49 protein-coding genes and 1 other RNA gene (1 of these 50 running past the window's edge) are annotated in these 57,671 nt (G+C 31.8%); 31 read left to right on the forward strand and 19 right to left on the reverse strand.

Annotated elements, in window-relative coordinates; genetic code table 11:
- Both C7H52_RS12950 and C7H52_RS12955 read left to right on the forward strand, forming a co-directional pair.
- Positions 1-3,300: T9SS type B sorting domain-containing protein (locus tag C7H52_RS12950; RefSeq protein WP_146130056.1), on the forward strand; the 3,300-nt coding region annotated here is incomplete at its 5' end.
- A gap of 235 nt (positions 3,301-3,535) precedes the next feature.
- Positions 3,536-4,408 (forward strand): SdiA-regulated domain-containing protein, encoded by an 873-nt coding sequence (locus tag C7H52_RS12955; protein WP_106464333.1) that lies wholly within the window; start codon positions 3,536-3,538, stop codon positions 4,406-4,408.
- A 56-nt stretch (positions 4,409-4,464) separates the two neighbouring features.
- On the opposite strand, the gene ssrA is transcribed toward C7H52_RS12955, so the two are convergent.
- Positions 4,465-4,860, reverse strand: a transfer-messenger RNA (tmRNA) gene (ssrA, locus tag C7H52_RS12960).
- Positions 4,861-5,081: 221 nt separating this feature from the next.
- Between ssrA and C7H52_RS12965 the strand changes: the two genes are divergently transcribed.
- The 3 genes from C7H52_RS12965 to C7H52_RS12975 all read left to right on the forward strand — a co-directional run bounded on the left by C7H52_RS12965 (position 5,082) and on the right by C7H52_RS12975 (position 7,365).
- Positions 5,082-5,297: a hypervirulence associated TUDOR domain-containing protein gene (locus C7H52_RS12965; protein ID WP_106464334.1), complete on the forward strand. Its 216-nt coding sequence runs from the start codon at positions 5,082-5,084 to the stop codon at positions 5,295-5,297.
- A 75-nt stretch (positions 5,298-5,372) separates the two neighbouring features.
- The gene (locus C7H52_RS12970; RefSeq protein WP_106464335.1) at positions 5,373-6,578 is read left to right on the forward strand and encodes an NAD(P)-dependent oxidoreductase; all 1,206 of its coding nucleotides are present in this window, start codon (positions 5,373-5,375) and stop codon (positions 6,576-6,578) included.
- Positions 6,565-7,365: an SDR family NAD(P)-dependent oxidoreductase gene (locus tag C7H52_RS12975; RefSeq protein ID WP_106464336.1), complete on the forward strand. Its 801-nt coding sequence runs from the start codon at positions 6,565-6,567 to the stop codon at positions 7,363-7,365. Before C7H52_RS12970 ends, C7H52_RS12975 begins: the two co-directional genes overlap by 14 nt.
- Here the strand turns inward: C7H52_RS12975 and C7H52_RS12980 are convergent.
- Genes C7H52_RS12980 through C7H52_RS13005 form a run of 6 tightly spaced genes read right to left on the reverse strand, consistent with a single transcriptional unit; the run spans position 7,349 to position 10,465 of the window.
- Complete coding sequence (locus tag C7H52_RS12980; RefSeq protein WP_106464337.1) at positions 7,349-8,011, reverse strand: DUF1361 domain-containing protein; 663 nt, start codon at positions 8,009-8,011, stop codon at positions 7,349-7,351. The genes C7H52_RS12975 and C7H52_RS12980 overlap by 17 nt on opposite strands.
- Positions 7,992-8,375 carry a ribosomal maturation YjgA family protein gene (locus tag C7H52_RS12985; protein WP_106464338.1) on the reverse strand — a complete coding sequence of 128 codons (384 nt, stop codon included), beginning with the start codon at positions 8,373-8,375 and terminating at the stop codon, positions 7,992-7,994. The genes C7H52_RS12980 and C7H52_RS12985 overlap by 20 nt, the downstream gene beginning before the upstream one ends.
- The gene (locus C7H52_RS12990) at positions 8,368-9,006 is read right to left on the reverse strand and encodes a SanA/YdcF family protein (protein ID WP_245918627.1); all 639 of its coding nucleotides are present in this window, start codon (positions 9,004-9,006) and stop codon (positions 8,368-8,370) included. The genes C7H52_RS12985 and C7H52_RS12990 overlap by 8 nt, the downstream gene beginning before the upstream one ends.
- A gap of 2 nt (positions 9,007-9,008) precedes the next feature.
- Positions 9,009-9,488 carry a Coq4 family protein gene (locus tag C7H52_RS12995; protein WP_106464339.1) on the reverse strand — a complete coding sequence of 160 codons (480 nt, stop codon included), beginning with the start codon at positions 9,486-9,488 and terminating at the stop codon, positions 9,009-9,011.
- A gap of 51 nt (positions 9,489-9,539) precedes the next feature.
- Positions 9,540-9,833, reverse strand: a complete 294-nt coding sequence (locus C7H52_RS13000) for a winged helix-turn-helix domain-containing protein (protein WP_106464340.1) — start codon at positions 9,831-9,833, stop codon at positions 9,540-9,542.
- Positions 9,834-9,838: 5 nt separating this feature from the next.
- Positions 9,839-10,465 (reverse strand): hypothetical protein, encoded by a 627-nt coding sequence (locus tag C7H52_RS13005; RefSeq protein ID WP_106464341.1) that lies wholly within the window; start codon positions 10,463-10,465, stop codon positions 9,839-9,841.
- A 113-nt stretch (positions 10,466-10,578) separates the two neighbouring features.
- Here C7H52_RS13005 and C7H52_RS13010 point away from each other — a divergent pair, with 113 nt between their 5' ends.
- From C7H52_RS13010 to C7H52_RS13020, 3 genes are read left to right on the forward strand one after another with little or no spacing between them, the layout of a single operon-like run.
- Positions 10,579-10,938, forward strand: a complete 360-nt coding sequence (locus C7H52_RS13010; protein ID WP_106464342.1) for a hypothetical protein — start codon at positions 10,579-10,581, stop codon at positions 10,936-10,938.
- A gap of 11 nt (positions 10,939-10,949) precedes the next feature.
- Positions 10,950-11,309, forward strand: coding sequence for a DUF1801 domain-containing protein (locus C7H52_RS13015; RefSeq protein WP_106464343.1), 360 nt, complete (start codon positions 10,950-10,952; stop codon positions 11,307-11,309).
- Positions 11,310-11,347: 38 nt separating this feature from the next.
- The gene (locus tag C7H52_RS13020; protein WP_106464344.1) at positions 11,348-12,361 is read left to right on the forward strand and encodes an AI-2E family transporter; all 1,014 of its coding nucleotides are present in this window, start codon (positions 11,348-11,350) and stop codon (positions 12,359-12,361) included.
- Between the two features lie 6 nt (positions 12,362-12,367).
- Here the strand turns inward: C7H52_RS13020 and C7H52_RS13025 are convergent, their stop codons facing one another.
- Together C7H52_RS13025 and kdsA are read right to left on the reverse strand one after the other, a co-directional pair.
- Positions 12,368-13,213, reverse strand: coding sequence for a hypothetical protein (locus tag C7H52_RS13025; protein ID WP_106464345.1), 846 nt, complete (start codon positions 13,211-13,213; stop codon positions 12,368-12,370).
- A gap of 7 nt (positions 13,214-13,220) precedes the next feature.
- Complete coding sequence (gene kdsA / locus C7H52_RS13030; protein WP_106464346.1) at positions 13,221-14,039, reverse strand: 3-deoxy-8-phosphooctulonate synthase; 819 nt, start codon at positions 14,037-14,039, stop codon at positions 13,221-13,223.
- A 316-nt stretch (positions 14,040-14,355) separates the two neighbouring features.
- Between kdsA and C7H52_RS13035 the strand changes: the two genes are divergently transcribed.
- The 6 genes from C7H52_RS13035 (at position 14,356) to C7H52_RS13065 (ending at position 21,408) form a co-directional block, all read left to right on the forward strand.
- Positions 14,356-14,943 (forward strand): hypothetical protein, encoded by a 588-nt coding sequence (locus tag C7H52_RS13035; RefSeq protein WP_146130057.1) that lies wholly within the window; start codon positions 14,356-14,358, stop codon positions 14,941-14,943.
- 318 nt (positions 14,944-15,261) lie between these two features.
- Positions 15,262-15,894 carry a hypothetical protein gene (locus C7H52_RS13040; RefSeq protein ID WP_106464348.1) on the forward strand — a complete coding sequence of 211 codons (633 nt, stop codon included), beginning with the start codon at positions 15,262-15,264 and terminating at the stop codon, positions 15,892-15,894.
- 299 nt (positions 15,895-16,193) lie between these two features.
- On the forward strand, positions 16,194-17,993 hold the full coding sequence (typA, locus tag C7H52_RS13045) for a translational GTPase TypA (protein WP_181256251.1): 1,800 nt from the start codon (positions 16,194-16,196) through the stop codon (positions 17,991-17,993).
- 346 nt (positions 17,994-18,339) lie between these two features.
- Positions 18,340-18,537, forward strand: a complete 198-nt coding sequence (locus tag C7H52_RS13055; RefSeq protein ID WP_106464351.1) for a hypothetical protein — start codon at positions 18,340-18,342, stop codon at positions 18,535-18,537.
- Between the two features lie 4 nt (positions 18,538-18,541).
- Complete coding sequence (locus C7H52_RS13060) at positions 18,542-19,918, forward strand: nodulation protein NoeA (protein WP_106464352.1); 1,377 nt, start codon at positions 18,542-18,544, stop codon at positions 19,916-19,918.
- 2 nt (positions 19,919-19,920) lie between these two features.
- On the forward strand, positions 19,921-21,408 hold the full coding sequence (locus tag C7H52_RS13065) for a sulfatase-like hydrolase/transferase (protein ID WP_106464353.1): 1,488 nt from the start codon (positions 19,921-19,923) through the stop codon (positions 21,406-21,408).
- Here the strand turns inward: C7H52_RS13065 and C7H52_RS13070 are convergent.
- The 3 genes from C7H52_RS13070 to C7H52_RS13080 all read right to left on the reverse strand — a co-directional run bounded on the left by C7H52_RS13070 (position 21,405) and on the right by C7H52_RS13080 (position 25,130).
- On the reverse strand, positions 21,405-22,556 hold the full coding sequence (locus C7H52_RS13070; protein WP_106464354.1) for a glycosyltransferase family 2 protein: 1,152 nt from the start codon (positions 22,554-22,556) through the stop codon (positions 21,405-21,407). The genes C7H52_RS13065 and C7H52_RS13070 overlap by 4 nt on opposite strands.
- Positions 22,553-23,758, reverse strand: a complete 1,206-nt coding sequence (locus C7H52_RS13075; RefSeq protein ID WP_106464355.1) for a hypothetical protein — start codon at positions 23,756-23,758, stop codon at positions 22,553-22,555. The genes C7H52_RS13070 and C7H52_RS13075 overlap by 4 nt, the downstream gene beginning before the upstream one ends.
- A 127-nt stretch (positions 23,759-23,885) precedes the next feature.
- A complete protein-coding gene (locus tag C7H52_RS13080) occupies positions 23,886-25,130 on the reverse strand; it encodes a hypothetical protein (protein ID WP_146130058.1) in 1,245 nt (414 codons plus the stop codon).
- 185 nt (positions 25,131-25,315) lie between these two features.
- On the opposite strand from C7H52_RS13080, the gene C7H52_RS13085 reads away from it, so the two are divergent.
- The 5 genes from C7H52_RS13085 (at position 25,316) to C7H52_RS13105 (ending at position 30,605) form a co-directional block, all read left to right on the forward strand.
- On the forward strand, positions 25,316-26,638 hold the full coding sequence (locus C7H52_RS13085) for a hypothetical protein (RefSeq protein ID WP_106464357.1): 1,323 nt from the start codon (positions 25,316-25,318) through the stop codon (positions 26,636-26,638).
- Positions 26,639-26,795: 157 nt separating this feature from the next.
- Positions 26,796-27,668 carry a GNAT family N-acetyltransferase gene (locus tag C7H52_RS13090; RefSeq protein ID WP_245918628.1) on the forward strand — a complete coding sequence of 291 codons (873 nt, stop codon included), beginning with the start codon at positions 26,796-26,798 and terminating at the stop codon, positions 27,666-27,668.
- A complete protein-coding gene (locus C7H52_RS13095; protein WP_106464359.1) occupies positions 27,665-28,768 on the forward strand; it encodes a DegT/DnrJ/EryC1/StrS family aminotransferase in 1,104 nt (367 codons plus the stop codon). Before C7H52_RS13090 ends, C7H52_RS13095 begins: the two co-directional genes overlap by 4 nt.
- A gap of 54 nt (positions 28,769-28,822) precedes the next feature.
- Positions 28,823-30,052, forward strand: a complete 1,230-nt coding sequence (locus C7H52_RS13100) for an O-antigen translocase (RefSeq protein ID WP_106464360.1) — start codon at positions 28,823-28,825, stop codon at positions 30,050-30,052.
- A gap of 1 nt (position 30,053) precedes the next feature.
- Positions 30,054-30,605 (forward strand): acyltransferase, encoded by a 552-nt coding sequence (locus C7H52_RS13105; protein WP_106464361.1) that lies wholly within the window; start codon positions 30,054-30,056, stop codon positions 30,603-30,605.
- Here C7H52_RS13105 and C7H52_RS13110 read toward each other — a convergent pair.
- A complete protein-coding gene (locus C7H52_RS13110) occupies positions 30,588-31,724 on the reverse strand; it encodes a glycosyltransferase (RefSeq protein WP_106464362.1) in 1,137 nt (378 codons plus the stop codon). The genes C7H52_RS13105 and C7H52_RS13110 overlap by 18 nt on opposite strands.
- A gap of 40 nt (positions 31,725-31,764) precedes the next feature.
- Here C7H52_RS13110 and C7H52_RS13115 point away from each other — a divergent pair, with 40 nt between their 5' ends.
- A complete protein-coding gene (locus C7H52_RS13115) occupies positions 31,765-32,850 on the forward strand; it encodes a glycosyltransferase (RefSeq protein ID WP_106464363.1) in 1,086 nt (361 codons plus the stop codon).
- Positions 32,847-33,269 (forward strand): sugar 3,4-ketoisomerase, encoded by a 423-nt coding sequence (locus C7H52_RS13120; protein WP_106464364.1) that lies wholly within the window; start codon positions 32,847-32,849, stop codon positions 33,267-33,269. The genes C7H52_RS13115 and C7H52_RS13120 overlap by 4 nt, the downstream gene beginning before the upstream one ends.
- Here C7H52_RS13120 and C7H52_RS13125 read toward each other — a convergent pair.
- Entirely contained in the window at positions 33,250-34,194 is a 945-nt protein-coding gene (locus C7H52_RS13125; protein ID WP_106464365.1) for a glycosyltransferase family 2 protein, read from the reverse strand. The two genes, C7H52_RS13120 and C7H52_RS13125, sit on opposite strands and share 20 nt — an antisense overlap.
- A 90-nt stretch (positions 34,195-34,284) precedes the next feature.
- On the opposite strand from C7H52_RS13125, the gene C7H52_RS13130 reads away from it, so the two are divergent.
- Positions 34,285-35,388 (forward strand): hypothetical protein, encoded by a 1,104-nt coding sequence (locus C7H52_RS13130; protein WP_106464366.1) that lies wholly within the window; start codon positions 34,285-34,287, stop codon positions 35,386-35,388.
- On the opposite strand, the gene C7H52_RS13135 is transcribed toward C7H52_RS13130, so the two are convergent.
- Positions 35,385-36,068 (reverse strand): cell division ATP-binding protein FtsE, encoded by a 684-nt coding sequence (locus C7H52_RS13135; protein WP_106464367.1) that lies wholly within the window; start codon positions 36,066-36,068, stop codon positions 35,385-35,387. The two genes, C7H52_RS13130 and C7H52_RS13135, sit on opposite strands and share 4 nt — an antisense overlap.
- A 144-nt stretch (positions 36,069-36,212) precedes the next feature.
- Here C7H52_RS13135 and C7H52_RS13140 point away from each other — a divergent pair, with 144 nt between their 5' ends.
- The 4 genes from C7H52_RS13140 (at position 36,213) to C7H52_RS13155 (ending at position 43,652) form a co-directional block, all read left to right on the forward strand.
- Positions 36,213-39,230 carry a tetratricopeptide repeat protein gene (locus C7H52_RS13140; protein ID WP_106464368.1) on the forward strand — a complete coding sequence of 1,006 codons (3,018 nt, stop codon included), beginning with the start codon at positions 36,213-36,215 and terminating at the stop codon, positions 39,228-39,230.
- A gap of 93 nt (positions 39,231-39,323) precedes the next feature.
- Positions 39,324-40,994: a TonB-dependent receptor gene (locus tag C7H52_RS13145; protein WP_245918629.1), complete on the forward strand. Its 1,671-nt coding sequence runs from the start codon at positions 39,324-39,326 to the stop codon at positions 40,992-40,994.
- Between the two features lie 178 nt (positions 40,995-41,172).
- Entirely contained in the window at positions 41,173-42,795 is a 1,623-nt protein-coding gene (locus C7H52_RS13150) for an amidohydrolase (RefSeq protein ID WP_181256252.1), read from the forward strand.
- A gap of 62 nt (positions 42,796-42,857) precedes the next feature.
- Positions 42,858-43,652 carry a cation transporter gene (locus tag C7H52_RS13155; protein ID WP_181256253.1) on the forward strand — a complete coding sequence of 265 codons (795 nt, stop codon included), beginning with the start codon at positions 42,858-42,860 and terminating at the stop codon, positions 43,650-43,652.
- A gap of 66 nt (positions 43,653-43,718) precedes the next feature.
- On the opposite strand, the gene C7H52_RS13160 is transcribed toward C7H52_RS13155, so the two are convergent.
- Positions 43,719-44,423 carry a class I SAM-dependent methyltransferase gene (locus C7H52_RS13160; RefSeq protein WP_106464371.1) on the reverse strand — a complete coding sequence of 235 codons (705 nt, stop codon included), beginning with the start codon at positions 44,421-44,423 and terminating at the stop codon, positions 43,719-43,721.
- 46 nt (positions 44,424-44,469) lie between these two features.
- Here C7H52_RS13160 and C7H52_RS13165 point away from each other — a divergent pair, with 46 nt between their 5' ends.
- Positions 44,470-44,964, forward strand: coding sequence for a YkgJ family cysteine cluster protein (locus tag C7H52_RS13165; RefSeq protein WP_106464372.1), 495 nt, complete (start codon positions 44,470-44,472; stop codon positions 44,962-44,964).
- 109 nt (positions 44,965-45,073) lie between these two features.
- Here the strand turns inward: C7H52_RS13165 and C7H52_RS13170 are convergent, their stop codons facing one another.
- Positions 45,074-51,412, reverse strand: a complete 6,339-nt coding sequence (locus C7H52_RS13170; RefSeq protein WP_106464373.1) for an alpha-2-macroglobulin family protein — start codon at positions 51,410-51,412, stop codon at positions 45,074-45,076.
- A 174-nt stretch (positions 51,413-51,586) separates the two neighbouring features.
- On the opposite strand from C7H52_RS13170, the gene C7H52_RS13175 reads away from it, so the two are divergent.
- Positions 51,587-52,540, forward strand: coding sequence for a tetratricopeptide repeat protein (locus C7H52_RS13175; protein ID WP_106464374.1), 954 nt, complete (start codon positions 51,587-51,589; stop codon positions 52,538-52,540).
- A gap of 8 nt (positions 52,541-52,548) precedes the next feature.
- On the opposite strand, the gene C7H52_RS13180 is transcribed toward C7H52_RS13175, so the two are convergent.
- Positions 52,549-53,796 (reverse strand): exo-beta-N-acetylmuramidase NamZ family protein, encoded by a 1,248-nt coding sequence (locus tag C7H52_RS13180; RefSeq protein WP_106464375.1) that lies wholly within the window; start codon positions 53,794-53,796, stop codon positions 52,549-52,551.
- Between the two features lie 2 nt (positions 53,797-53,798).
- On the opposite strand from C7H52_RS13180, the gene C7H52_RS13185 reads away from it, so the two are divergent.
- The gene (locus C7H52_RS13185; protein ID WP_106464376.1) at positions 53,799-55,034 is read left to right on the forward strand and encodes an ABC transporter permease; all 1,236 of its coding nucleotides are present in this window, start codon (positions 53,799-53,801) and stop codon (positions 55,032-55,034) included.
- A 169-nt stretch (positions 55,035-55,203) separates the two neighbouring features.
- A complete protein-coding gene (locus tag C7H52_RS13190) occupies positions 55,204-56,184 on the forward strand; it encodes a PLP-dependent cysteine synthase family protein (protein ID WP_106464377.1) in 981 nt (326 codons plus the stop codon).
- Between the two features lie 75 nt (positions 56,185-56,259).
- Here the strand turns inward: C7H52_RS13190 and C7H52_RS13195 are convergent, their stop codons facing one another.
- Positions 56,260-57,402 carry a T9SS type A sorting domain-containing protein gene (locus C7H52_RS13195; protein ID WP_106464378.1) on the reverse strand — a complete coding sequence of 381 codons (1,143 nt, stop codon included), beginning with the start codon at positions 57,400-57,402 and terminating at the stop codon, positions 56,260-56,262.
- A 134-nt stretch (positions 57,403-57,536) separates the two neighbouring features.
- On the opposite strand from C7H52_RS13195, the gene C7H52_RS13200 reads away from it, so the two are divergent.
- On the forward strand, positions 57,537-57,671 hold the 5' portion of the coding sequence (locus C7H52_RS13200) for a DUF2851 family protein (protein ID WP_106464379.1). Its footprint extends 1,140 nt past the window's final position; 135 of the gene's 1,275 nt are visible here — the first part of the coding sequence; the start codon lies at positions 57,537-57,539; its stop codon lies beyond the right edge, outside the window.

The raw sequence follows: 57,671 nt of genomic DNA on the forward strand, positions 1-57,671 counted from the left end.
CCAACGCCACAGATATTAGACACGCCAACGACTATAGAGATTTGTGATAATGCAACCGCAGATGGTTTTGCAACGTTCGATTTAACGACTAATAACACACAGATATTAGATGGATTAGATCCAGCCAATTATGAGATTACATATTACACGTCTCAGGCAAATGCAGAAGCACCAAGTAACCCAATAACCTCACCAACCGCTTATAACAATACCACAGCGTTTAATCAAACGGTTTGGGTAAGAGTAGAGGATGACCCAAATCCAACAGGAGTTACAAATGGTTGTTATAGTGTTGTGGCCATGAATCTGGTGGTTAATGCCAACCCAGTATTAGTACAACCAGACCCATTACAGTTATGTGATGAGAACAATCCAGGCGATGAGCAAGAATTCTTCACATTAGAAGATGCTAATGCTCAAATATTAAATGGACAAACCGGTATAGTACTGAGTTATCACTTAACACAAAACGGAGCAAATACAGACACTCAGGAAATTACCAGTCCATATGAGAATGTGGTAAACCCTCAGACTGTTTTTGTAAGAGCGGAAAATAGTGTAACAGGTTGTATAAGTACAACTACATTAACCCTTCAGGTTAACCCGTTACCATCACCATTAGCAAACCCAGCACCATTAACAGCGTGTGACACGGATAATGATGGTATATTTGATATGTTCGATTTAGACAGTCAGACTATAAGTATCTTAAACGGAGAGCCAAATGTGACGATAACTTACCACGAGACCGAGCAAAATGCGATAAGTGGCGCAATGGATTTAAGTAGTCCATATGAAAACATCCAACCATTTAGCCAATTGTTATGGGTAAGAGCAGAGAACAATACCACAGGATGTTACCGTATTGTGAATTTAGAATTACAAGTATTAAACTCACCTGTCATACCAAATAATATCGATCCAATCGATGCAACACCAGGTGATAATATTTATATCGTATGTGACGATAATAACGATGGATTTAATGTCTTTAATTTTGATATGAACGTAACACCAGTTGTGTTAGGTACTCAAAACCCGGCAGACTTCCCAATCAGTTATTACACGACACAAAACAATGCCATAAGCGGTATTAACCCAATTACTAACACGGCAAGTTATCCTAACGTGACTAACCCACAAACCATTTGGGTACGATTAGATAATGCCAATGGTTGTGAGACGATACGAAGCTTCCAGATAGAGGTAGAGTTCCCACCGGTAATAGTAACACCAACAGTATTAAATGCGTGTGACGATTTAGATGCGAACTACTATGAAGATAATGATGGCTTTACCACATTTGACCTAACGGTTAAAGATGGCGAGATTACCAATAACGATCCAAGTTTAGTGGTAAGCTATCACACTACAGCAGCGAGTGCACAAGCAGGAACGGTAACCATCCCAGATCCAACGATGTTTGTAAACACGGTAAATGCAGTGCAAACCATTTATGTACGAGTGGTAGATGCTAACACAGGATGTTTCAGTACAACCACCTTAACGGTACGTGTTAGACCAAACCCATCACCAACACAAAATCCAATGGATATAGAATTGTGTGATGACAATAACTCACCAGATGGCATAGAGGTATTTGATTTAACTCAAAATGCAGTAGACATCATCAATGGAGAGCCAAATGTAAGTTTAACGTACTATACAGATTTAAATGAAGCCTTAGCAGGAGTTAACTTTATAGTAGATCCAACGATGCATAGTAACGAAGATCCAGCTAACCCAGGAACAGGTATCTCACCACAAACCATCTATGTACGAGTAACCAGTGGAAGTGATGTTAATGGAACAGGCGGAACAGGTTGTTATACGATAGTAGACTTCGATATTATAGTTAATCCGTTACCAGTGATACCGACCGATGATTTAGATATCCGAGAGTGTGAGCCAAATACGGATAATGTATTTACGTTCGATTTAACTCAGAACACGCCTATAATCTTAGGAGCACAAGACGGACCAAACTATGCAGTAACTTATCATACAACCTTACTAGCCGCACAAAATGGCGCACCACAAATAGGTAATCCAGCAGCGTTTACTAACTCGAGTAACCCACAAGAGATTTTTGTAAACATCAGTAACACAACCACAGGTTGTGAGATTGCTACCTTAAGTTTCTTTATCGAGGTTAATGACGATGCAGTAGCGTATCCGTATGCTAATGTGTTTGAGGTTTGTGATGACAATATGGAGTTTGATAACGATACAACAAATGATAGTGCAACCTTCGATTTATCAACACAAGATGCAGAAGTATTAGGAAACGATCCAACAAATCCGCAACCGGCAGCAGACTTTGCAGTAAGCTATTACGAAACACAAGCCGATGCAGATGCAGGAACCAATCCATTACCAACATTATACAATAACATCGTTAACCCACAAGTGATATACGTAAGAGTAGATAACAACATCCCAACAGGCACGCCTCCAGTAGATGGTTCGTTCTGTTATGATGTAACTACACTAACACTTCAGGTTAACCCAATGCCATCATTTAATTTAGATGACATGTATCTAATTTGTGCAAGCACTAATGGAACAGAAGTCTTACCAAACGATGTGATAGACACTGGATTAAGTGCAGCAAATTACAGTTTTGAGTGGTATTTAAATGGAACAGTAATCCCAGGACAGACAGGACCAACTTTAGCGCCACAAGAAGGAGGAAGCTATGCGGTGATTGTGACAGATAATGTTACAGGATGTTCAAGCGATCTAAACGATCCAAATGCGAATACCATCGTAGAGGTAAGTACACCACCGGTTATAACCGCCGAGGTGGTTACCGATGCATTCTCAGAAAACCATACCATCCAGGTCACAGCAACAGGTGATGGAATCTCGGAATTTGAGTTCAGTTTAGACGGCGGAGCTTATGTATCTAACGAGCCAAATGATGGCACGTATACCTTTACCGATGTAAGCGCAGGAGAGCATGTAATTACGGTAAGAGACAAGAATGGTTGTGGAGAAGCAAGTGCAACAGTACTGGCAATGGACTACCCATTATTCTTTACACCAAATGGAGATGGCTATAACGATACGTGGAACATTTACGGAATCGCAAATCAGCCAGATGCGACGATTTACATCTTTGACCGTATGGGTAAACTCTTAAAGCAAATCAGTCCAACAGGCGCAGGATGGGATGGAACCTATAATGGTGAGATATTACCTACCAGCGACTACTGGTTTACGGTAGAGTATAGAGAACCAAACTCAACTTCAGATGAGAAGAAACAGTTTAGAGGACACTTTACGCTGAAGAGATAAAATAGAATTGATTAAATCAAAAAAGCCCAACTTATAATAAGTTGGGCTTTTTTAATTTCAAAATAACTTAGGTTAAACAGTTAAATTATTAGAGTTAAATATTATTGTTTTAAACAATAATTAAAAAAAATATAATAGAAATAGATTATAAATTAAGGTTAAAGCCTTTATTAGATTAACTAGTATAAACTAATTTGCCTAATTTGAAAAAATAAAAACAAATTAAAAATTATAAATGAGAGTATTTAATATCATAGTAGCCGCAATATGCTTACTTATAATAGGTGGTGGTATTGTGGGTTTTGCTTTACAACATAAATATAGAAATCAAATAGAAACGCCACAATTTTCTCAATCATCATACAAGATTACTAATACTTGGAAAATGCCAGGAAAACTAAAAGAGATTAGTGGTATTTCTTGGCTTGGTAATTCTAAAATAGCATGTATTGAAGACGAGGATGGCGTAATTTTTATATATGATTTAAATGAGAACAAAATTAAAGAGGAAATTACTTTTGGAGACTCTGGAGATTATGAAGCTATTACTATAAATAAAACTGACGCTTACGTGATGCGAAGTGATGGTGTGATTTTCGAAATTAAAAACTTTCAGGATAAAGACCTAAAGACATCAAAAATTGAAACAACATTTTCTTCAAAAAATGATATGGAGTCTTTATTTTATGATGTTAAAAATGACCAATTAATAACGGTTTGTAAGTATAAGGATTTGTCGTTTGAAAATTATAAAGGCTTATATGCTATTCCTTTAAAAACAAAACAATTAAATCCGACTCCAATTCTTAAATTACACATGAAAGATAAGGCTTTAAAAGAGTTTCAAAAAAAGAAGTTATATAAAACTTTTTATCCTTCAGATATTGCTATTCATCCAAAAACGGAGCAATACTATATTCTAGATGGGAGAAATACAACATTAATGTTGCTAAGCCAAACGGGAAAAATAGAAAAGGTTATAGAATTAGACGAAGATGAGTTTCCACAGCCTGAAGGCCTAACCTTTAGTCAGGATGGTAAACTCTATATTTCTACAGAAGGTCGTAAACACAAAGCTGCAATAATGGAAGTAGAAATAAAGAAGTAATAATAAAAGTCACCTAAAAAATAAAACCCTCTAAAATCAATACTTTAGAGGGTTTTTTGTGGAGTCGGAGAGAATCGAACTCTCGTCCAAACAAGTCATCAAATAGCTTTCTACACGTTTATTCTTTTCTTGGGTTTTCGATTAAAAGCTGGTTAAAGACAACCTACTTTTAACTTATCTTTTTTAGTTTCAATAAGGCGTCAAAGCGCCACCTTATCTATTTTGACATTTACGATGCCTCAAAATGGAACGCCGTCAATCAGGGCTTTCCGGAGACATAAAGCTTGTTCACCTTGTGAACCGAGGCTTAATCCTACTATAATTCGGATTAGGCAGCTAAAGCGTAGTTATTCTCGCCGTTTAAAAGTTCGACTTAGCGTTTTACGAGATCAAAATCATTACTCGACGTGCTTACTATTTCATAAATCTCGCTGTCAAAACCAGTCGACCCCATTATAAAATAATAATTGTTATGGCGTTACCCTATCGGGTCAGGCTGTCCGCTTTATCTTTTTTTAGGTATTCACCATAAAAAAAGGATACCGCTTCCATCCTTAACGCAGTTAGCAAAACTAACAAAAAATAAGCTTCAAACACTATACCAAATCAGTTTTATAAAAACATTAAGAGAAATAATGGCAGGCAAAGTGTAATTTTAAATAAAAAAATAATTATGATACAAGAAGGAAGTAAAGTTAAATGGAAATGGGGAAACGGAACTGCGAAAGGAAAAGTGCAGGAAACCTTTACTGAAGAAGTTACAAAAACCATAAAAGGTAATAAAGTAACCCGAAAAGGAGAAAGCGGTAACAAAGCCCTTTATATAAAGCAAGACGATGGAGACCATGTCTTAAAAAGTGAAAGTGAAGTAGAGCACATCACCTCATAAAATATTTGCTCAAGCCTTTATTAAGCATTACTTTAGCAAACCTATTTTAATACCACCAGTTAAAACGTATTGTATATGAAATTTGCTATAATAAAAGAGCGTAAAAATCCGCCAGACAGACGTGTTGTTTTTTCACCAGAAGCTTTAGTAACTTTTAAAACAAAATTTCCAGAAGCAGAAATTGTAGTAGAATCTTCAGACATACGTATTTTTTCAGACGAGCAATATAAAAAAGCAGGTATTACCGTAAGTCATGATGTAAGTGATGCCGATGTGATGATAGGCGTTAAAGAAGTACCAATAGACGCTTTAATACCAAATAAAAAATATTTCTTTTTTAGTCACACCATAAAAAAACAGCCTTATAATCGTGAGTTGTTAAAAGCGATGTTAGATAAAAACATCGAAATGTACGATCATGAAACTATTGTAAATAAAAACAATGCTCGTCTTATAGGTTTTGGTCGTTATGCCGGTTTGGTAGGTGCTTATAATGGCTTTAGAGCTTTAGGTTTACGTGATGGCTTATTTGAGTTGCCAAAAGTGGAAAACTTAGCAGATTTGGATGCTGTTAAAGCCGAATTAGATAAGATAACATTACCTCATATAAAAATTCTTCTAACCGGAACAGGTAAAGTAGCCTACGGTGCAAAAGAGATTTTAGATTATTTAAATATTAAAGGAGTTAGTGATGCCTTGTATTTAACTTCAGAATTTACAGAACCTGTGTATTGCATGGCAGATGTAATGGAATATGCCAAACGTAAAGATGGTAAAGTAGGCGACAAAAGAGCATTTTATAACGATCCAAGCGGATACGAAAGCAATTTTATGCCTTATGCCAGACAAACCGACTTTTTTATTGCAGGTCATTTCTATGGAGATGGCGCTCCGTATTTATTTACTAGAGACGATGCAAAGCAAGCAGATTTTAGAATTAATTTAGTAGCCGATGTATCATGTGATATTGATGGTCCTGTAGCAAGTACTATAAGACCAAGCACTATTGCAGAGCCATTTTACGGCTACCAACCTGAAACAGAATCTGAAGTCGCATTTAATGCGCCAGGAGCTATCACAGTTATGGCAGTAGATAATTTACCATGTGAATTACCTAAAGATGCCAGTGAAGGTTTTGGGGAAACTTTTCTAGAGCACGTTATTCCTGCTTTTTTTAATAAGGATGAAAGAGGTATTCTTAAACGAGCAAAAATGACAGAAAATGGTGAGTTAACTAATCGCTATAATTATCTGCAAGACTATGTCGATGGAAAAGAGTAAATCTTTTGCTTTAGTTACTGGTGCTGCGTCGGGTTTAGGGTTTGAATTTGCACAATTACTGGCAGAAGATGGTTATGATTTAATTTTGGTAGATGTAAATGAAGAACAACTTTTAGATACCAAAAAACAACTATCGGATAACAATCAAATAACAGTAATTTCAATTTCTCAAGATTTAAGTTATCAAAATTCTGCTCAGGATTTATATGATAAAATCCAATCGTATCCTATTAGCATCTTAATTAATAATGCAGGTTTTGGAATGTTTGGTTCTTTTCATGAAAATGAATGGGAACGTGAATTAAGTATGCTCAACCTTCATATTGTAACCTTAACACATTTAACCAAATTGGTGTTAAATGATATGGTTAGTCGTAATCACGGTAAAATTTTAAATGTGTCATCTTTGGCAGCATTTCAACCAGGACCTCTAATGGCATTGTATTATGCTACAAAATCCTATGTGCTCTCTTTTTCAGAAGCAATTGCAAACGAGCTTAAGGATACTGGTGTTACAGTAACTGCTTTTTGTCCTGGTCCAACAAAAACCTTGTTCCAGGAAACTGTTTCAGCTTCAAATAAAGAAGGAAAAATAGCTTTTAATATGGGTTGTCCAAAAGAAGTTACTTTATATGGTTACAAAGCCATGTTAAAAGGAAAAACTTATGCTATTCCTGGGAAATTTAATAAATTTTTAGCCCTACTGCCACGTTTTTTATCTCGAAATGCTTCAACTAAAATTGTTAGAAAAATTCAGGAAAAAAACAGGATTAATGAGATGTCATAGACCTGATTTGATCTAAAAGTATATGACTTGCCCATAAAACACTTCCGAAGAAGAACGTATATACATACATGTTTTTATCTACGTTTATTAGTGATATTTCAAAAATATAATACAGTAGTTGTTTTGGCTGACTTATAATGTCCCAAGAATTAAACCGTAAATAACGTCCTAAATAAATACCGAATCCGCATAAAAAATAAATAAGTACTAAAAGAGGTTTAAGTAATTTTACTTTGAAGTGTGTTGCTATAATGACTTTAAAATTTGAAATGCTAAGGTAAAAAGCGGTCAATCCCACAAAAGCAAAACTTCCAATAACCAAAACATCTAACCAGATGAAATAGGTATGACTTCTTTGTAAGTGAATAAAATCTGTGATAATGTATGGTGCATTAGGTAAAAACAGAAGCCATACAATAAGCAAAATAAGTACAAAAGGTTTTTTTAATTTAGAATGTCCTAAAATATAGCTACTAATACCAAGAGGTATAAATGCTAAAACTAAATTCCAAACCAAAAATAGAAAGTATATAGATTGAGTATACAATACTCTAAATGATATGAGGCTAAAACAAAAGAAACTACTTATCAAAATAAATTTAAAAGTGGCTAAAGGAATACTGTAATTATGGATTATTGGTTTCATAAATGTGATGTTTATCTATTAAGTAAATAATTAAAACGCCAACGGAATAGGCTAGTAGGTCTTCAAAACTAAAATGATTACCCAAGACCACAGTAAGCAGTTTGTTGTGTTCTTGATGAATTAATTTTGTGAAATTTATAAGTTGTAAGCCTTCAATTAAAAAAGAAATGAATAGACTTATAATAGCCACAATAAATGGTTTCAAACTGAAGAAGCTTCTTATAAAAGTGTACACCAAAATACTAGCTAATACATCTCCAAACGTATATCTTATAAATCCGGAATCAAGACTTAGCGCAATAGCTATTTCAATACCTAAAATAATAACTGTAAGCGTTAAAAATATGGAGTTAGGTTTAAACATGAGGGATTTTAATTTTTTCACCTAAAAATTTAGGTTGTGTATTAATTAAAACATCTATTACAGCTTTGGTTTTAGCAAGATATTCTCTTAACCTAGTTTTTAGTCCAATTGAACTGGAAACGTCTTTTGCATTAAAGGCAATAGCATTTATGTTAAAATGTTTAGCTAGAAATATAGCGCGTTGGTTATGAAATTTTTGAGAGATAATTGTAACCGATTCTTGTCCAAAAATTTCTTTTACTCTTACAATAGAATCTAAAGTTCTAAAGCCTGCAAAATCAAGATAAATGTGCGCTTCTGGAATGCCATGTTTTACTAAATCGGCTTTAAACATATTCGGTTCGTTATAATCTTTAGAACTATTATCGCCACTAATAATGATATACTTAATTTTTTGAGCCTTATATAATTGTATTGCAGCGTTAAGACGATACTTGTAATACAAGTTAATTGAGCCGTTAGATACGTATTTATTTGCACCCAAAATAACACCAACATGGTTGGATGGTATTTGTGCTGTAATATTATAGGTTTTGTTCTTTGCGCTATGTATGACTATAGTATTTGTAATAACAATGGTAAATAATAGCATACTCATGAGTATGATAAATCTTTTTAAGATGGTTTTCATAATTAATTATAGATTAAGTTAACAAACGTGGACGCTCTTAGTATTCCAATATCAGTATGTAATAATGTACTGTAATCAAATTGATAAAATGCATTGGCACTTTTACCAATTCTATAGGATTTTAAATAGTACGGCATGTATTCTGGTAACAATATTGTGCCTAATAAAACAACACCAAAAAGATAAAGACTTCTTTTTCCGTTGCCATAGCAGAGGTATTGTAATGCAATTTCATCTTCAACTTGAGTTCCATAACCGGTAAGAACGTGATAACAGTCATGACGCTCAATCTTAGGAATTAATTCAAAATTATTTTTCTTAAGAAATAATCCCAAATGATAACCAAAACTTTCTTTAGTATAATTTAAAAGTTCTTGCTTAGATATTTTCCAAGCTGTATGATTTCTTTTAAAATAGGTGATATAAAAATGTTGACTGTTTTCAAAAAGCCAAATGATTAATTTTTTTCTATAGTTTCTCATATAATTACTTAAAAGTACTTTGAAATACAAAGTAAATGGTTAAAAAAAAGTTTAGGTGTTTTTTAAAAGTTGTTCTAAAGCATCAATATGTTTTTTAAAGGCGGCTTGTCCTAATTTAGTTGCCGAGTAGCTCGTGTTGGGTTTTTTACCAATAAACCGTTTTTCAACTAAAATATACTCTGCTTTTTCAAGAGCTTTTGTGTGGCTGGCTAAATTACCATCTGTAGCTCCTAAAAGTTCCTTAAGCGTTGTAAAGTCCATTTTTTCATTAACCATAAGAACAGACATAATGCCTAATCGTATTCTATGATCAAAAACTTTATTTATGTTGTTTATTATACTCACTAGTCTTAAGTTCTATCGTGTTTAAGATACATCAAAGAACCGTAAAAAATATGGCATATTCCAAATCCTAAAGCCCAAAAGAATAAACCGTAACCCAAAAAGTAAACGGAAATAAGCCCAATTATAATCATAGTTAACCCCAGATATCTAATATCACCCAAAGTATACTTGCTTGCATTAACACAAGCTAATCCATAAAAAACTAAAGTTAATGGCGCTACATAGGCATACACTTCTTTTTCAATTAAAAGTAAAATGAAAAAACCACCGGTAACTAAAGGAATGGCAAAATTTATAATTAAACGCTTCGATGTTGCATCCCACAAAACCTCATCTCGTTTTTTAGCTTTGCTATAACTTAATAATATACCTGTTAATATGGAGGCAACAACAACTACAAAAGCAATTACAAATATTTGTATCATTCGATCTTCGGTTAAAACTAAAGTTCTATAGCCATAAGTAGAGATGCTATTATTGGCGTAAATAATTTGATAACCTAAAAACGCTCCTATAAGGGCATAAATACCGGCTAATATCCCAGATAAACCACTAAGAGATATAAAACGAGAAGACTTTGTCATTAATTGTTTAATCTCGCTTAAGTCTTTTAAATAATCTTCATTGCTCATAATTAAAGTACTTTGAAATACAAAGTAAAATAATTTTACGTTATAAAACTAATAAAATCTAAAATTTAATTTTTTAAAAGTGTATTTTAGAAGTATAAATTAAATTATATATTATGTTAGGATTTCTGTTTAATATCGCCAATATTGCTGGAGGCATCTTATTGGGTTTGACCTTATTAGATAAGTGGGATGGGGACAAAGATTATTTTAATAAAGCTGCCAGTTATCTTTCACCATTTCAGACTGTAATTGGCTCAATACTTATGGTATTTTCTATAATTTACTTAATTCGAGGTGGCGGATTTTTATTTCATATAGTTAGTTTTATAGGCGGATTTTTGTTGTTAACCCATGTTATAAGTAAATCTCCAAGCTTAAAAGATAGTTTGTTAAAATTTTCGGATATGCTTATGCCTTTTAAGGCAGGAATTGGTATAGCACTAATAGTTATTGGTATTTTGGGATTATTTTAAGTTGTTATATTTTGAAACCAGCAGAAGAATATTTCTTAAATCAAATTGAGCCTTATCAGTCTATTTTATTAGATTTAAAGGCTATTATTGAAGCTGTTGTGCCAGAAATAACCTTAGAATATAAATGGAAACTTCCATTTTATTATTTACATGGACGGCCATTATTTTATTTAAACCAAACAAAAAATTATGTCGATTTAGGATTTTGGCATGCTCATTTGTTAGAACACCATCAGCATTACTTTATATCGGAAAACCGAAAAGCCGTAAAGTCACTTCGCTATTTTAAAGAAACCGATATTGATGAGAAAATTTTAAAAGATGTAATTGAGACTATCGCAAATAGTGATTTTCATCCTTTTAAACGTTAATGTATAACCAATTTTTTTTAATTAGAAATTAATTTAAAATGAATGATACCATCATAACACCAAAATTAACAAGACAGGTATTTGTACTAAGTCTTATTTTATTTATGGGGATTTTAATCTTTAGAGAACTCATTCCATATTTATCTGGTGTCTTAGGTGCGGTAACCATCTTTTTACTTTTAAGACCTTGGATGAATACTTTAATTCAAAAAGGTTGGAAAAAAAGTTTAGCGGCATTGCTTTTAATGTTCTTATCCTTTGTGTGTATTTTATTACCCATATCTGCAATAGTTATCATGTTGGGAAATAAAATTGGAGATGCAGTTAAAAATTCCGAACAGGTTGTAACCGCTTTTAAAAAGCAAATGGAAAATATTGAGTCTTTTTTAGGATATGACCTTACGTCTAATATTGATGCCTCCAAAATTTCAGACTGGATATCAAATAACGCGAAAGGTTTTGCGGACAGTACTTTAAATATTTCAATTGCTATAGGTCTAATGTACTTTATGTTGTATTATATGTTTACCAATAGTGATAAGCTTATAAAGTACTTACATAAATATATACCTATAAAAGAAAAAAACTTAAAAATTATAGGCTCAGAATGTCAAACTATGGTAAGATCTAATGCCATAGGCATACCATTAGTAGCTTTTGCTCAAGGTATTATTGCTTTAATAGGGTTTCTAATTTTTGGTATTAAAGATCCGTTTTTTTGGTTTATGTTAGTTACTGTAGGTTCCATGGTGCCTTTTGTAGGAACCCTTTTAGGGATTTTGCCTGTATTTCTGGTGACCTTGTCTTCTGGAGATACTTTTACGGCGTATGGTATTTTAATCTATGGTTTTGTAGTGGTAGGTTCTACAGATAATATAATCCGGCTTTTTGTGTTGAAAAAATTAGATAATGTTCACCCGTTAATTACGTTAATTGGTGTTATAGTAGGTGTGCCATTATTTGGATTTATCGGGCTTATTTTTGGTCCGCTCTTAATTAGTTTATTTTTAGTGATTCTAAAAATTTATAAAAGAGAATATGGACTAAAATAATTAGTTTTAAATACTAAAAATCCCACCAAGAGTCACAACTCGTTGTAAGAATAAAAATTGATGTGATGCTTTATCTGCAGGGTCGTTTGTAGTCTTAGCATCATACATATGTATAAATCCACCTTTCAAATCGGTTTGAATATAAAAATGTTTAAACAATGTAAAGTTTAAACCTAAGTTTAGAGAAGTACCATATCCTGAAATACTAAACTTATCGGTTTGGTCTTTGTAAAGAAGCGTCGAGTTGGTTCTGGGATATAAAACACCAATACCAACACTTTCTGTTATATTTATTTGAAAAACATCGGTATTAGTAATGCCAAACCATTTAGAAATATCATCATATCTGGCAAGTTCTGTGGTTACATAATTTAAACCATCGGTGTATTCAAATTTTAAAAAATCTTCAGACACAAAAGTGTCACCGTTATAAACCCCATTAAATGTGCTTCCAGGTTCATTAAGAGGTAAATTAATTTCACCTTGAACCTTTTTTACACGATTCCTGTCCATAACGTATTTCATATGATCAAAACCAATAATTAATGCATATTTATCCGAAATAAAATATCCAAGTCTAAAATTGGTTTGTGGAATGGTTAATCGGGTAGGATTAAAGTAATCTATATGCCAACCTTTTGGTTTATCATGTGCGCCAACATCCTCAATAGTAAAATCGTAATTCTCACCAGTAAAATGAATATCCGAGTAGGAGTATGACGCACGATTTCCACCCCATGCTATAAATAGTTTTCCTTTTTTTGAAGATGTATGCAATGAGTCCTGTGCTTGACTTATTGCTGTGCTTAGTAGTGCAAAACTTATCAAGCAGAGTTTTATGTTGTATATCATTAAAGATTTAGAAGGCGTTTATAGTCTGTCTAATTTTAGTAAGGTTAGTAAGTAAGGCTTCTAAATTATCTAAGTGTAGCATATTTGCGCCATCACTTTTAGCATTTGCTGGATCAAAATGGGTTTCAATAAATAAACCATCTACATGGTTTACAACTCCTGCACGTGCAATAGTTTCAATCATATCCGGACGTCCACCAGTAACACCAATACTTTGGTTAGGTTGCTGTAAGGAATGTGTAACATCTAAAATAGTTGGGGCATACTCACGCATAGTTGGGATGCCTCTAAAATCTACAATCATATCTTGGTAGCCAAACATAGTTCCGCGATCGGTAATCCAAGCTTTGTTATTTCCAGCATCTTTAACTTTTTGTACCGCATGTTTCATGGCTTCTGGACTCATAAATTGTCCTTTTTTAAGATTAACCACTTTTCCAGTTTTTGCTGCAGCCACCACTAAATCGGTTTGTCGCACTAAAAACGCAGGAATTTGTAACACATCTACATATTGAGCTGCCATAGCTGCATCACTAACTTCATGAATATCAGTCACTGTTGGGACATCAAAAGTTTCAGAGACTTTTGCTAAAATTTCTAAAGCTTTTTCATCTCCAATACCTGTAAAACTATCAATTCTGCTACGGTTAGCTTTTTTAAAGCTGCCTTTAAACACGTAAGGAATTTGTAGTTTATTAGTTATGTTAACCACTTTTTCTGCAATGCGTAAAGCCATATCTTCGCCTTCTATAGCGCATGGTCCACATAGTAAAAAAAAGTTATTCGCATTGGCATGCTTTATTTTAGGAATGTCTGATAATTGCATAGCTTAAATTTTACAGCGCAAAGATACATAATTTCATATCTAAGTTAGGTATGTTTATGCGTTTAGAAGTTTATTTGTTTAGCCTTTTATAAGCTACGAGTTTTGTTTTTTAGATTTTTTAAATAGAAAACTATTTGAATAGTTATGTCTATCTCACTTGCGGAAAATAGTTATATTAGAGTTATAAAAATTGTATTATAGGATTATCTTTACGGGATATAAGGAGCCCTAAACTTACTATATCCAGATTTATTTACGGGATATGAGTAATAAAATTAATTATATAACGAGTTGTAAAACATTAAAAAAACAATTAATGAGAATATTTAATCGTCTCATATTAGTAATACTAAATACATTCTTATTTATCTCATGCAATGATGTAAATAAAAGTAAGGAAATATATAAGTCTAGAATAATTGAGAACGATACGACCTATCAAAAAGAAACCTACATTTATTTTCTTAAAAACAAAAAAGAAGTAAATAAAATATATAAAGATAGTATATACACGGGAGTTATAGCATTTAATAGTTTGCTGGATACGGTTACTACTGAATTATATGAATTTGAAAAGTATCCGAACAGAGGAATATTGTTTTATAAAACCCAAAATCACAAAAGAGAAATTTCACTGTTGGATAAGCAATTAAATGGAAAAGTTTCTTCTCATGATTTATTAAAAGATTTTAAAAGCAAGAATAAACTAGATACATTATATGCAATTTCAAGTGACAAAATTCCAATTTTTGGTTTAAAATTTAATGAAGTTGGTACTCATTATATTAATGGAATTGTAGAAGATTTTGTTCATATTAAAACGTCAGATACATCAAAAGTGAGATTAATTTCAAAAGATATTATTATATCAACTAGCTTTGAGGTTATTGAGCCTGATTTGTGAGAGAATAATTAGGATAGTTAAATTAATAATTTTGCTTTAAATTTTAGTAAAAAACGGACTAAAAAAGAAAAAAACGTTTTACAACAAAGTATATATTTAATTGCTGCTGATTTCCTACCGGAAATCTTTGCTCTTTTATTATATTTAGTTTATGCTAGCTAAATCCTGCGGATTTAGGCCAGCAACTAAACATACACAAAACGTTGTACACAATTAACTCACTCAACAGCAAACTTTACTCATTGAAAATTAAGATTAACTAAATCTAGATTTAAAAGTTATTAAGTTATCTATAAATTTGAGTAAATTAATAAAATTATGAAAAAAATAAAACTTATAATTTTTCTCTTATTTCCCTTACTTATATTCGGGCAAAAAATAAATTATGAAGAATATCAAAGGGAGAGTTTTATAAAAGCAGAAAAAGCTCTTAAAAACTCAAACGGACTCGAAGCGTTGCATTATTTTCACACAGTTTGTATTTTAGATGTAAAGTCAGATATAGAAATTAAAGCAAAAGCAAAAATAGATTCTTTACTTCCTATTTATCAAAAAAAGGAATTGGAAAAATGGAAAGGAACTTGGAAGTTAAAACAAATAAAGACCAATCGATTTGACTATGAAAAAATTATAATTACTGAAAAAGAAATCTCGTTTTATAAAAAAGAAAAAGATACTACTTACTCTAGAAATGAAACAATTGAACACAAAAAATACGACCCTAATGATTTAATAGTTGATATTCATAGTGTCGAATTTAAAAATAAAGAAATTTGGGAATTTAGTTTAAAAGAAAAAAACAATGAATTAAGACTTTTTCCAAACTTAAAAACACAATCAGATGGAACGACTTGGATTCTTTTAGATGAACGTTCAATGATAAGAAACAAAGACGATAGAGAAAAAGCTTTAGCTGAAGAAATAAGAACTTATTATACAAAAATAAAATAACTGTGTACAACACCGGGATATAAGTTATAAAATAACACCAATTAATATTCTAGTTCTTCTTTCTAAATTAACAACTCATATAAACTCTCCTAAACCAATCCTAATAAACTTTAAAATTAAAATCTAGCATTAGCGATAAAAGCGGCATCCTTTTTAAGTGCTTTAGACTTAAAAAGATACAGCGAATAGCGCGACCTTTTTACCGTTTTGTAAAAAGGAAATGCCAAAAAAATAAAACGTGGCTATTTATCCATAAAAATTAAGTACATTTGCACGCTTAAAATAAGGCAGCATTTATTATGGCTAAAATTAAAAACATTGCAATTATTGCGCACGTTGACCACGGTAAAACAACGTTGGTAGACAAAATTATGTACCATTGTCAGTTATTTCGTGAAAACGAAAACACTGGAGATTTAATTCTTGATAATAACGATTTAGAGCGTGAACGTGGTATTACCATTACCTCTAAAAACGTTTCTGTAATCTATAAGGATACAAAAATTAATATTATTGATACACCAGGTCACGCCGATTTTGGAGGTGAAGTAGAGCGTGTATTAAACATGGCAGATGGTGTGTTACTTTTAGTAGATGCTTTTGAAGGGCCAATGCCACAAACCCGTTTCGTATTACAAAAAGCCATAGACTTAGGTCTTAAGCCTTGTGTGGTTGTAAACAAAGTAGATAAAGAAAACTGTACACCAGAAGAGGTACATGAAAAAGTATTCGACCTAATGTTCGAGCTTGGTGCAGAAGAATGGCAGTTAGATTTTCCAACGGTTTATGGTTCAGCTAAAAATAACTGGATGAGTGACGACTGGAAAAACCAAACAGAAAACATCGAGCCTTTATTAGATATGGTTATCGAGCACATTCCAGAGCCAAAATTACCAGAAGGGAATACTCAAATGTTAATTACATCTTTAGACTTCTCTAGCTTTACAGGACGTATTGCTATTGGACGTTTAACTAGAGGTGAATTAAAAGTAGGTCAGAACATTTCGTTAGTAAAACGTGATGGGAAGATTGTAAAAAATAAAATTAAAGAATTACACATTTTTGAAGGTCTTGGTCGTATTAAAGTAGACGAAGTACAAACTGGAGATATTTGTGCAATTGTTGGTTTAGAAGGTTTTGAAATTGGAGATACGGTAGCAGATGCTGAAAATCCTGAGGGATTAAAAACCATTGCTATTGATGAACCAACGATGAGTATGTTGTTTACTATTAACGATTCGCCTTTCTTTGGTAAAGACGGAAAGTTTGTAACCTCAAGACATATTAAAGACCGTTTAACTAAAGAATTAGAAAAAAACTTAGCCTTACGTGTTAACGAAACCGATAGTGCAGATAAGTTTTTGGTTTTTGGTCGTGGTGTATTACACTTATCGGTTTTAATTGAAACCATGCGTCGTGAAGGTTATGAATTACAAATTGGACAACCACAGGTAATCATTAAAGAAATTGATGGCGTTAAATGTGAGCCAATAGAAGAAATGACAATTGATTTACCTGAGAATGTATCTGGTAAAGCAGTAGAATTAGTAACCATGCGTAAAGGTGAGATGTTAAGTATGGAAGCTAAAGGTGACCGTATGGTTATCGAGTTTTTAGTACCTTCTCGTGGTATTATTGGTTTACGTAACCAGTTATTAACTGCTACAGCTGGAGAAGCTATTATGGCGCACCGTTTTAAAGAATACCAACCATTAAAAGGTGGTATTCCAGAACGTCAAAATGGATCGTTAGTTTCTATGGAAAAAGGTACTGCAATTCCTTACTCTATCGATAAATTACAGGATAGAGGTAAGTTTTTTGTAGATCCAGGTGAAGATATTTACGAAGGTCAGGTGATTGGAGAAAATTCTCGTCAGGATGACATGGCTGTAAACATTACAAAAACTAAAAAGTTAAGTAACGTACGTTCTTCTGGAGCAGATGATAAAGCTAAAATTGTTCCGGCAATTAAATTCTCTTTAGAAGAAGCTTTAGAATATATCCAGAAAGATGAGTATGTAGAAGTAACACCAAACTTCTTACGTTTACGTAAAATTCATTTAACTGAAGTAGAGCGTAAAAGAAATAAATCGATTTAATTTTATTAAATCTTAATTATATCAAGAGAAGTGCTATTTTAGTGCTTCTCTTTTTTTTAGTTTTAAAATATAATCAAGTAACTAAATAAAAACTAACTTAACGCATATGGAATTTTTAGGTATATCAGGAGTAGAATGGGTAGGCTATGCAGCGTCACTTGGCGTATTATTATCGTTTTTAATGCGAGATATTAAAACCTTACGATTGGTTAATTCTGTGGGTTGTTTACTATTTGTAATCTACGGTGTTTTATTAAGTTCTATTCCCATAATCATAACCAATGTGGCTATATTGCTGATTAATTTTTATTACTTATTTTTGAAAAAGAGTTAAACCACTATTTTTATGACTTTACTTTACTTCGATCCAGGATTAGGAGCTATGATTATTCAGGCTTTAGTAGCAGCAGTAGCGGCAGTTGTTCTGTTTTCGAAAAATTTAATGTTCAAGATAAAATCGTTTTTCGGCTTAATTAAGCATGAAGAAGATGATATGTTTGGCGATATCGATGTAAATAAAAAGGAAGACGATACAAGTAACTAGTTTTATGAGTCTAAACGCACATAGCTCTTCTTTTCGAGATCCTTCTGGATTTATTTTTGTAGAAGATGGACTGGTAAAACGACAAATTAATCCCATCTATTTTGAAACGTATTCGGTATTAAACGAGGCTGATTTTTATAAAAAAGCTATTGAATATGGCTTGTTAATTCCTCATGAAGAACTTTTTGTTTCTAAAGAGAAAATTATTATTCAACCTGAGCAAATTCCATTTATTACCTATCCTTACGAGTGGAGTTTTAATCAATATAAAGAAGCCGCATTACTCACTTTAAAGTTTCAGAAATTTGCTTTAGAGCATAATTTTTCGCTAAAAGACGCTTCTGCTTTTAATATAGTTTTCAATAAAGGCAAAGCCATTTTTATAGACACATTGTCTTTAGATATTTATAAGGAAAAGACACCTTGGCGAGCCTATAAACAATTTATAACACATTTTTTAGGTCCATTAGTGTTAGCGCATTATCATGGTGCAGCATCCTTAAAACTAATGAGTAATTTTATAGATGGTATTCCACTATCTATGTTATCTACCATGTTACCTATAAGCACAAAGCTTAATCCTTTTTTATATACAAATATTCATTTATTAGCAAAGTTTGAAGCTAAGCACAGTGAGGACTATACAGGAACTTCTAAAACGAAACAACTATCTAAAAAAGGACAGTTAAATATATTAGAAGCGTTATACAATTACATTAAAAAATTAACGCTTAAGGAATCTACCGAATGGGGAAATTATTATACAAAAACTAATTATAGTGATGATGCGTTTAAAGAAAAGTCGGTAATAATTAATAATTGGATTTCTAAAATAAACCCTAAAACTTTAATTGATGTAGGAGGAAATGACGGTACTTTTGTTCGTAAAATTGAGGCACCTTTAGACCTTGCGTTGGTTTGTGATATAGATAATAATGCAGTAGATGCCAATTATAGGCAGATTAAAAAAGATAAAGAGTACAATATATTACCGTTTGTATTGGATGTTTTAAATCCAACTGCCAATATTGGCTTTAATAATAAAGAACGATTTTCATTTATTAAACGTGCTAAACAATTTGCACCAGAGGTCACTATGGCTTTAGCAGTTATACACCATATGAGTTTATCTGGAAATATTAACTTTGATATGTCTGCGCAATTTTTTGCTTCATTTTCAAACCATTTAATTATTGAATTTCCTAAGCGAACCGATTCTTGGGTGCAACGTTTGTTAAAGTCTAAAGGAGAATTTGAAACCTATTTTGATTTTTATAATGAATCTGAATTTGAGTTGGCTTACCAAAACTACTTTCAACTAGAGAAAAAAGTCGACATAGGAGAATCGGACCGATTGCTATATTTTTATAAGCTAAAATAATTTTGAGAGCAGCCGTTTTAAATTTTATAAAAAGTAAAAAAGATAATGTTCTATTAACTGCTTTTTCAGCTGGAGTTTATCCTTTTTTTAGGTATTTAGATACTCATTTTTATGTCGCAGGTTCACTTAGACATATTATTTTTTTCACATTTTTATGTATTGTATGTCCTATAACTTTAATAGGCTTGTTTTTTTTGCTTTCTAAAACGTCTAAACTTATTTTAAAATATAAAGGCGTTTTATACACTTTTTTAAACTTAATTACATTTGTAACGCTTATTCTCATTATTACCTCAGTTTACAACAAGCGTTATATGTTGTTTGCTATATGTGGTGCTTTTCTACTTTCATTTTTAGTATATAAGCATTTAAAAAAAATTATTGTTTTTCAATTGATATTTGCAGTAATGCCTTTAGTGGCGTTTTCGACTAAGCTGTTTAAGTCTGTAAAGGATTCCGATAAGTGGTTACAACAAACAGATCACATAAAATCTGTTGTCTTCAAAAAAAAACCAAATATTTATGTCATTCAGCCAGATGGTTATGCTAATTTTTCAGAATTAAAAAAAGGCTATTACAACTTTAATAATTCAAATTTTGAAGACTTTTTAAAGCAAAATAAGTTTAAGCTTTATAATGATTTTAGAAGTAATTATGTGCCTACAGTTTATTCTAATAGTTCGATGTTTGGTATGCGTCATCATTATTACAAAGCACAATCTCATGCAGAAAATGAAACCTATAATTTTAGGAACATAATTGTAAACCAAAACCCTGTATTAGATATCTTAAAAGCTAATAACTATCAAACACATTTATTTTTGCAAGAGCCGTATTTTATTTTAGGAAATGAATTAAAAGGATTTGATACTTGTAATATAAGTTCCAATGAGGTGTCCTATTTCTCAAATGGGTTTGATTTAGATAGAAATATTACTGAAGATTTTGAGGATTTAATTAAGCAAAACGGAAATGATGCGCATTTTTTCTTTTTAGAACAATTGCAACCTTGGCACATTAGTAATAATAAACAACAAGAAAATGCTAAGGAAAAAGAACGTAAAGCCTATTTAGAGCGTCTGGTAGATGCAAACTTGTGGTTGGAAAACATCATATCATTAATTAATACAAACGACCCTAATGCGCTTATTGTTATTGTAGCGGACCACGGTGGGTTTGTAGGATTTAATTACGAATCGGAATCTAGAACTAAAACACAAGACCGAGATTTAATCTATTCTGCCTTTACATCGGCATTAGCTATTAAATGGCCAGATGATAGTGCTAAATTATACGACAAAGAGTTAAAAACATCTGTAAATATTTTTAGGACTATATTTTCTTATTTAAGTGAAGACATAAGTTTTTTAGAGCACCTTCAAAAAGATGATAGTTATTTGATAATAGAAAATGGTGCTCCAAAAGGCGTTTATAAAGTAATTAACGATAAGGATTACATCACTTTTGATAAGTTAAACTCCAAAAATTAACTGGCGTTTTTTAATCCAAGAATACTAAAAAACAAACTAAACAATACAATTTGAGTACCTAATTGCAAACTTATTATAGCAGGAATAACATAACGCAATAGCTTTGTAGGTTCTAAATTTGAGAAGTTTGTGGCTTGCCATAAGCTTACACTTATTACGGTAAGGACTATTCCTAAAATAACAAACAAACCGCCAATAATTAACCCTTTCTCAAGATTTAAAAACTTAAATAGTTTTTGGTATCGGTTACTTTTTGGTAACAAATTATTTTCTACTGCATAAATTTTGGTGAGTCCATAAAATAGCACAAACTGAAATCCGATAATGATACTTGTAGCGGTATAAAGTAAGGTGTGTACATCTAAAGTTATTGTATTCAATTCTACAGGTTGAATAATTAATAACGCTGACCCTAAAAATCCAAATATCAATAAGATTAATCCTGGAATTAAAAACAACCAATTTGGACTATACAACAATAAAAAACGTAAATGTCTCCAGCCATCCCGCCAAGTATTTAAATGAGGTGGTCGTGTTCTTCCGTCTGGAGATAAAATAGTAGGCACTTCGGCAATACTTAGATTATTTAATTTTGACTTTACAATCATTTCTGAAGCAAACTCCATTCCTGTAGTTTGTAAGTTCATTTTATAAAAGGCTTCTTTTTTAAAACCTCTTAAGCCGCAATGGAAATCGCCAATATTTATTTTAAAAAATAAACGTCCTAAAAAAGAGAGTACAGGATTTCCTAAATACTTATGTAAAAAAGGCATTGCTCCTTTTTTAATACCACCTTTAAAACGGTTTCCCATAACCAAATCATAACCTTCACGTAGTTTGTCTACATAGGCTTGCAGGTTTTCAAAATCATAACTATCGTCTGCGTCACCCATAATAACATAGGTGCCACGAGCTTCTTCAATTCCACCTTTTAAGGCGTTTCCGTAGCCTTTAGCTTCAACATGAATAACTCGCGCGTTTAAACTTTTTGCTATGTCCTGAGATCCATCTGTACTGCCATTATCTGCAATGACTACTTCACCATTAATATCATATTTAGCAAAGAAACCCTTAGCTTTTTTTATACAAACAGCTAACGTCTCTGCTTCATTAAGACATGGCATAACAACTGATAATTCTAAACTCATAGGTTCTTGAATTTTCTTCTAAAAATTAATAGTAAGATGATAAATATAGCGAAGTAATTATAAAATAAATAGCGCTGTATAGAATGACAAGCAAATGCAACAATTAATGCATTAGAAATAATTAAAAGTGATAAAAATAATATAAATGACGTATCGCGTTTGTAGTCTTTTAAAACTTTTACAAAACTCCACAAACAAATAATTAAAATTAGTATTGCATTAATTGGCGACTTAAAGCCATAAAATACATTTGTAAAATAAATTAAAATATACGATTTTAAATTTTGTTGAATGTATACAGGCATTACCGCTTTACATGCTATTTCTACATTTATATAACTTGTAAAGTAATCTTGTTTTTTATAAAAGTAATAATAATTAAAGCCCTGCTCATGTATGGAACTATTACAAATTTGAGGGAAATGATCATGTAAGATTTTATATTTTTCTGAACAAGATTTATTTTCATGAGAGGCTAGATATTGAAGAGAATCTACCCGATTGTAAGCTTTTGTAAATATTGCCTTGTAGTCTTTGTTATTTATGGCTTTAAGATCTTTTTCTTTAGAAACAAAAAAGGGTTGTGTGATGGCATTAACATAACTAAATGGCGTGGTAACAAAATGCTTATGTAGTAATTTATGATAACTTCTATCTAGCAAGTTTGTAAAAACAGGCGTTATAACTAAAATGGTTAAAACAATTAAAGTCGTTTTTGAAAGTAATTTGCGGCGAGATTTAAAGAAATAAATAAGCGCTACAATAAGTGGAAATATAATAAATTGTCCTCTCGTTAAGCTTAATAGAATTGAAAAAACAGACACAAATAAAACATTTCTTTTATTGTTGGTATATAACAGTTTTATAGCATACGCTATGCATAACAAGTAAAGCGGATAAGAAAGTCCTTCGGAACATATATTATTTGCAATCCATAAACTTGGGTAAAACGGATAAAGTAAAATAATTAAAAGTACAACAGCTTGCCATACGTTTAATTTAAACTGTTTGTATATGTTTTGTGCGAGTTTGTGTACAGCAAAACATCCAAATACACCTTGAAATAGCACTATAAATACAGCGTAATTTTCTCCGAAAAATTTACTAAAAACCCGAAGGAAAATAGAATATCCTGGAAACCTATAAATTTGCATTTGGAGATAGGTGGTAGTATCCGGAGAAAAAATTGGCTCATATGCCATTACATATATTAGTGTTAATATGCATGCAGGAATACTTATTTTATTGTATAAACTCAATCTCTTTAACACCTATAATTTTTTAAGAGTTACTAAAATACAACTTATTTAAAGTTGGTAAGAGCTTAAGTTAACTGTTTTTAAAAAATGGAAGTCTTCTGATTAATAATAGCGGTATTATAATAATTGAAAAGTAATTATAAACCAAATACCTGGATATAGAATGGCAGGCAACAGCAACAATTAAAGCATTGGAAATTACTAACAAAGATGTAAATAAAATAAATCCCGTGTCTAATTCAAACTTTTTAATAACTTTAATAAAGCTCCAAAGTGCTGTAATTAAAAAAAATAGGGCTATAAAAACGGACCTAAAACCATATATAACATTTGTATAATAAATAGAAATGTAGTTTTTAAAATTATGTCTTATAGAATTAAACATAATGGCTTTACAAGCTTCTTCAGTTTTAATATAAGCTTCGGCTCTAGAAAAACCTTTGTTCATATAATAATCTACTCCGCCCATATGTATATTTTGGTTACATATAAGTGGGAAATTTTCATGGAAACGCATGTATTTTTCTTCTAAAGAGCCTTCAACTTTACTATTTAATAAATTTAAACTATCGATACGTTTGTAAGAAAATTTAAAAATTTCTTTATAATCTTCATTTTTAAGTGTCTTGAAATCGTCTTTTTTAGAGACAAATAAAGGTAAAGCTACTGCATTAACGTAACTATATGGTGTTTTAACAAAATAACCATGCACCACTTTTCGGTAAGATTTATCAAGCATATTTGTTACAAAAGGAACTAACAGTAAGAGTATTATAACTGTTAGTTGGGGCTTTTTTCTAAAACGATATCTTTCTTTCAATATAAATATAAAAGCAATAATTATGGGGACTATTACAAATTGTCCTCTAGTTATGGTTAGTGCTATTAAAAGAAGTGCTAAAAAATATATTTTATAAAATTGTCTTTGAAATACGACCTTAATAGAATAGGTAATTATTGATAAATATAGTGGGTAGCATATGCCTTCAGAAGCTACATCATTTGCTAACAAAGGTTTTGTAAAAAAGGGGAATAGTAATAAGAGTAATACACCAATGTTTTGAACAAAGGTCAGTTTAAAAATTTGATTAAGTTTATTAGTAAATACATGAATAGCAGTTAACCCAAATAAAACATGAATTAGAATAATTATATGTGTGTATAGATTAACACCAAAAATCTTTAATAGCACGCGCATAAAAACGGCATAACCAGGAAATCTAGATATTTCCATAACATTATAACTAAAACTGTCATTTCCCAAAACAGGATCTTTTAGCATAACAAAAGCAAAAGTTGCTAAATATAGAGCCAAGCTAATGCTGTGCAGCTTTGAGAGTGATGAAACATATTTTCTTACCGCAGTCATTCCATAAGAATTTCTTCAAAAATACAATTATTAATTCTACTCGTTAATCCTAGTTAGGTTCTATTTTCCTTAAAACATAGCTGTAATTTAAATCTAGATTATTGTACCTTTTCACCTTAATTTAATTTCTAATGAAAAAAACTAAAGCAATCCTGTTACTGTTAAGTATAGGTCTTATATTTCGTCTTGCAGTGTTTTTTTTAGGATATCCTAATCCAACCTTTACGGCAGATACTCAAGGATATTTAGAATTAGCTCAGCTTATTCAAGAGTTCAGTTTAAATAATTACATTGGTCACAGAACTTTAGGTTACCCATTATTAATAGCTTTAGCATTTGGAAATATATATGTTGTTATTGCTTATCAATTTATTATTGGTTTAATTACGAGTTTGCTGTGGTTTTTAACTTTAATAAAATTAAATTTTAGAGTTTCACATAGTTTTTATACTAGTTTGTTTCTGTCTACCTTATTAAATGTTTTTATTTTTGAAACTACTATTTTGGTAGAGTGTATTACGCTTTTTTTTATGAGTTTACTAGTATATATAGTAGCACCAGAAGGTTTAAATACGAATAGATTTAAATTAAATTTATGGCTTTCGTTGGTATGTGGTGCTCTTACTTTAATAAAACCTTTCTATGCGTTTTTACCATTTTTATTTTTTGGACTTTATTTTTTAAATCATTTAAAACTCAATCTAAAACTTTTAAATAAAAGTGTCATTTTAATAGGAGCTATAGTAGTCTATTTTGGGTGGTCTTATGTCAATAAGGTTAATACAGGACATTTTGTTTCTACAACATTTTACGGTTTAAATACCGCACAAAACTGTGTCCGTTTTGCAGAACATGTTCCTGAAGAATTTTCGTGGATAGGAGAGCCTTATGCGCATTATAGAGAAAAATCTAAAGTCGAAGGTAGAGATTTAGCAATGACTATTTGGTATGCATATGAAGAAAACGCTTTTAACTCAAAAAACTTAAGTTTCCCCGATCTATCGGCAGAGTTGGGGCGTTATGCTAAAGTAGCTATAGCATCTAATCCAAAAGCGTATGTAAACCAAGTATTATTTTATTCCTTTAAGGATTTTTGGAGTAGTTCTATTTATTGGGAAGATTCAAAATTTACTTCTACAACTTCAGAGTATATTTTAAAGCGTATTTGGTACGTTCAAAGACAATTTATAAAATTATTCAGACTATTATTTCTATTACTTACGCCTTTTGTAGTGTATAGTTTTTTTAAAAAAAGAAGAATAACAGATTCTATAGTGTTTTATAGTATTATTTACGCTGCAGCTATACTACAGGCTTTAGTGACTTATGGTAATAACGCAAGATTTAGTTTTCCTTTCGAGTTTTTAATGTTGTTTTCAGTATTGTACGTTTTAAAAGAACACAATAGTTTATCGTATGTAAAAAGTAAGTTTAAAAGATTACAAGTAAAATAAATCTTCAGTTTTGTAAATCATCAGTCGCGTTACTTATATTTGTTTAAACCTATCAATTATTTATACAGTAAAAACATATACGACTTCAAATCAATTAGCTTGGGATTATTTTATCCGAAAAGCTAAAAACAGCACGTTTTTATTTGAAAGGGGTTTTATGGATTATCATAAGCATCGATTTCAAGATAATTCTTTAATGATTTTTAAAAATACTCAAGTTGTAGCTGTTTTACCTGCAAATAAGTTAGATAACACCATTTTTTCGCACCAAGGTTTAACCTATGGTGGTTTGGTTTATTCTGAAAAGTTAAAAATGGAACAGGTTTTAGATTTGTATAAATCTATACTGAAATATTTAAGTGAAAAAGGGATAGATAAAGTGGTTATTAAAGAGCTTCCTTACATTTATCAGAAATTTCCAAATGACGACTTTAAGTACATTGCTTTTATTTTAAAAGCAAAACTTTTAAAAAGAGATGCTTTATCCGTAATAGATTATTCATCGACATTTAAAATAGCTTCTAACCGAAAAGAAGGTTTAAAAAAAGCAGAAGAGAACCAATTGGTTTTAAAGGAAGAGAATGATTTTCAGGGCTTTTGGAATCTTATTTTAGAGCCTAATCTTTTGAAAAAATACAAAACAGCACCAGTACATTCTTTGGAAGAAATTCAGCATTTAAAACACAAATTCCCAAAAAATATTAGACAATTTAATGTGTATAAACATGATGAAATTGTTGCAGGAACTACCATTTTTGAAACCGAACACGTTGCGCATTGCCAATATATTTCAGCAAATACTGAAAAAAACAAGTTGGGAAGTTTAGATTTCTTACACTATAAACTAATTACAGACGTTTTTAAGCATAAGGCCTATTATGATTTTGGTATTTCCAATGAAAATAGTGGCAGACAATTAAATAAAGGCTTGTTGTTTTGGAAAGAAGGTTTTGGTGCTAGAACGGTAACGCAGGATGTTTATGAAATTGAAACCAGTCAGGTTAACTTAATAGATGAGGTATTAATATGATTCCATTTTTAGATTTAAAACAAATCAACAAACGCTTTGAAAAAGAATTTAAGGCTCAGTTTAGCGATTTTTTAAATTCTGGAAGTTATATTTTGGGTGATGCGGTATTAAACTTTGAAAAATCATTTGCTAAGTATTGCGGAACATCTTATTGTGTTGGTGTAAGTAACGGTTTAGACGCCTTAATCTTAATTTTTAAAGCCTACAAGGAGTTAGGTTTGCTACATGATGGTGATGAGGTTATTGTACCTTCAAATACGTATATAGCTACTGTTTTAGCTATTTTAAATAACGGACTTCAGCCTGTTTTTGTAGAACCAAACCCATATACTTTTAATATTGAAGCCTCTACCATTTCTAAGCACATAACTAATAAAACCAAAGCCATATTAGTTGTGCATTTATATGGACAGCTATGCGATATGAATGAAATTAATAGCCTGGCTAAGACACATGACTTATTGATAGTTGAAGATGCTGCACAAGCACATGGCGCTCAAACTGAAACTAAAGAAAGAGCAGGTAATTTAAGCGATGCTGCAGGGTTTAGTTTTTACCCTAGTAAAAATCTTGGCGCTTTAGGAGATGCGGGAGCTATTACAACAAACCATAAAGAACTCTATGAATTGTTACTGAAACTTCGTAATTATGGGTCTGCACTAAAATATGAAAATGAGGTTCTGGGCTATAACAATCGTTTAGACCCTATACAAGCTGTTTTTTTACAACATAAATTAACGGTTTTAGATAGTGATAATTCAAAACGTCGCGAGATTGCACAACGATATGTTACGGAGATTAAAAATCCGGAACTTAAGTTGCCTTTTTATAATGGTAGTTTAAATCATGTATTTCATTTATTTGTTATTCAAGTAAAAGACAGAACGCGTTTTATGGACTATATGCTTCAAAATCATATTCAAATCGCCATACATTACCCAAAACCGCCTCATCAGCAAAATGCTTTAAAACAATTTAATAAGAGGTCTTTTCCTGTTTCAGAAGCTATTCATAAAACTTGTGTAAGTTTACCTATAAGTCCGGTCCAAACCGAAGAACAAACGCAACAAATTATATCTGTAATAAACGCTTACCAATAAAAACCATTGAAATTTAAACCCAACTATACTAAGCTCAATAAGCTACAAAAACTAATGTCTCTTAACTCAATTTACTTGATGTTAAGATTGGTTTTTGGAGTGGTAAGTTCTAAAGTGGTAGCTATTACTGTAGGTGCAGAAGGTATTGCTTTGTTGGGAAATTTCAGGAATTTTTTAACCACTACACAGGCAGTGTCGTCTTTGGGGTTTTATGAAGGTATTGTGAAGTATATTTCGGAATATCGAAAAGATTTTAATAAAATTTCTACAGTTTTAAGTACTGCATTAAGCCTAGGATTTATAGGTTCTATAATTCTGGCAGTGGGAATTGTTTTATTTAACGATTATCTTGGAGCTGCCTTATTAAATGATGTTTCTAATTATAAAATGGCATTTTATATTATGGCAGTTTCATTGCCGTTTTATAGTGCAGATGTAGTTTTATTAGCTTTTTTAAACGGAATAGATAAACAACAACGCTTAATACTAATTAGAATAATTGGTCATGTGAGCAGTGTGCTTTTGGTTGTTTTTTTAGTGTATTATTTAAAGCTGAAAGGAGCTTTACTAGCTATAGTGATATCTGAAGGATTTCTACTTTTTATTACGTACTGGTTTGTAAAACAATGGTTACCTTCACTAAACTTAAAGTTCCAAATTTCGGGCATGGCCTACAAATTAGTGCCTTATGCGTTAATTACTGTACTTTCGGCAATAATTGTTCCATTGTATTCTTATGGTATTCGAGAGTATCTTACCCTAAATTTGGGGTTGGAGAGTGCTGGTTTTTGGGAGGCAATGAACAGGATATCGAGTTATTATTATATTTTTATTAGCTCACTTATGGCTTTATACGTATTGCCAAGTCTTTCTAAAGCGAACACTGCTGAACAATTTCGAGCAGTTGTTTTTGACTTTTATAAATCGGTTTTACCTTTTTTTATTATTGGGTTAGTCGGTGTTTATCTATGTAGAGATATTATTATTTCTATTCTTTTTACAGAAGATTTTGCTCAGGTGTCCGAGTTATTTTTATGGCAGGAATTAGGAGATGTATTTAGAACATTATCTTTAGTTATGGCATATCAGTTTTTAGCAAAAAAAATGTTTGTACATTACGTGCTGTTCGAAATTGGTTTCGCAGCCTTATATTATTTTTTAAGTTTATATTTAATAGATACTCAAGGAATAATTGGAGCAAACATGGCTTATTTTATAGCTTATGTATGCCATTTTACAGCAGTTGTTATGGTGTTTAGAAAACCTTTATTAAATCTTAAGTAGTATGCTGGAACGTATTGTTTTAAAGTTTTTACGTTTTTTTTATTCTAATCTTTCACAACATCATATTGTGAGTGGTCAGTTTAAGGACATTCAACCTGTTTTAATAAAAGGAAAAGGTAAAGTTGCCTATGGCTTAAATGTAAAACATGGTGTGCCTACATCACCTCACTTTTATAATACCTATACTTATATAGAAGCCAGAACAAGCCATTCCGAAATTATATTTGGAGACCATGTGAGTACAAATAACAATCTATCTATTGTATCAGAGCAAAAAGTGGTTATTGGAAGTCATACACTTATGGGTTGCAATTGCTCAATTATAGATAGTAATTTTCATGATTTACATCCGCAAAACCGTTTACAGACAGATCCCAATCCTAAAGCTGTTATTTTAGGTGAAAATGTATTTTTAGGCAATTCTGTAACTATATTAAAAGGTGTTGAATTGGGAGATCATTGTGTAGTAGCTTCTGGATCGGTCGTGAATTGTTCTTTTCCTGAAAAATCGGTAATTGCAGGAAATCCGGCAGTTTTAGTTAAAACACTGTAAATACTTTAGCGCTATTGCTTTATCCTGGTGTTGTTTTTCTACAAATGCTCTTGCGTTAGTGGCTATTTCCACGATTTTTTCGGGATGTTGTATAAAATAGTCTAACTTTTCTACCAAATAATCAATGTCTGGCTTAGCATTTATGAGTAAGGTATCTGCTTCAACATTAAAATACTCCAACCATTCTTTTTCAGCACCAGAAAACACCAATTTCCCTTTTGCCATGCTTTCTAACGCATTGTAACCTTGAGAATAGGAATAAACCTGGTCCAACACTATATGTGCTTTGTTATAAGAATTGATGTATTCAGTATAACTTACATTTTCGGTTCTAAGAATAATCACTTTTTCAGGGTATTTAAGCTTAATAATTTTTAGAGCTTCATCAAAATAATGATTGCCTTTCTTGTAATAGTTTAATCGATTAATCCCATGAAATATTATAATTCTATCATGGCTTTTTTGTGGTGTTAATTCAAGTTTTTCCAATGTGACAGGAAAAGGGATATAGCCTAAATACTTTTTGCTGTTTTTATAAGCCATATCATAATCTATATCTGCAGCTATAACGCCTTTACAATTATTAATGACAAATTCATGTAAATTTTTATGTGCTTTTTTAGTGTATTTAATGCTATCTAAAAAATAAGATTTTAAGGTGCTATTTTTCTTATAAGCATCTAGAATGGTATAAGGTAATTGAGATTTATTTAAATAATTAATGTACTGGTAGTCATCACCACAAGCCGCTAAATAAACTTTTTTGTTATTTTTAAATATAAATTTTAATATTTGGCGTTCTAATTTAGGATGTGTTTGTAATGGAAAAGGATTTATTAATAATACCACATCAAAGTGCGTAAATTTTGATTTTATTTTCCAGAAATTATAATAAATACTAAGACCAACAATGTCGTAAGACGTTAATTTAAATATGCCTTGTCTTATATAATTAAACGGATTTTTTCTCCAGAATGAGCCTTCTAGATTTATATCTACATCATAATTTTTAAAGCCATCTTGTCTGGCAGCGAGCGTAACTTCACAATTGTTTTTTAGCAAGCCATTTTTTAACTGATTAAAAAAGCCACTATATTCACCAAACAAAAGTATTTTCATTAAGATTGTATATTTTTGTCTAAGTTACTTAAATATTAAAATGCCACAAAACAATACTAAAAAGATAGGTTTAATAGTTGATAGCTTGTCCAATGGTGGCGCAGAAAAATCGGCAGCTCATCTATCTGTAATTTTAGAACATGCAGGATATAAGGTTATTATTATTGCTATAAAACCAGATGTGTCTTACGCTTATAAAGGAAATTTAATACATTTAGGGAAACAGGTATCTCAAATTAAAATTGTTAAGCAAGTACAAAAGATTTTAAGATTTAAAAAAGCAGTTGCATCTCATCAAGGTACAATATGGATAGATTATAGAATGCGTAATAGGAAATTAATGGAGTTTTTATTACATCGTCTGGTGTTTAAAAATGAACAGTTAATTTTAACCATTCATAACTATCATATTGATTATCATATTCCTAAAGGAAATTACTTCAATAACCTTTATAAAAAACATCACATTACAGCGGTTTCAAAAGACATTAAAAAACGGTTAAAATCTGAAAAAAATATTGAAAGTACATATATTCCAAATGCTATAGATTTTGAAGCAATTAATGAAAAAGCTGATGCGTTTAAAGTAAATGAGCAATACATTGTTGCAGTCGGGAGATTATTTAATAAGGTGAAACAGTTTGATGTATTGATAGATGCGTATGCCAAATCCATTTTAAAAACACAGCATGTAAAATTATTTATTTTGGGTGAAGGCGAAGATAAATCGCTTTTACAACAGCAAATTAATCAGTTACATTTAAAGGAGCACATTCAACTTTTAGGATTTAAGGAAAATCCTTACCCATATATAAAAAATGCTAAATTTTTAACGCTAACCAGTAAGTTTGAGGGCTTACCAATGGTGATTTTGGAAGCTTTAAATTTAAATACACCTGTAATATCTTATAACTGTCCTTCGGGTCCTTCGGAAATGATTATTCATAACAAAAACGGACTTTTAGTTGAAAATCAAAATCAAGAAAAACTAATTGAAGCGATGAATAGTTTGGTTTTATATCCCGATAAATTGAATGATTTAGCTAAAAATTCTCATGACTATTTATTACCTTACACTTCCAAATCACACCTAAATTATTGGGAAAACCTATTTAAAAATTTATGACTAGTACAATCTCTCAGTGTACCATACATCAACTTCCTAAAATTGAAGATCATCGCGGTAATATTTCTGTTATAGAAAAAGACATTTTGCCCTACGCTATAAAACGGGTCTATTATCTTTATGATGTGCCTTCTGGAGCCAAACGTGGCGGTCATGCGCACATTGACCAGTCGGAGCTTTTAGTGGCTGTAAGTGGTAGTTTTGATGTGATTGTAAATGATGGTCAAAATAAAAAAACGGTGACTTTAAATAAACCAGACCAAGGCTTATTAATTCCTAAAGGGATTTGGAGAGAATTAGAAAACTTTTCGTCAGGCTCTGTGTGTTTGGTATTAGCTTCCGATGTTTATTTAGAAAGCGATTATATTAGAGATTTTGAAAATTTCAAGGCACACAAACTTAATAGCTCGTTACTCTAATTTTCCATTTTAATAAAACGCTCTTAAGCTGTTTTAAATTTTTTAAAACAAAAACGGGCATTCGTAATAAAAAACGTTGCTTATGGCTTAAATTGTCTTGGTCTAAACCTTTTTTTAATAGTGATATATGGTCGAAATCATTAGTCATACGACTTTGAGAAAGCCAATAGTATCGGTACGTGTCTAAATACTTTTTAAGACTAGAGTTTTGTTTTGCATCATTTTCAAAATGACTTAAATCTGGAAGTTTTTTTCCTTTAAAACCAACTTTTGTCATTTGGTTTGGAATGTCTTGTCTCGAAATCACCAAAGGTTTAAAATAAAAAGCCATTTTGTAATCTAAATTCGCTTTTATATAAAACTCAATGTCTTCAGCAAAAGTAACTGCTTCATTAAATTTAATAGCCTCAAACACCTCTTTATTGAAAGCAAAACTACTAGGTACGGTTATGGGTTGAAACAAGCTAGCATCAAAAAAATCATTCACAATAAATGTCGTGTCACGTTTTGCTTTAGGAATATTTTTTCTGGGTTGTAGCTGAAGTGATTCACTATAAAACTCTATATAATCTGTGCCAAAAAGTGAAGCTTCAGGAAAATTAAGACTAAGTTGATGAATTTCTTTTAAGTACTGAGGTTGCCATAAATCGTCTGCATCTAAAAGTGCCAAAACCTTTCCCTTTGCTAATGAAATAGCTTCATTTCTTGTGGTAGATAATCCTTGGTTGGTTTGAGAAACTATGGTTTTTTGTTCAAAAGTACTTAATGTTTTTTCCGCTATAGTTACACTTTTGTCTGTAGAGCCATCATTAACAATAATAATCTCAAAATCTAAAAACGACTGATTTAAAACACTTTCTAAAGTTGTCTTAATGAAATTTTCTTTATTATATAAAGGAATAATTACAGAAAAAAAAGGCGTCATAGAAATTGGTTTTCAATACAAAAATAATAGATTTAATCGTAGTAGCGTTTAATACTAAAAATCAATTATTAGTTTAGCTTTGCCTTAAGTATGCAAAAAACACTTCAAATAGTAATTTTTGATAATCCTTGTCCGCCAGATTATGGTGGCGTTATAGATGTGTTTTATAAAATAAAAGCTTTGAAAGCTTTAGGTGTAAGACTTATACTGCATGTTTTTTATTCTGAAAGAAATCAATTTACAGCGTTGGAGCAGTGGTGCGATATCTTGTACACTTATAAACGTAATAAATCATTTCTTCAGCATTTTTCTATTTTACCTTATGCTGTAAAATCTAGAAGTTCGGAGCAATTACTAACTCAACTTAACAACAGTGATGCGCCAATTTTATTTGAATCACTCGTAAGTACTAGTGTTTTAAACTCTTCAAAATTAAAACAACAAAAATTGGTAAGAGCTCATAATATAGAACATCACTACAGTAAAGGGTTATTTAAAAGTGCCCAAAATTACATTCAAAAAACAGCCTTTTATATAGAGGCACTAAAACTAAAACGCTACGAATCTGTTTTGGATAATGCAGATGTTATTTTAAGTTTATCTGATTTTGAAACAGAATACTTTAAACAGCATTATACTACTAGCGTTAAGTATTTAAAAATTTTTCAGGAGCATTCAAAAGTCATTAGTGAAAAAGGTAATGGTACTTATGCCTTATACCATGGTGATTTAACTATAGCAGATAATATTAAATCCGCATTATTTTTAATAGACGTATTTTCAGAGTTGGAACATCCATTAATTATAGCAGGAAGAATAATTCCAGATAGTATTACTCAAAAAGTATCAGGATTTAATCATATTAAGTGTGAGATTATAAAAGATCAATCCCATTTAAATCAACTAATTAAAGAGGCGCATATAAATACATTGTATTCTTTTCAGAAATCTGGCACAAAACTAAAAGTGTTTACTGCTTTATTTAAAGGAAAACATTGCATCGTTAATAAAAACATGATAGATGATGCTAATATTTTAAGTTGTTGTGAGCTAGCAGAAACGTTAGAATCGTATAGAGTTACGGTTAACAGATTGTTTCAAACCGATTTTAAAATTGCAACTACACGTATAAAGGCTTTAGAATCTTACCATCCTGAAAATTTAGCAAAGCAATTAGTAGAGTTTATAAATTAAGATTTGCGTTGCACCACTTCAAAAATACGGCTCTCGTCGCACTTTAAAGTTTTACTTGGGTATTTTAGTAACAGTGCATAATCGTGTGTTGCCATTAAAATGGTATTACCATTTTTATTTAATTGCTGCAACACTTCCATAACTTCTACACTAGTTTGTGGATCTAAGTTTCCAGTTGGCTCGTCTGCAATAATTAATTCTGGATGGTTTAATAACGCTCGTGCAATTGCAATACGTTGTTGCTCTCCACCAGAAAGTTCATGAGGGAATTTATAACTTTTACTTGCCATACCTACTTTTTCAAGACATTCGTTAATACGTTCGTCTATTTTAGCTTTCTCTTTCCAGCCAGTAGCTTTTAAAACAAATGCTAAATTATCGTAGACTTTTCGGTCGGATAATAATTGAAAATCTTGAAACACCACTCCTAATTTTCGTCTTAAATACGGGATTTCTTTTTCCTTTAAAGTATCTAAATCAAATTCCACAATTTTGCCAACACCTTTTTTAAGCGGTAAATCGCCGTATAAGGTTTTCATAAAACTACTTTTTCCAGAACCCGTTTTACCAATTAAATAGACAAATTCGCCACGATTAACTTCTAAATTAACATTAGAGATAATTAAATTATCACCTTGAAAAATTGACGCATCTTGAAGTTTTAAAATTGCTGTAGCCATATGTTGGGTTTTGTAAAATGTAAAAATTTACAGTAAAGTAAATACAAATTTTTAGTAAAGGTAAATAACAAAACAATTATAACATATTTCTAACGTTTAAAAATTAGGATTTAGATATATTTGAACGAATTAAAACCTACCTGAATGACTTTTAAAAAATGCCTGTTTTTTTTAATGGTTTGCTTTTTTGCTTTTAACCTTAAAGCACAACAAACTAAAATATTCTCACATAGTTTAGTAAGTTTTAAGAAAGCTGAAGATTTATATAAAAAGAAACAATACCAAACCGCTCAAAATTTATTTGGAAGAATAAAAAAAGACACAAAAGATTTTGAAGTAGAAAGCGACTGTGCCTATTACATTGCTAATTGTGCCGTAAGACTTAATCAGCAAAATGCCGATGTGTTAATGGAAGATTTTGTTCAAAATTATCCTACTAGCACGAAACGTAATGCTGCATTTTTAAATGTAGCTACCTATTATTTTGAAAACGCAAATTATGCCTATGCACAAAAATGGTTTGAAAAGGTAGATGAAAGTCGTTTAACCTCAAACCAACAGGAAACGTATAATTTTAGCAAAGGTTACACGGCATTTACTACTAAAAATTTTACTGAAGCGAAACGTTATTTAACTAAAGTTGAAAATTCGTCCACATATGGGTCACAAGCCAAATATTATTTGGGTTTTATGGCATATGAAGGAGATGATTATACCAGCGCCAATACTTATTTCGACCAAGTAAGCGGAGAAGAAAAGTATAAAGAGAAGCTTACTTACTATCAGGCGGATTTAAATTTTAAACTAGGGAAGTTTGAAGAAGCTATAAAATTAGCCAAAGCCCAATTAGATAAAAGCAACGCTAATGAAGTTTCAGAATTAAATAAAATTATAGGCGAAAGTTATTTCAACTTAAAAAATTATGAAGAAGCCTTACCGTACTTAAAAGCTTATAAAGGTAAAAATGGTAAATGGTCTAATACGGATTATTATCAGCTAGGCTACACATACTACAAACAAAAAGATTATACGAAAGCTGTTTCAGAATTTAATAAAATTATAAATGCAGACGACAAGGTTGCACAGAATGCCTATTACCATTTAGGGGAAAGTTACATCAATCTTAATAAAAAACAAGAAGCTCTAAATGCCTTTAGAACCGCTTCAAATATGATTTACGATGTTAAAATTCAGGAAGATGCGGCTCTAAACTATGCTAAATTAAGTTATGAAGTAGGAAACGTATATAAATCTGTTCCAGAAGTTTTAAATGATTTCTTAGAGAAATATCCTAATTCTCCTCACAAAGAACACATCGAAAATTTATTAATTGATTCTTACATCACCTCTAAAAACTATAAGGAGGCTTTAGTGGTTTTAAAAGGAAAAAATAGCTTTGAAAATAAAAAAGCTTACCAAAAAGTCGCTTTTTACAGAGGTTTAGAATTATATAATGAGACTAATTATACCAAAGCAAAAGAGTTTTTTGAAGGTTCTTTAAAAGAGCAAATAGATGAATTGTACACCGCAAGAGCTACATTTTGGTTGGCGGAAACCAATTACAACACTTCAAATTTTAATGAGGCTTTAATTGGTTTTAAGCAATTTGAAACGAGTGGTAAATCTTCAGTGACCCCAGAATTTGCACATTTAGATTACAATTTGGCTTACACTTATTTCAAACTGAAAGATTACGTGAAATCTTCAGCATCTTTTAAAAATTACATCTCAAAAAATCCTAAAGATGTAAACCGATTAAATGATGCTTATTTAAGATTGGCAGATGGTTATTTTGTAAGTAGCGATTATACCAATGCGATTTCTGCTTATAACGAAGCCATCAAAATTGGTGCGTTAGAAAAAGACTATGCGGCATTCCAAAAAGCATTAAGTTACGGTTATATTGGTGATCAAACTAAAAAAATACAGCAGTTAGAACAATTCTTAGCAACTTATAAAGGTTCAAATTTACAGGACGATGCGCTATATACTTTAGCTAATGCTTATATAGATAATAATAGTACGGTTGAGGCAATGAAAACCTATTCTAAATTGGTTAATAGCTTTCCAGAAAGTCCTTTAGTGTCTAAAGCCTTATTACGTCAAGGTTTGTCGTACTATAATAAAAATGATAATGCAGAAGCACTTTCAAAATTTAAGCAAATTGCCAAGCAATTCCCAGCAACACCAGAAGCCAATCAGGCTGTAGCAACAGCTAGACTTATTTATATAGATATGGGTCAGGTTAACGATTATGCGGCTTGGGTAAAAACTTTAGGATTTGTGCAGGTGTCTAATGCCGATTTAGATAATGCGACCTATCAGGCTGCCGAAAAACAATATCTAGATGCCAATGCTAAAGAGGCAATTAAACAATTTAATAACTATATCAATCAGTTTCCTAAAGGACTTCATGCTAAAGAGGCACATTTCTACTTGGCACAATTATATTATAAAGATAATTTAACAGAGAATGCTACGCCACATTTCGAGTATGTTGTAAATGCACCAAAAAGTGAATTTACAGAAGAAGCCTTGCTGCGTTTATCTCAAATTTACTTAGCGTCTAAAGATTACTGGAAAGCCATCCCGGTTTTAAAACGTTTGGAAGCAGAAGCTAACTTTTCTCAGAACACACTTTTTGCACAATCTAATATTATGAAAGCTTATTACGAGCTTAAAAAATATCCGGAAGCCGATGCTTATGCCAATAAAGTTTTAGCCAATGCGAGTATTGATCAAAATATAAAAAACGATGCTAAAATAATTATAGCACGTTCGGCTTTAAAATTAAATGACAACCAAAAAGCACAACAAGCTTATGCGGAAGTGGAAAAAACGGCAACAGGAGAAACTGCTGCTGAAGCGTTGTATTACAACGCCTATTTTAAACATGAAGCGAAACAGTTTGAAGCTAGTAATGTGGTGACACAAAAATTAGTAAAAGACTATTCGACCTATAAATACTATGGCGCAAAAGGTTTAATTGTGATGGCTAAAAATTTTAATGCTTTAGACGATGCATTTCAGTCAACTTATATTTTAGAAAGTGTTATTAAAAATTTCGCCACTTTTGAAGACGTGGTGCAAGAAGCTCAAGAGACGTTAAAGGCAATTAAAATAGAACAGGCCAAAACAAATTCTTCAGTTATACCAGACTAATTTTTTTAAAATAATTCATTAGAGATATTTCAATTTATGTTTAAGATAAGATATAGTTTATTCATTATTTTTTGTGTTTTAAGTCACTCGCTTTTGGCACAGGAGCGTCAGCAAGACACACTTAAAACAGATGTTATAGATGTGGTAAAACCTTACACGCCAAGCATTAGTGACGCTTTTAAAATAAAAGAACAACCTAATTTAAATGATGATACTGTTAATGAAAAAAAGGCAATAGATTATACCATATTTTCATTTCCTGTAGCGTCAACATTTACACCAGCTAAAGGTAAAGCCGCAGTAATTGATAAAGCCAAGAAAGAATTGTTGTACGATAATTATGCAAATATAGGTTTAGGTACCAATACCACTATTTTAGGAGAAGTGTATTTAAACCATAAAATTGGACGTAACCAAAATATTGGTACTTACTTATCTCACTTATCATCGCAAGTTGGCGTAGATGATGTATTAAGAGATACCGATTTTTCGGACTCTAAAATAGACTTAAACTATAAAGATCGCGCCAAGAATTATACCTTTCAATTAAATACAGGGTTCGAGTTTAAAAGCAATAACTGGTATGGTTTGCAACAACCTTTATTTACACAAGAAAATGCAGATTCTTTAGATGTTAGTCAATCTTATAACAACGCTTACCTTAAAGGAACTGTAAGTTTTGAAAATAGTGTTTTAAAATCTGGAGATATTTTATTCCGACGTTTTGCCGATAAATTAGATTCCGCAGAAAACCGATTTTTTGCTGAAACGGAAGCTGAATTTGAAATTTTAGAAAGTCCAATCACTTTAGGTTTGTATGTTGATTATTTATCAGGACAATTTGAGCGCAATTATTTTACAGATGAAGCGGTAAACTATGGAAATATTCAGGTAGGTTTAATGCCAACTTATACGTTTTTTACAGATGATTTATTGGTGAATATAGGACTTAAAACGGTTTATGCTAATGATACCGAGTTTGGAAAAAGTAAATTCTTTATTTATCCTAATGTAAAAGCAACATATAATTTGGTAGAACAATATGTGTCTGCTTTTGCAGGTTTAACAGGAGAATTACAACAAAATTCTTATTATGGTTTTGTAGAGGAAAATCAGTTTGTTTCTCCAGATTTATTTATCACACCAAGCGACCAGCAATATAAAGCTTATGGAGGTCTAAGAGGTAAAGTAACAAACAGTACGAGCTATCAAATAGATGCCAGTTATTCTAATACAGAAACTATGGCATTATTTAAAAACAACACCATAACGGCATCAAACCGTCCTTATTCTTACGGAAACTCTTTTGGAGTGGTTTACGATAATGTATCGACCTTAACTTTTGGTGGACGTCTGGATTTCGATTTTAACCAAAAGATTAATTTGGGAGTAAAAGGAACGTATTATTCTTATAAAACCACTTTTGAAGAAGAAGCTTGGAATTTGCCTAACATAGATATTGCAGCATTTTTGGATTATAAAATTAATGACAAGTTTACTGCAGGAGCAAGTTTGTTTTTTGTTGGCGAGCGTAAGGATGAATTAACTTTAGACAGCACAAGGTTTCCTATTACAGACTCTGAAGTAATTAATTTAGATGCTTACATAGACTTAAATGCTTACGTGGATTATCAGATTAATAATCAGTTTTCGGCTTATTTTAAAGCATTAAATGTTGTGGCTAATCAGTATGAAAAATGGCAAAACACACCGGTACAAGGCTTTCAGGTTTTAGTTGGTGCCACCTATAAATTTAATTTTTAAGGGATTATGACGCAACCTTTTAAAATTTGTTGCATCTAATAGATATATTATAAGGTTCTGCCATAAACCTCATAATAAAAAACCTTAAGGCTTTCCCCAAAGTTTTAAGGTTTTTTTCTGCCTGCTTATCTCAACAATATTGGCTATTTTAGCTATACTAATTTTAGAATATATCAGGATGTACAGAATTTTAATAGTGTTATTGCTTTTAGTGGTTTCGTGTAAGGAGTCAAAAACAAACGTCGATCTTATCGTTATAAATGCACAAGCCTATTTGGTTAACGCATCTTTTGATACTGCTGAAGCATTTGCGGTTAAAGATGGTAAATTTCTGGAGATAGGAAGCAGCAAATATATTCAAGATACTTATGAATCTTCACAAATTATCGATGCTAAAAATAAAACCATATTACCGGGTTTAATAGATGCACATTGTCATTTCTATGGATTGGGTTTAAATCAGCTACAAGTCGATTTAGTAGGAACAACAAGTTTTGAAGAGGTTATCGAGCGAGTAAAAATATTTCAAAAAAACAAAAAAGCTAATTTTATTATCGGTCGTGGCTGGGACCAAAACGATTGGGCCGTTCAAGAATTTCCAAATAAAAAGATATTAGATAGTTTGTTTCCAGGGACACCTGTGGCGCTAACCAGAGTAGATGGTCATGCCATGTTATGTAATACCGCAGCTTTAAAAGTGGCAGGAATAACTCTAGAGACTAAAGCTGAAGGTGGCGAAATTTTAGTTGAAAACAATCAGTTAACCGGTGTTTTAATAGATAACCCGATGGAACTAGTAGAAGCTGTTTTTCCTAAACCAAGCAAAAAGATGCAAATCACAGCCTTAAACGATGCTCAGCACATTTGCACGAGCTTAGGTTTAACTACCGTAAGCGATGCAGGTTTGGACCAGCAAGTTATAGAATTAATAGACAGTTTACAGCAAGCAAATGTTTTAGACATGCGTATTTATGCCATGATTAGTAATAAGAAGGAAAACTTAGATTATTATTTAACAAAAGGTAAAATTAAAACACCACGATTAAATGTGCAATCGGTTAAAGTTTATGCCGATGGTGCTTTGGGTTCACGTGGTGCAGCTTTAAAAGAAAGTTATAGCGATAAGCATAATCACTTTGGTGCTTTGGTAATTGGTGTGGAAGATTATAAAACCTTGGCACAACGTATTGCAAATTCCGATTACCAGATGAACACGCATGCTATTGGAGATTCTGCCAATAGGTTTGTGTTACAAACGTATAATAAAGTGTTACAAGACAAAGAAAACCGACGTTGGCGTGTGGAACATGCTCAGGTGATTACCGACAACGATTTTGAATATTTTAAAAATGATAATATTATTCCGTCTATCCAGCCAACACACGCTACAAGCGACATGTATTGGGCAGAAGACCGCTTAGGTGCACAGCGCGTAAAAGGTGCTTATGCATATAAAACCTTATTGGAAATTAGCGGTAAGGTTGCTTTAGGAACCGATTTTCCTGTCGAGCAAGTAAACCCGTTTTTAACATTTTACGCAGCTGTATCTAGAAAAGATACTAAAGGTTATCCTGAAAATGGCTTTAATATAAGAGATGGTTTAACTCGAGAGGAAACCTTAAAAGGTATGACCATTTGGGCAGCCTACTCTAATTTTGAAGATGAAGAAAAAGGAAGTATTGAAACTGGTAAATATGCCGATTTTATAATTCTGGATCGAGATATTATGACTGTAGAGATTAACCAGGTTCCGGAAACCAAAGTACTATCTACGTTTATTAATGGAAAGAAGGTGCATTAAATACTAAAGCTGAATAGTTTTGATTCATATACCATAAGTTATTTTTAAAACAGAGAATTTAAGTGAAAAAGACCATATTTGAAATTACTAAAATGGACTGTCCGTCTGAAGAAAATTTAATTCGAATGAAACTGGACGGAATTTCGAGTATTGTAAATTTGGACTTTGATATTCCAAATAGAACATTGACTGTTTTCCACACAGGAGAGAGTTTTCTCATCGAAAAATCACTGTTAGAACTTAATTTAGGCGCAAAGAAGATCTCTACAGGAGAAACTAATCAAACGGATTTTAAAGAAAACGAAAATCAGAAAAAACTACTTTGGATGGTACTTGCAATAAACTTTGTTTTTTTTGTTATTGAAATGACAACAGGTGTTTTTTCAAAATCTATGGGTCTCGTAGCCGACAGCCTAGACATGCTTGCCGACAGTTTTGTGTATGGCATAAGTTTGTTTGCGGTTGGTGGAACTTTAATTAAGAAAAAACGTATAGCCAAACTTGCTGGATATTTTCAAATTATTCTAGCAATTATTGGGTTTTTAGAAGTTCTAAGACGCTTTTTTGGCGAAGAGAAACTCCCAAATTTTTCAACGATGATTGTTGTTTCTATTTTAGCGTTAATAGCAAATGGGATTTGTCTTTATATTTTACAAAAATCAAAAAGTAAAAAAGAAGCACACATGAAAGCCAGCATGATTTTTACTTCCAATGATGTAATTATTAATTTAGGTGTCATAATTGCCGGGGTTTTGGTAAGCTGGCTGCAAAGTAGTAAGCCAGATTTGATTATAGGAACCATTGTTTTTGTATTGGTTGTACAAGGAGCAATGCGTATTCTTAAATTAAGTAAGTGACCAGTTAAATTATTTGTATAAGGTAATAACTTATAAAGCTGACCTTATCTAAGGTGATAAATAAAATTATGCGTTAAGGCTAAGCTTAGCTAAATAATCGAAATGTTGGCCTTCTAGTATTAATTCGCAATTAAGCCCTGCAGCTTTACAAGCGGTTAGTAAGGTATTAAAGTCCAAGTACAACCATTTCATAGGTGTTTCATTTTCGCCTTTATAACTTAGGAAATAATCCAATTCGCCATAATAACTGGCATTGGTGTCTATCCAAAAGCCGCCATCATCATCTTCGTACATGTATTTAATGTCGCTGGAGTCTATTAAAATTTGTCCGTTTTCATTTAAAAGCGATTTTAAATGTCTTAAATAGTGTGGTACATCATTTAAAGTTTGAAAAATTCCCGTACCATTCATTAACAATAAAATGGTGTCGTAAGTACCTGTCTCATCTAAAAGCGCGTGGTTTTCAGCATTTAATACACCTCGTTTTTTTGCCACTTCAATTGCACCTTTAGAGCTGTCAATTGCTTTTACTTTTAATCCTTTTTCTTGTAAATACAAGCTGTGCAGACCAGAACCACAGCCCACATCTAAAATATCTCCTTGACATAATTTTAAAGCCTTTTGCTCTAAAATTGGCAAGTCATTATAACTTCTGAATAAATAGGGAAGTGGTAATTCATCTTCATCAGAAATCTGGGTTGAGGTGATGATATCTTCCGTGTAATTTCCATGATAAAAATCTAATAATGCTTTACCAAATATATCTTTCATTGTAAGAGGTGATTTTAAAAATAAATTAAAGTTCTATTTTTGTACTATGGATTCTACTTTACAACAGCTACCAAAGCTTGCCAAAGATAAACATAAGGAGAATAAAACCTTTTTTACAAAGCTAAAAAAGAAAACGCCTAAAAATCTGGATTACATCATGCAGGATTTGCATGATAATGAATTTAAAAAAACCGACTGTTTAACCTGTGCAAATTGCTGTAAAACGACTGGTCCATTATTTACAGATAAAGATGTACAGCGTATTTCTAAGCATTTTAAAATGAAACCACAGCAGTTCATAGAGCAATTTCTTCGTATAGATGAAGATAATGATTATGTCCTGCAAAGTGTGCCTTGTACTTTTTTAGATGCCGATAATTATTGTTCAATTTACGATGTAAGACCAAAAGCTTGTGCCGAATTCCCTCATACCGACCGTAAAAAGTTTCAGCAAATCTCTGAAATTACCTTAAAAAATATGCCTATTTGTCCAGCTGTATTTAATATTGTAGAAGCCATGAAAAAACGGATTAATTTTTAAGTCTACAGTCTACAGTCTACAGTCTTCAGTTATCGGTTATCAGTTATCAGTTATCATTTAACGATAGTAAATTATTATACTCAAATTACTGCCTACTGCTTACTAACCACTACTTATCTACCGATAAACGCACACCTTCACTATGGCTACTAAATTCTGGTGCGTACATGCTTTGTATAGTGGAAATTCCGTTACTCATTACCCCAGCATTATTGACTCTTAAGTCATATTCAAATACATAAATGCCTTTTGGTAACACATCAAAAAAGAAATTAGTGCTCGTGTCTTTGGTGCTTTCATAATAGCCTAATCCGTCTTGATATTTGTAACTTGAAATTACATTTACAGGTTCTAAACCAGCAGCACGCATGTCTTTTAAATGTACAAATTCCATTGGTCTATCGGTACGCAACTCAATACGCACACGAATTAAATCGCCCACTTTTAAGGCATATTCATTTGGCACACCATACATACGTTGCGTTTTGTCTTCTTTAATTTCAGTTAACACTTCGCCTGTGGTGGTATTTTCTACTTTAAACAATTTTTTCTTTAGGTTTAAAGATGTTTCTGCAGGTGTAATGGCGTCTAAATCTTCAAAATATTGCCAGTATAAACTACCAAAAGCAATGCCTTTTGCTTTTTTAGTTAACGTCACTTCAGCTAAATTTGACTTAATTTCATTAGCGTCCCAAGACGTTTTGAAATAACCTGTACCTGCTTCAACTTTAACCATTTCTAATTTGTCTTTAGGAATTGGCTGGTTACCAACTAAAACTTTTACACTTTCATCTACACTTAACCAATCGCTACCTTGTAATAAAATAGCATAAATTGCATCTGTGGTAGCTTTTGTAGTACTCCATTGGTTGGTTTGCTTATGTTTTAATAGCCATATTTTTAAGTTATCTACGGTGTTTATGTCATTTTCTATTTCCGAAAATGCTTCAATTAATAAGGACTGAGTTTCAATAGGCGCCTGGTACCAGTAGTAAGAATTGGTGTTTTCTTTCCAATACATACCAAGTTCCTCATTAGTAATACTGGTTTCTTTTAAAGATTTTAAAATTTTAGATGACGTTACTTTGTCTTCATTTCTAAAACTTATTAAAGCCATTAAACCTTTCGCATAAAGCGGTTTAGATAACCAATAGGTTTTAATCTGATTTAGGTAATAGGTTTTAATCTGATTTGCTTCTTTAGAAAGTTTAATGTCCGGATAAAAACTTCTCATGTATAAGTAATGCAATTGCGACATACTTAAATGATTTTGAGACAAATCTACTTTTTCATTATAACGGGTTAAGTCATTGTATTCCTTAACAAATTCTTTATCTAAATAAGATACAGCGTTGGTAATCATTTCTTGTTCTGATTCCTGACTACTGTCGACATTCAATTTTTTTAAATGACCAAAACCTGTAAGAATATGTTGCGTGATGTAGCGGTTTTCTCTGTAATCTCCAAACCAAGACCATGCACCAGAAGCCATTTGATTGGTTTTTAATTTATATAATGAGGCTTTTAACTCTTGTTGCATTTTACTTAAATCGAATAACAACGCGATACGTTTTTTCTGTTCCGATTCGCTTTGTGCATCTCGTAACCATGGGGTTTCCTGAATTAAAATAGATTTTAACTCGCTATTCTTTTCTAAATTAGACAGTAAAGCATCGCTGGATTTCCACTGATTAAAAACAGCCTGAATTTTTGGGTTGCTGTTGGCAATATGCGTGGCTAATGCATTAGCGTAATAGCGACTAAAGGTTTGCTCATTACACTCGTATGGAAACTCCATTAAATAAGGTAAAGCTTGTACCGCATACCATGCAGGATTACTGGTAATTTCTAGTGTTAGTTTGTGATGTTTTAAGGTTTTACTGTTATTTGTTTTTAATTTATCTAACACAAAAGTTTTAGTTTCGCCTGATTTAACATGCATAGGCAAGGTTTCGGTAACCAACATACGATTGCTTAATACCGGTAGTACATTTTGCTCTCCATCGCTAAAACTTCCTGCGGAAGCTAACACCTTGTATTGAATAGCGCCAATACCTTCAGGAATACTTAGGATCCAAGACACTTCTGTGTTTTGTTTAGCTTTAGCTGAAAAGATAAGTGTTGGATTATATTTTTGACCTTTAGTTTTGTACTCAAAAGGTTCGGTGATTATTGTATTAGATATATTTTCTCCTGTAATAGGATTGGTTAAAACAAGTTGTGCTTTTCCGCCAATGGTGGTGTCTGTTAAATTTGAAATTTTAGCACTCAGCACTATTTGATCGCCTTCCCTTAAAAAACGAGGTGCGTTTGGAATTACCATAAGTTCTTTCTGCGTAACCGCCGTTAAGGTTTTTTGGTCAAACTGACCTTTTTTATTATGGGTTAATAGATTTAAATTCCATTTGGTAAGCGCTTCTGGCGTAGTAAAGTTGAATCTTATTTCTCCTGCCTCATTTGTAGTTAATTTAGGAAAGAAAAATGCGGTTTCCTGTAAGTTTTTACGGACTTGGATTTGTTCCATAGCAGATTCTGAAGAATTAGTCGTAACAACAATTACGCCGTTTGCACCTTGAGAACCATATAAGGCAGTTCCATTTGCACCTTTTATAACATTAATGGATACAATTGTTTCAGGTGATAAGCTATTCAGTACGGTTAGGTTTGAAATTTTCCCATCAATTATAACAAGTGCAGTTTTGTCTGCTGATATCGAAGAGTTTCCTCTTAAAGTTACTTTCGAAGATTGATGAAAATCTGAATTAGTAGTATTAACTTGTAATCCCGAAACTTTTCCGTTTAAAGATTGAATCACATTTGGGTTTGCTGATTGATCTAATTCATCAGATGTAATATTTGAAGTAGAGCTAGATAATTCTGAGCTTTTTCTTTTTATTCCTAAAGCAGTCACTACAACTTCTTCAGATTCAGTCTTTTCTAAAACATAATTGTAAAGGTTTAAATTTAACCCAAACCAATTCAATTGGTCAAACTGTTGTGTTATGTTAGAATAATAATTCTGATAATCTTGATAAATTCTAAAATTATCTACGCCAAAACTTAAATGACTTGAGGTATTCATATAACTTCGGTAAGCGTTGGGTTGGTATGGGCTAAAATTCCAGCTATGTGTTTTAAATTGGTCTAAAGACGCATCGTACATACTTGCCAATAATTCAGCAGATGCTTTTTCTTTATCGTCGCCAGTAATTTTAAAGCTCCAAGTTTCATCGGTGCCTGGTTGTAACTTATCACGAAAGCTTAAGGTTTCTATATGCAATTTAGAGGTTGGATAAGGTACATTAATAGCCACGCGTCCAGAACTAAAACTATTGGCAAATGCATAAGAGTAATGTATAACAAAACCACCTAAATCATTTTTAGCTATAGGAAATTTTAAAGTTTTACTGTTCTCTTTTAGCGTTATGGTTTGGGTTTCTACCACATTTTTATTTTTCTCTGTAGTTATTGTAACGACTAACTCTTCCGCTGCAGTTGCAAAAGTAATTTCTGCAATATCACCAATATTATAAGTGGATTTGTCGGTTTTTATTTGAAATAGTTCATTATCGGCTAAGGCTTCATCTTTATCTGAAAATACAGTAAACAGGGCTTCATCTTTAAGGGCTTGCCCAAATTTATCTTTGCTTTTTAAAACCGCTACATATTTTCCGGAATCCCATTTTTTAATGTTTCCTAAAGCTATCGTCTTTTCATTTTCCGTGTTAAAAGTGGTTTGTAACACCAGCTCACCTTTAAGCCAGTTTTGCGACTCATTCTCATTGTCATAAGCTTCATGAGGAAATAAAGTTTTAAATTCTGTTTTGCTTAAGGTTTTATAGTCGGGTGCTTGCCAAGGTCTTGGTCTTAACACAAAGTCTGGAGCTTTAAGTTTATAAATATGTACCGTTCCTGATGCTGGAACAAACTCTCCATTAAGATTTTTAGTTTTTATACTAAAGGTGTGTTCTTTATTGGATTTATCTACCAAATTTGACGCAATAATTTGTGCTAAAATAGTATGATAACCTACATTAACTGTAGTAGTAGCACTTCGGGTTTCACCATTTAAATCGGTAACGTCTGCGGTAATTTTATAAGAAAATACAGGTAAGTTGTCTTTGTTAACAGTATCGTCTGGAATGGCTTTAAAAGTTAGCTCAAATTCACCTTTACTATTAGTTAAGGTTTCTCCAAAGGTAATTTCCTGAGCCTGACTTTGGTAATAAGGTCTCGACCAGCGGTACCAACTTGGATAATTAACCTCACGTTTTACTCGGTACACGACTTTAGCATTACTAATGGTGCTTCCGGAAAATGCATTGGCCAAGCCATTTACAGTAACACTATCATTAACTTTATAAGTGTCCGTAATAGGTTTAAAAGTAGCTTCAAATTTTGGACGTTTGTATTCTTCTACAGAAAAATAGTGCTCATTATCTAGATCTAAATTAGTTTCAGATTCAATTTCTAAATAATATTCACCATTTAAACCTGTATCTGGTAAAATAAATTCTCCAGAAATACTACCATAGGCATTGGTTTTTAGTTTTTGCACACTTATTTCTTCATCATTAGCATTATAAAGCGTTACCACTAAAAGCTCTTCAGGAATAACTTCCGACTTTAAATCTTTAGTTTTAAGAGCAATTGCTTTGTAAAAAACAGTTTGTCCAGGTCTATAAATACTTCGGTCTGTAAAAATAAAAGATTGATAAACTGTTTTGTTGTTAGTATTGTTTCTGTCGTAATAGTAAATATGGCTGTTGCCAAAGTAGGTGGTTTCCTTGTTGTGATTTACTGCGACCTCAAACGTACTTCTGTTATGTGCTGCTTTTTTAAAGCTTATACGTCCATGTTGATCTGTTTTTAATTTTTGAGTCTGAATGACTTTATTTTGATAAGAAAAGGTAATGGCAACTTCTGCATTTACAATAGGTGCGCCAAAAGCTCTATCAATAAATTGAAGATGCTTCTCATCATTATCTTCCGATTCTACCATGGCAATATGCGACACTTGCAATGTTGCACTTGCCCAAATTTCTTTAGTATTGGCAACTACCAAATAAAGTCCATTAGATAATTTTGGCAGTAATACTTCTGTACTATGGTTTTGATAGTCTTTCTCATTAGTTAGCTTAGCTGTCCATGAGCTATTGAATTTTAATTTTTCTATAAAAGTTTTTTTAGCGTCTTCACGATATATTTTTTGGAAAGCATCGTACTGCTTTTTTGTTAACTGATACGCTTTAAAATCAACAACATCAATATTTTTATGAGAAACCAATAGTTTCTCGGTTTGGTTTGGTCTAAGAAAAGATTCTGTGGTAATTTGAAGCTGAGGTTTTGTTATTTGAAGGCTTAAAGTTTTACATTTTTCTGCACCTAAACTGTTTGAAAATTGGGTTATAGTTTGAGTGCATAACTCTAAAGCTTCTTTTATTTTCCATTGATTTTCCTTGTTTTCTTGAGAAAATTCTGATCCTTGTTGATAATAAATACTTGCAATTTCAAAGTTATATAAGGCTTCGGCTTCTTTGTTTTTTACGAATTCACGTTCTGCTATGTAAGTCGATAACAATACATCTTGAGCATTTGTAAGATTTGTGTTTTGCTTTACAAATTCAAGACGTTCAATATTTACTTGTGCTAAAGCTAAAGAGCTGTCTTTTTTTAAATGAAATTGAATTAAATCTTGATATATACGTAAAGCATGATATTGAAGTGCTAAACTGTCGGAACTTTTAAGTTCTAATGAAGAAAATTTACGAGCTGGACTTATAAATTTCTCATCTTGTATTGAAAATGTTTCCGCAGGTTTTGTAATTCGGTTTTCATTCGTTTTATAAAATGATAAGGCGTTGTGAGCTAATAAATCGAAAACACTAGGGCGAAAAGTTTCCGAGTTTTCTTGAGTTTGTAATAAAATGTCAAAATCTCTAATTGGGGTTTGTTGCAAGATTAATCCGTTTTTTAAGGATGCTTGATAATGATTGTGGATCTCCTCAAAAAGTGTTTCTAAATCCCAAGTTCTAAAATCTTTGCCATCAACTTTTTCCGAGGTTTTGGTGCGGTTATAAAATTTCCAGCGGTTTTGTTGAAAGTATTGCCAATATAAAGTAGCCAACATATTTTGTAGCACATTTTTTTCGGGCGATGGACTATTAGAAATTGCTTTTTTAAAATCTAAAACCACTTGTAACTGAGCATCTTCTTCTAAAATTAAAGCATACTTACTTTTAAATAATAGAGTTTTTATAAGTTGTTGGTTTTGATTTTCTTTTTTAGCCAAAGTTTCTATGTCTTCAACTATTTTTAAAGCAGACTTAGGCAATCCTTCATTTTCAAAAGTTTCTACTTGTTTCCAAAGTTTGGAATAGTTGTTGTTTTGTGCATGATTCATTTGAAAAACAAAAAGTGTAATTATAATAAGTGTAAGATGTTTCATTAGTCTACTGTTTTTAGTAAATATAAATGATACCGTTAAGCATTTCATAACAAAATGAGTAAAGTCAACGTTTTGCTAAGTAAAGCTAATCATTTTTTTAGTTAACCATATTTAACTCAACTTAAACAAAAATAATACCAACAGAATATTACATTTGTAACACATAATAAAACTATGAAAGCATTTTATTTATTTTTTTTAATTGTAACGGTAGGTTTTTCTCAATCTAAACTGGTTGAAGCTAAAAAACTTATTGATAATAAATCGTTTAGTAAAGCCCAAAATTTACTAGAAGCCGAAATTAAAAATCAGCCAAATAATGCTGAAGTCATTGAGTTGTTAGGAGACGCTTATGGTCACCAGAAAAAATGGGATGAAGCTATTGAACAGTACGAAAAATTGACAAAAATAGATGCTAAAGAGGCCAACTACTTTTATAAGTATGGTGGCGCCTTGGGAATGAAAGCTCTAAGCATTAGTAAAATAGCTGCTTTAGGAATAATTGGAGATGTTAAGGAAGCATTTTTAAAAGCAGCTGCTTTAGACGCCACCCATATTGAAGCGCGTTGGGCTTTGGTGGAGTTGTATATGCAATTACCTGGTTTAATTGGTGGTAGTAAATCGAAATCTTTAAAATATGCTAATGAGTTGCAAAACTTGTCTAAAGTTGACGGATATCTGGCTAAGGGCTATATTTATGAATATGACGACGAACCAGATCTGGCCGAAAAATATTATTTATTAGCCATAAAAGAAGGCGGTTCCTTAACCTGTTTTGATAAGCTAACCAATTTATACGAAACCAATAATCAACCAGAAAAAGCAGTTTCTAATTTAGAGCAAGCTCATGCAAAGCATCATAGAAATGCGTTACACTACCAAATAGGTAAAGTTTGTGCCGAATATAACGTGCAAATTGAAAAAGGTGAAAAATGCTTATTGCTTTACCTAGATAATTATTCGGCTAAAGATGGAGTGCCTAAAGCTTGGGCCAACTACCGATTGGCACAAATAAAAAAATATCAAAACGAAAAGAAAACAGCTTTAAAATATATCAATTTAGCCATAGCGGAACTTCCTAAAATAGATGTTTTTCAAGAAGAACGTAAAGCAATTCTGGCATTATAATAAAAGCATTAGTTGTACAATAGGTATTTTGCTCTTTTCTGTTTAAAAGCTTCTAAACCTTTTTGCCATGAAGCTCTAATTATAGCTTCAGTATTACCTGCCTCAATCTGGTTTTGAAGTTGTTTTGTTCCTGCAAGTTTAGTAAAAAAGCCATTTTTTAAGAAAAAATCAGTTTTGTCTGCGCTTAAGTTATAAGCATTTAAAACATAACTCAAATTAAGTTGTTCTAAACGACGTTCTTCACTTAAATCGTAACCATTACAAACTTCATTTTCATATTTTGGATACTTTGCGCCTTCATTTGGTTTTGGAGTAAACTTAAATGAAGTTTCTGGCAAAAATGGCGCCCCATAAATTTGAAATTGTTTATTAGTACCTCTACCAACACTAACATTAGTGCCCTCAAAAAAACATAAACTTGCATATAAATTTATAGCTTTATCATTCGGTAAGTTTGGTGAAGGTTTTATTGGTAAGCTGTAAGGCATTTCATGTTTGTAATACGCCATTTTAATAACCGTTAATTTACAGCTTACTTCATTTTTTAACCATTTTTCCCCATTAATCATTTGCGCATATTCTCCAATAGTTAGTCCGTGCAACACTGGGATAGGATGCATACCCACAAAACTGTGGTGTTCAGGCTCCAAAATGGGACCATCAACAATATGTCCGTTAGGGTTGGGACGATCTAGAACTACTACAGGTATACCTTTTTCGGCACATGCTTCCATAACATAATGTAATGAAGAAATATAGGTGTAAAATCGGGCACCAACATCTTGAATATCAAAAATAACAAGGTCTAAATCTTCTAATTGTTCAAGACTTGGTTTTTTATTAGCGCCATATAAAGATATAATTGGTAAACCGGTCTTTGTGTCTATGCCATTTTTAATTATTTCTCCAGCATCTGCAGTTCCTCTAAAACCATGCTCTGGAGCAAATACTTTTTTTACCGCAATTTTATGTTGAAGTAGCGTATCTACCAAATGAATAAATTGACCTCTTTTATTTGTAGTCACACTAGTTTGGTTGGCAACTATACCAACCCGTTTATTTTTTAGCAGTGGTAAGTATTCGTAAATACGATTGGCTCCTGTAATTATTTTTGGAAGCGAGCTATCTTTTTTGGTCAGAGCTATTTCAGGTTCAGATTCTAATAGGATAGGATTACTTTGTGTTTTTCCGCATGAAATAGCAACCAAAACAAATAATATTATAGTATTTTTGAAACAATTAAGAAATGTTGTCATAAGTGAAATTCGAATTTTTTATAGCTAAACGTATTATCGACCAAAAGTCGTATAAAAGTAGTATTTCGGCACCAATAATAAAAATTGGTATTGCAGCAATTACTATTGGTATCGTGGTTATGTTAATTGCCATAGCAACAGGTATAGGTTTACAACGTAAAATTCGTGATAAAGTTGTGGCCTTTAATGGTCATGCTAAAATTGCTAAATACAATACCAATAACTCTAAAGATAGTGAGCAACCTATAAGTAACGCGCAAAGTTTTTATCCTGAATTTAAGTCGGTTCCCGAAGTCAACCATATTCAAGGTGTTGCTACAAAGTCGGGTATTATAAGACTTGAAAGCGATTTTGAATATGCTGTGGTTAAAGGTGTAGGAGCAGATTATGACTGGCAGTATCTTAAAACTTTTCTGGTTGAAGGTCGTTTGCCAGATTATAGTAAAAAACGAAATGAAGACGTTTTAGTTTCCAGTTATTTGGCTAATCGCTTAAACTTAAAACTAAATGATAAGATTAATACCTATTTCTTAAAAGACGATTTAAATAAGTCGCCAAGTGTAATAACCTATTCTATTGTTGGTATTTATAATTCAGGTTTAAAAGAATTTGATGAGTTGTATATGATAGGCGATTTACGCCATATTCAACGTTTAAATAAATGGGAAGATAACGAAGTCGGGCATTTTGAGGTGTTTGTAAACAATTATAGCCAACTCGAAGAAACTTGGAAAAAAATGCTGAAAAAAACACCATCTCAAGTCGATGTGTCTACAGTAAAACAGCAGTTTCCAACCATTTTTGAGTGGATTAGTATTTTTGACGGAAATATATATGGCATTATAGGTATTATGATTCTGGTCGCTGGAATAAACATGATTACGGCATTATTAGTGCTTATTCTGGAGCGTACTCAAATGATAGGAATTTTAAAAGCCTTAGGAAGTTCTAATAATGGTATAAGAAAAATCTTTATTTATAATGCCACCTATTTAATTATTGTAGGTTTGTTCTGGGGTAATATTATAGGTTTAGGCTTACTGTTAGCTCAAAAGTATTTCAATTTAATTCCACTAAACCCGGCCAATTATTACGTGTCTACAGTTCCGGTGTATTTAAACATTAGTTATATTTTAATGGTAAATGTTGGTACATTTGTGTTATGTCTACTTATGTTGTTATTACCATCTTACATTGTGTCTAAAATATCGCCAGTTAAAGCTATTAAGTTTACTTAATTGGGCGTTCCCTTTCAGGTCAGGTTTTCCGTTTTATCTTTTTTTGGCTTAGGCGCCACCAAAAAAAGGATATCACTTCAACCCTTAACGCATTAAAAAAATATAATTAACTTATAAACTTTTATAGGTTGTCAATCAAAATTGTAAATTTGCCGCATAAATAATAGAGATGGAATACGCAGAAAATATATTAGAAACTATAGGTAATACACCTTTAGTTAAACTGAATAAATTAACAGCAGAATTACCTTGTTTGGTATTAGCTAAATATGAAACTTTTAATCCTGGTAACTCTGTTAAAGACCGTATGGCATTACAGATGATTGAGGATGCAGAAGCTGATGGTCGTTTAAAACCAGGCGGAACTATTATAGAGGGAACTTCTGGAAATACAGGTATGGGCTTAGCATTGGCAGCAATTGTAAAAGGTTACAAATGTGTCTTTGTTATGGCAGATAAACAAAGTAAAGAAAAAGTAGATATCTTAAAAGCCGTAGGAGCAGAAGTGGTAGTTTGTCCAACAGATGTAGAACCTACAGACCCTAGAAGTTATTATTCGGTATCTAAACGTTTGGCAGAAGAGACACCAAATGCATGGTATGTAAATCAATATGATAACCCAAGTAATACTAAAGCACATTACCAGAGTACAGGTCCGGAAATTTGGGAACAAACTGAAGGAAAAATTACTCATTTTGTGGTTGGAGTAGGTACAGGAGGAACTATTTCTGGAGTTGGTAAATATTTAAAGGAGCAAAATCCTGATGTTAAAGTATGGGGTATTGATACTTACGGATCTGTATTTAAAAAATATCATGAAACCGGTATTTTTGATGAAAACGAGATTTACCCATATGTTACTGAAGGTATTGGAGAAGATATTCTTCCTGAAAATGTAGACTTTTCAATTATAGATGGCTTTACAAAAGTAACTGATAAAGATGCGGCAGTTTATACACAACGTTTGTCTAAAGAAGAAGGCATGTTTTTAGGTAACAGTGCAGGAGCAGCAATAAAAGGAGTACTGCAATTAAAAGAGCATTTTACTAAAGACGATGTTGTGGTGGTTTTATTTCATGATCACGGATCAAGATATGTAGGTAAAATGTTTAACGACAGCTGGATGAGAGAAAAAGGCTATATTGAGTAATAGCTATATGATAAAAAGTAAAAAGCCATTTTAAAATATTTAAAATGGCTTTTTTTATAGTTCTGTGTACTAAGTTTAGTTTTTAACTAGCTTTTTAGTAAAGGATTTAGTATTTGTAGTAATGTTTACTAAATAAACACCAGCATTTAAGTCCGAAATATTTATAGTCTTACTAGTTGTTTCCATAATTAGTTTACCTAAAACATTATATATTTTTGTTTCTAATATATCAGCGTTGGTCTGAATGGTAAATTCGTTATTTGCTGGATTAGGATAAATATTTAATTGCTTATTTTGATTTGTAAAATCTTCCGTAGATAATGTATTATCTGTTAAAGTTACTATTCTTCCTTGATTCAATAATGCTAGGTATAGCGTATTTCCGATTAAAACAACATCTCTAAAATTAGCAAAAAACGGATTTCCATTATTAGTATCTTGGTATGTTGTATTCTCGCCAACAAGCTCTAAAGTGCCAGATGTTATTGCATCAACTTTTTGAGCTTTATTTCCATTACACATATAAAGATCATCATTACCGCTTATAAATAATCCTCTATTAAATGATACAGAAGGCACAAAAACTTGTAATGTAGCAGAAGCATTAGACGTATCTAAAGTTAAAATTTCATTACTATCAATATCAGAAAAATAAATGATATTGTTTCTGAATTCTAAATCTTGAACCACACCTAAGCTTAAAGTAGCATATTCTACAATTGCAGTAGGCACTGCATCGCTTACATTTATACTATTTAAATTTACATTAAAAACATCTGGATTTGTTGGGTTAACAGGAATTTCTTCAGTAAAATAAAGTTTGCTTCCGTTTAGGGCAATAGAAGAAATAAAATTGGTTGTAGATGTCAGTACAGTGATACCGGCAGCAAGATTTGTAAGATCTAATCTTACAATTTCTGTACCTAAAAAGGTGTCTGTAGTTTCATTATAATTTTCCTGTAGGAAATATAAAAAATTACCTAGTTTGACAGTTTTATATATAAAATAATTGGCTGGTGTAGTGTAAATAGTAACACCATTCGGACTTGGATTTGTAGTATCTATAGAGTAGATGTTGTTAAACCCTGTAGCATAAATAGTGGTTCCATCTAATTCTAAACTTCTAACCTCTACTAGTCCAGATACATAGTCGGTGGTTTGAGCTTCTCCCGAAAAATGAAGAAATAGACAAATAAACAGTAAAGTAATTTTTTTCATGATATTCTAATTTTAGGTTTTTTTCAAAATTAGTATTTATCATAATGCTAAAACATACCTAAAATTATGTATTTTTAGTAGATCATTTGCTGTAGTGGTTAATTTAAATTTTAAAGGAATTAGGATGTGAAACTATGAAGGAAGATTTTTTACACTATGTATGGCAATTCAAAAAATTTGACTCAAATAAATTATTTACCACTGCTTCTGAAGTAGTGGTGATAGAAAATTTAGGCCTATTAAACACAAATGCTGGACCAGACTTTTTT

Source organism: Aurantibacter aestuarii, assembly GCF_003008425.1.
GTDB lineage: Bacteria > Bacteroidota > Bacteroidia > Flavobacteriales > Flavobacteriaceae > Aurantibacter > Aurantibacter aestuarii.

Excerpts from the sequence above, each read along its gene's own strand:
- typA (WP_181256251.1), top strand. The coding sequence starts at position 16,194 with ATGGCTAAAATTAAAAACATTGCAATTATTGCGCACGTTGACCACGGT.
- C7H52_RS13150 (WP_181256252.1), top strand. The coding sequence starts at position 41,173 with ATGTACAGAATTTTAATAGTGTTATTGCTTTTAGTGGTTTCGTGTAAG.
- C7H52_RS13075 (WP_106464355.1), bottom strand. The coding sequence starts at position 23,758 with ATGGCATATGAGCCAATTTTTTCTCCGGATACTACCACCTATCTCCAA.
- C7H52_RS13035 (WP_146130057.1), top strand. The coding sequence starts at position 14,356 with ATGAGAATATTTAATCGTCTCATATTAGTAATACTAAATACATTCTTA.
- C7H52_RS12985 (WP_106464338.1), bottom strand. The coding sequence starts at position 8,375 with ATGTTTAAACCTAACTCCATATTTTTAACGCTTACAGTTATTATTTTA.
- C7H52_RS13170 (WP_106464373.1), bottom strand. The coding sequence starts at position 51,412 with ATGAAACATCTTACACTTATTATAATTACACTTTTTGTTTTTCAAATG.
- C7H52_RS13025 (WP_106464345.1), bottom strand. The coding sequence starts at position 13,213 with ATGATATACAACATAAAACTCTGCTTGATAAGTTTTGCACTACTAAGC.
- C7H52_RS13110 (WP_106464362.1), bottom strand. The coding sequence starts at position 31,724 with ATGAAAATACTTTTGTTTGGTGAATATAGTGGCTTTTTTAATCAGTTA.
- C7H52_RS13085 (WP_106464357.1), top strand. The coding sequence starts at position 25,316 with ATGAAAAAAACTAAAGCAATCCTGTTACTGTTAAGTATAGGTCTTATA.
- C7H52_RS13100 (WP_106464360.1), top strand. The coding sequence starts at position 28,823 with ATGTCTCTTAACTCAATTTACTTGATGTTAAGATTGGTTTTTGGAGTG.
- C7H52_RS12990 (WP_245918627.1), bottom strand. The coding sequence starts at position 9,006 with ATGAAAACCATCTTAAAAAGATTTATCATACTCATGAGTATGCTATTA.
- C7H52_RS12965 (WP_106464334.1), top strand. The coding sequence starts at position 5,082 with ATGATACAAGAAGGAAGTAAAGTTAAATGGAAATGGGGAAACGGAACT.
- C7H52_RS13040 (WP_106464348.1), top strand. The coding sequence starts at position 15,262 with ATGAAAAAAATAAAACTTATAATTTTTCTCTTATTTCCCTTACTTATA.
- C7H52_RS13070 (WP_106464354.1), bottom strand. The coding sequence starts at position 22,556 with ATGAGTTTAGAATTATCAGTTGTTATGCCATGTCTTAATGAAGCAGAG.
- C7H52_RS13105 (WP_106464361.1), top strand. The coding sequence starts at position 30,054 with ATGCTGGAACGTATTGTTTTAAAGTTTTTACGTTTTTTTTATTCTAAT.
- C7H52_RS12995 (WP_106464339.1), bottom strand. The coding sequence starts at position 9,488 with ATGAGAAACTATAGAAAAAAATTAATCATTTGGCTTTTTGAAAACAGT.
- C7H52_RS13090 (WP_245918628.1), top strand. The coding sequence starts at position 26,796 with ATGGATTATCATAAGCATCGATTTCAAGATAATTCTTTAATGATTTTT.
- C7H52_RS13190 (WP_106464377.1), top strand. The coding sequence starts at position 55,204 with ATGGAATACGCAGAAAATATATTAGAAACTATAGGTAATACACCTTTA.
- C7H52_RS13115 (WP_106464363.1), top strand. The coding sequence starts at position 31,765 with ATGCCACAAAACAATACTAAAAAGATAGGTTTAATAGTTGATAGCTTG.
- C7H52_RS13020 (WP_106464344.1), top strand. The coding sequence starts at position 11,348 with ATGAATGATACCATCATAACACCAAAATTAACAAGACAGGTATTTGTA.
- C7H52_RS13130 (WP_106464366.1), top strand. The coding sequence starts at position 34,285 with ATGCAAAAAACACTTCAAATAGTAATTTTTGATAATCCTTGTCCGCCA.
- C7H52_RS13140 (WP_106464368.1), top strand. The coding sequence starts at position 36,213 with ATGACTTTTAAAAAATGCCTGTTTTTTTTAATGGTTTGCTTTTTTGCT.
- C7H52_RS13005 (WP_106464341.1), bottom strand. The coding sequence starts at position 10,465 with ATGAGCAATGAAGATTATTTAAAAGACTTAAGCGAGATTAAACAATTA.
- C7H52_RS13135 (WP_106464367.1), bottom strand. The coding sequence starts at position 36,068 with ATGGCTACAGCAATTTTAAAACTTCAAGATGCGTCAATTTTTCAAGGT.
- C7H52_RS12980 (WP_106464337.1), bottom strand. The coding sequence starts at position 8,011 with ATGAAACCAATAATCCATAATTACAGTATTCCTTTAGCCACTTTTAAA.
- C7H52_RS12955 (WP_106464333.1), top strand. The coding sequence starts at position 3,536 with ATGAGAGTATTTAATATCATAGTAGCCGCAATATGCTTACTTATAATA.
- C7H52_RS13165 (WP_106464372.1), top strand. The coding sequence starts at position 44,470 with ATGGATTCTACTTTACAACAGCTACCAAAGCTTGCCAAAGATAAACAT.
- C7H52_RS13055 (WP_106464351.1), top strand. The coding sequence starts at position 18,340 with ATGACTTTACTTTACTTCGATCCAGGATTAGGAGCTATGATTATTCAG.
- kdsA (WP_106464346.1), bottom strand. The coding sequence starts at position 14,039 with ATGCAATTATCAGACATTCCTAAAATAAAGCATGCCAATGCGAATAAC.
- C7H52_RS13010 (WP_106464342.1), top strand. The coding sequence starts at position 10,579 with ATGTTAGGATTTCTGTTTAATATCGCCAATATTGCTGGAGGCATCTTA.
- C7H52_RS13195 (WP_106464378.1), bottom strand. The coding sequence starts at position 57,402 with ATGAAAAAAATTACTTTACTGTTTATTTGTCTATTTCTTCATTTTTCG.
- C7H52_RS12970 (WP_106464335.1), top strand. The coding sequence starts at position 5,373 with ATGAAATTTGCTATAATAAAAGAGCGTAAAAATCCGCCAGACAGACGT.
- C7H52_RS12975 (WP_106464336.1), top strand. The coding sequence starts at position 6,565 with ATGGAAAAGAGTAAATCTTTTGCTTTAGTTACTGGTGCTGCGTCGGGT.
- C7H52_RS13060 (WP_106464352.1), top strand. The coding sequence starts at position 18,542 with ATGAGTCTAAACGCACATAGCTCTTCTTTTCGAGATCCTTCTGGATTT.
- C7H52_RS13175 (WP_106464374.1), top strand. The coding sequence starts at position 51,587 with ATGAAAGCATTTTATTTATTTTTTTTAATTGTAACGGTAGGTTTTTCT.
- C7H52_RS13180 (WP_106464375.1), bottom strand. The coding sequence starts at position 53,796 with ATGACAACATTTCTTAATTGTTTCAAAAATACTATAATATTATTTGTT.
- C7H52_RS13125 (WP_106464365.1), bottom strand. The coding sequence starts at position 34,194 with ATGACGCCTTTTTTTTCTGTAATTATTCCTTTATATAATAAAGAAAAT.
- C7H52_RS13095 (WP_106464359.1), top strand. The coding sequence starts at position 27,665 with ATGATTCCATTTTTAGATTTAAAACAAATCAACAAACGCTTTGAAAAA.
- C7H52_RS13120 (WP_106464364.1), top strand. The coding sequence starts at position 32,847 with ATGACTAGTACAATCTCTCAGTGTACCATACATCAACTTCCTAAAATT.
- C7H52_RS13160 (WP_106464371.1), bottom strand. The coding sequence starts at position 44,423 with ATGAAAGATATATTTGGTAAAGCATTATTAGATTTTTATCATGGAAAT.